A 57671-nucleotide genomic window follows, 5' to 3' on the forward strand; every position below is an offset into this window, starting at 1 on the left:
CTTACACAACTCCCCCTGCAACCCCGCTTCTGAGGCAGAGTTATGCAACTTTCTTACACAACTCCTCCTAAAACCTGCCTCTGAGATGGAGTTGTGCAATTTTCTTACACTACCACCAGATCATTCCTTAACGTTCAAAACCATTTCGATAAACTTCCGGTGCGCCTTGGACAGCCACTTGTTCCGATGGTAATGGAGCTGTCCGTACAAGATCATTTCTTCTTCCCCCGGGGCCTTCAACACTCTTACCCGGTTGTCGCGGAGCAAGCCTTCCGCGCTGACATAGGGGATCAGGCTGACGCCCAACCCGCTGGCCACGCATTGCTTGATCGCCTCCATGCTGGAGAACTCCAAATGGCTGGAAACCGCGATCCCCATTTTCGCCAAGACCCCTTCGGCAAACCGCCTTAACGAGTCGTTCTTCTCCGTGAAAATGAAGCAATCCCCGCCCGCCTGCTCGATCGTTTCCGCCGGATGGCTGCGCTCCGCCACGAAGACCAACCGCTCTTCCGAAATCACCTCGGTAACCAGTTGGGGATCGCCGAACTTCGGCTCCAGCGTCACCGCGAAATCGAGTTCCCCCGAATGAAGCTTCTCCCGCAAGGTGGGGCATCGGTCATGGAGGAGCGACACGGCAACCTCGGGGTAAAGCTTTTTGAACCGGGCCAGCGCCGGACCCAGCCGGAAAACCGTCATCGTCTCCGAGGCGCCGATGCGGATTTCCCCTTTGACGTCCGTCCCGTTCGGGGAGATCGACTTGATTTTGGCATAGGCCGCCAGCAGCTCCGCGGCGCAGGCATACAACTCCTGGCCGACCGGGGTCAGCACGATTTGCTTGCCTATGCGGTCGAACAACGGCGCCCCGAGCTCGTCTTCCAGCTGCTGGATATGGGCCGTAATGGAAGCCTGCGAATACTGGAGCGCATGGGCGGCCTTAGTAAAGCCGTTCCGGTCGACGACGGCTTTAAACGATTGGAGCTGGCGGATTTCGATGGGAAATCCCTCCTCTGTGGCTTGGGATCGATCAGAATTATTGAATCTATCGATCATATCTTTCAATTTTACCAATGAACCATTCTAGCATATGATCGTGCCATGGCAACAGGCTTGCACCATGCATAGGAGGATACGCCAATGAACATCCCGGAGAACGCGGCATTGATCTTGATCGACGTGCAAAACCATTTCGACGATCCGGCCCTGGGCCGAAGGAACAACCCGGACGCGGAAGCGAACATGGCCGTCCTGCTGGACGCCTGGAGAAGGACGAAGCGCCCCGTCGTCCACGTCCAGCATATCGGCAACCCCTCCCTCCCGCATCATCCCGGCCGGGATATCAAGGACATCGTCGCGCCGCTGCCCGGCGAGCCGGTCGTCGTCAAAAGCGTCAACAGCGCTTTTATCGGCACCGATTTGGAAGATCGGTTGAGAAAAAACCGCGTCGACACGCTGGTGATCGTCGGGCTCACGACCGACCACTGCGTGTCGACGACCACCCGTATGGCGGGCAACCTCGGGTTTACCCCTTACATCGTATCCGACGCGACGGCGACGTTCGAGAGGATCAGCTTTGACGGCAAGCTGCATACGGCCGAAGCCATCCATACCCTGGCGCTCGTCAGCTTGCACGGGGAGTTCGCGACGGTCATCGATACGCAAGGGGTACTCGGGCTGCTCCAGTCATCATGAGCGTCCCGCCAACGGGTTCAGGTTTTTCATAGGAGGATTGCAAACATGGTCTTGTGGGGGTATCTATCGATTTGCCTCATATACGGGACGACCTATTTCGCGATCAAACTGGGGCTGAACGAAGGGATTCCCCCTCTGCTGATGGCGGCGATCCGCTTCGGCCTGGCCGGGCTGCTGTTGGTGCCCTATCTGGCTTACCGGAACGCCCGGTTTCCCCGGTCCTTGAAGGCTTACGCCGAAATGGCCTTCCTGGGCGCCTTGATGACGGCCATCCCCTTCGCCGCGTTATTCTGGTCCGAGCAGCACATCCCGACCGGAGTCGCTTCCCTGCTCGTCGCGACTTCCCCCGTGTTCATCGGACTTTTCGAACGGGTGGACCGCTGGCAGAAGGTCGGAATAGCCGCGGCCTTCGCCGGACTCGCGCTGGTCGCGCTTCCGGAACTGACGACGGGCGGCGACCGGAAGAACGCGATCTGGGCCGCGCTGTCCATCGTCTTGTCCGAAGCCGCGTTCTCTTACGGCGTCATCCGGACCAGGAAAGCGTTCGGGGAAGGCGTATCTTCGCTCATGCTGAACGCATTGCAGATGATTTTCGGCAGTCTCCTGTTATTCGCGTTATCCGGCGTCACGGAGAACTTTTCCGGCATCCATTGGAACGGCAGCCTCGTCTTCAGCATCCTCTACTTGAGCGTCGCGGCGTCGGTCGTCGCTTCGGGGATCTATTACTGGCTCGTCCAGGTCACGAACCCGCTGTTTCCGACGACTTGGACGATGGTCAGTCCGATCGTCGCGGTATTCGTCGGGGCGCTGTTCCTGCACGAAACCATCACGTGGATCGGCGCCGCCGGCACGGCGGTTGCCCTTGCCGGAATCGTTTTGGTCAACCGGAAGCTGCTGCGCTTCTGAACGAAAAAGAGTCTTCGACCCGCATCGGGGGAGAAGACTCTTTTTCGTTCATTTCCGATCATGGATCCGGCTCACCGGACCGTTGGATTATTCGTCCATATCTTTCAATACTTCATCCAGCATGTCATACGTTTGCTGCATCCCATCCTCCATACCGCCGGAGAGCATCCCGTCCCGGTCCGCGACGCTCATGAAGGTTGACGTGGCAATGAGTTTCGTTTTGCCCTCTTCGACTTCGATCAATTCCATTCGTTGAAGGGAAACGTGGCCGCGCTCGCCAAGCCCTTCGAATTCGAAGGTTTGGATCGTCAATTCGGGCGAAACCATATGGAAACTTCCATGAAATCCGAACTCGTTGCCGCGACCGTCCGATTGGACGAATCGCCAGGAGCCGCCGTCGCGCACGTCAAGGTGCGTCACGCGGTTGGCGTAACCGGGGCCGGTCCACCAACGTTCGAGTTTTTCCTTCTGCGTCATGGCGGCAAAGACTTTGCGGCGGGGAGCATCAAACATCCGTTCTACGACGATGTTCTGCGTGCCGGGTTCTGCCGTCACTTTGGCTCGATACATGATCAATCATCCTCCTGCAAAATTTGGTCCAGTACATCAAGGCGGTAATTCCACAAGGCTTCAAATTGCGCGAGATACTCGCTGGCATCCCTTAAGGCTTCGGGCGCGATGCTGACGATCTGCTCCTTTCCTTTGCGTCTTTTGACAATCAATTTGGCTTTCTCCAGTACGTTCAGGTGTTTGGCGACGGCAGCGAACGACATCTCGTAATGGGCAGCCAGTTGGCTGATGGTATGCTGCGCTTGGACGAGCCGTTGCAGGATATCCCTGCGGATCGGATCCGCCAGTGACTTGAACAGACCATCGAGATAAGGATTATATTCAACCATATGGTTTAATGTAAACGACAAGGAATAAAATGTCAAGGATATTTCAAAGTGATCTCAAATAGCCTGGCCGTACGAGGCTTCGGCAGCGCGACATCAAGCTCCCCGCTGTCCGCGTGCCAAGCCCATTCGGCTCCGCCGTTTACCAAGTAATAACGACTTCGTCGTCCTTATAAGTAAGGGTGCTAAGAGCTTAAATACAACGAATCATCTCATTCTGCCCCTTTTTTGGAGTACTAAGAGCCGAAATGCATTTATTCTTGGCCAAACCTTCATTTTTCCGCCGAGACGAGGTTTGCTAATTGCATTTTGGCTTTTAGTCATCACATTTTGTGGGAATGCAGAAAAAATAATTGCATTTTAGCCCTTAGCCTTCCCCTTTGGAGATCCTTTGCGCTTCACCAACGTTTCTCCGCTATGGAGTAATAAATTCTGATCTTTCAAGAAAAAACCCGGCCGCGCGGCCGGGCTTCGGGAACGATATTTCGTCTTATCCAGAACGACGATGGCCTCTTGGATTGTCGAATCGCCCCTCGTTTGTTTTCATCTACTCGTCTTCAATGACGACGGGCATCCGAATGACGTTAGGATCGGTAAAAATATCGTACTCGTCCCGGCTTGTACTGGAAAATTCGGAGACGATCGCCCCCTCAGGCCCCCCTTGGAACCAATGCTTCATGCCAGGCGGGATCGTATATTGCTGTCCGGGAAGCAGCTGTACTTCGTGATAAACCGTATAGCAGGATTCGCTGCCGCGAGGAACTTGAGCTTGAATCGGCGATGTGTCGGGCCCTTCTACATAGAGATAAACCCGTCCCCATCGACAACGAAAGGTTTCCATCTTGCCGGGGTCCGATCCCACCCTCGGATGCAAATGCTCCGGGCACGTTTGACCGGGAAACAGTACGAGTTCTTTGGCGCAATATCGATCCGTATTTACGTAAGTGATAAGCTCCAGCCCCTGAATGTCCAAGTTGCCCAAGCCAAAACCCGCAATCTCGATGCGTTCCCGCTCTTCTTCGGTCAACACGATGCCCGCGGAGGCAAAGAAAGCGGCTGTTTTCTCTTGAGCCTTTTTGACCTCGCTTCGATAGATCGTCATCCGTTGGTTACCTCCCAAATCATATGGTTCTACAGAATGCCGAATGTCTTGAAAGCCTCCGTGCAGAGCATGCCGTCCTGCAGCGCTTTGCGAACGAGATTCTCGCCCGCCGCTTTTTCCAGCGACAGCTGAATCGCTTTCTCTTCCACTTCCTGCGGAACGAAAACCACTCCGTCTATATCAGCGAATACATAGTCGCCCGGGTGAATCCGCACGCCGTCGATCTCGATCGGACGCTGATAGAAAATGAGATCCACGCGGCCTTTGGAGTCGGTTGGGACGCGGCCCCGGGAAGCGAGAGGGAACCCCATCTCCAGCAGCTTGGCCGTGTCCCGGTTCAGCCCGTCTACGATCGCGCCGCGTCCGCCGCGCGCGCGGCATGCCGTCCCCAGAAGCTCGCCCCAGAATGCCGCTTCCTCCGGCGCGCCGGTCGATACGATGAACACTTCTCCCGGTTTCACGGAGTCGATCGCTTCCATTTGCAATTTGTACGGTTGCTCCGGAATATTGAACACTCGGGTCGCTTGGGCCGTGAACGCCCGCCCGCTTAGTTTGGTCTTCGGATCGATCAGCTTAATGCCCGAACCGAACGTCTGATTCCGGTAACCGAGCTCGTCCAGAACGTCCGCGATCACCGCGGAGTACAGCTTCTCCTCCAAGTAGTCAAAATCGAAACCCGCAATGGATTGAGCGTTGTTTGTCATCCGGCAAGCACTCCTTTTCTACGATAGTCATCCTGCTACTCTTTATCGATGATCGCCAAGGCGGCCTTCATATACCCGAGCGCATAGGCCATTCCGGCATGCCATGGCGCTTTGCAGCTGAGCTGAGGCGTATGGTCCGGTATGAATACGCCGTCAAAGCCGTTCTTTTTGAAAATTCGGAGCGCTTCGATCATGTCGATGTCGCCTTCGTCGATGAACACTTCGTCGTAACGAGGAACTTTGCCTCTCACGTTGCGGAAATGCACATACCCGACCGCATTCCGGCTGCTGTATCGATCGATCGTTTCGTAGATATCGCCATCCGTCATTTCCTGAAGCGTACCCAAGCAAAATTCCAAAGCATTGCTTCGGCTCGGATAGAGGTCCAGCAATTTTTGATACAAATGAGGCTGGTTCACCAGCCGCCCGTATCCTCGAACGGTCGGCATCGGCGGATCGTCCGGATGCGCGGCAAGCCTGACGCCCGCTTCCTCCGCCACCGGCAGGAGCTCTTTCAGAAAGAACTCCAGCCGCTGCCAGAGTTCTTCCGAGGAGATGGGCGGAATGAAGCCTTCCGGAGGGTTGAAATCGTACGTCATATTCCATATTTGTCCATGCGGAATGGGCGTCTCTTCCGGACCTTCCGCAAGGTTGAAGGTGGCGGTCACCGCGCCTCCGCGGGCAACGGGACGATTCACGTGACCCCATACGCCGGCAATGCTGAAATTATAGCCGATGATCGGGATGCCGGCTTTTCCTGCGTTGCGGACGATTTGCTTCAAGTGCTCGATTTGTTCCCGTTTCTTCGGGCCATCCAGCAAAATATCGTACCAATCGGCGGGGCTGAAATTTTCGATCGCTTCCAGCTCCAATCCTTCTTCTTGGATGGATTTTTTCAGAGCGGCCAGGCTTTCGTAGGACCAAATCTCTTCCTTCGCCCTGGCGATCCCCATGTTCCTGTCTTTGTCCGTCGATGGAAGACCTTCGATTCCGTTGTAATAATCGACAAGATGAACGACGAGATGAGAGCAACCCGCTTGCTTGGCGAAGCGGAAATTGTCTTTGTTCAATCTGTCGCGGTACAAGCCTAATCCCAGTTTCATCCCGGTTTCGCCCCCCGCTTCCTTTATTCATCGTCCTTCACGTAGTTGCGGTAGAGGGTCATGCCTCCGTCTACGAACAACGTGATTCCCGTGACGTAATCGGATTGTTCGGATGCGAGCCATGCCGCCGCGGATCCGATGTGCTCCGTGCTCCCGATGGATCGCATCGGAATCATGTCCAAGATCTCATCCCGGACGGCGGCATCCTCCAGCAAATGCGCATTCATCGCCGTTCGGATGGCGCCCGGAGCGATCGCGTTGACGCGAATGCCGGAGCGGGCGTATTCCGACGCCAGCGACTCCGTCAGCATGCGCAAGCCCCCTTTGCTGGCGGAGTAATGGACATGCTGCGGTTTCGCCATCTTCTGATGGACGCTCGTAATATTGATGATATTCCCTTTCTTGTTCAGCGCCTTCATCGCCTTGACGGCTTCCCGGCAACCGAGAAACGCTCCCGTCAAGTTGACTTGCAGGATTCGATTCCACTCCTCCAGGCTAAGCTCATGCGTCGGAGCCGCGGATTCGATCCCGGCATTATTCACCATCACGTCCAAAGTGCCGAACGTGGATACAGCGGCTTTAACCAGATCCTCCACCTGATCCTCCGAGGTCACGTCGGCCTGGACGATAACCGCTTCGCCTCCGGCCATTCGGACTTGCTCCGCGGTCCGCTCGGCTTCTTCCGGATCATCGAGATAATTCACGACCACCTTCATGTTTTCTTGCCCGAATCGCTCCGCAATCCCTCGGCCAATGCCGGATGAAGCCCCCGTGACGATTCCTACTTTGCCATGCAGATCGGCATACATGCTCGGCCGCACCCCTCATCGGTGAAGTGTGAACAAGGTCGTGGACAGCGTGAAAGTTCTGGTTTCCCCGCCCGCGATCTGCCCGGCGGATCCGTTGCGCACCGCTTGCTCCAACCCGTGCGTAGGATAGCTGGAGAATGGCTCCAATCCGATATTGTAGTGCCGCCCGTACCACGGATATCGCTTGGTGTCCCCGAACTCCTGCCAAAACCACAAATACGGCATCTCCTTGGCATCCCAGTCGACCTGAATGCCGGCCCCAAGCCTGTCGTTCGTGACGCGATACCAGCCGTTCTCTTGGAAACCCGTGACATAGACGATCTCGGACGGGGTGCCGGCAGGCGGCAGCACGGACAGATCGACGGCATCTCCATCCGGGCCAGCGGCTTGCGGCCAGGCATATTCCGCTCCCCGCGCGACGCGGCATCTTTGTCCGTCCTGCGCATCCAGCGGATCCGCAATGACCCGCAAGCCGTCCGGCAGCTCGATCCGGCAGCCCTCCTCAAGAAAAGGCTTGCCGAGCGCAAGATGCTGGCCCCACATATATCGCAGAGCTACCGGGCTTAAATTGGTTGCTTCCTCATGAATCGTCAGCTCCGCGGCGTGCGATCGGAGCGAAACGGTTTTCGTCAGCCGGAAAGGCATCAGCCGCGTTTTCACGGTGAACCGGACGGCAACGGACTGCTCCGAATCTTCTACGATCTCATAGTCCCACTTCATATGGCTGACCTCTCCATGCTGACCGTATCCCGCACCCATATAATGGCTGGGCGTGCCGCCATTCGGAAAGATCTCCTGCCAACAGCCGCTGTAATCGTCAATAAAGGAAAATCGCGAATCGGCCGATGCCGGCAAATCGCCGGCGCGATTTTGCACCCCCTGATCCGTCAACCACATGAAATCGAGGTCAAGCGGCTTGTACAAATACTCCATGATTTCCGTGCCCTTGTCCGGCAATATGGAAATTCGGACGAGTTGGTTCTCGAGCACGATCACGCGCATGCCCATGAATCGATACTGATCATGAATGCGGCAACCATAATTCCGTTGACCCCGATAAGCGTGCATGGGAACCGGTTCCTCCCTTCCCGTCTCCTTAGTTGATTTTCTCCCTATATTGCATGGGGGCGATTCCCTTGATCGCTTTGAACACTTTCGTGAAATACTGCACATCCTCATAGCCTACCAGACTGGAAATCTCGTACATTTTCAGCGTAGGATCCCTCATCAGCTGAATCGCTTTCGATACCCGGTATTCCATTAAGTATTTGGAAAACGGGATGCCCATCTCTTCTTTGAAAATCTTGCTGAGATACGAGGCGTTCAGCATCAACATGTCCGAGACGGTACCTAGACTGATCGGCCGGCAATAGTTTTCCTCAATGTAACTTGTTGCCTTTTCAATCACTTTCCGTCTGCGCTTGCTTTGCGTTTTCTCCAGGTGATCCATGATTTTCTCGATGGCGCCCGCCATTAACCCGCGGATTTCTTCAACCTGATGCGATTGGTTCAGAACTTCGAGAAGCTGCAAGCAATAGTTGGAGAAATCCTCCACAGCCTGATTGCCGATCAGCGATGTCCTCGCGATGGCATTCACGATCGTGATGTAAACGAACTTCAACTCCGCCGGCTGAAGCATGGGATGGTCGTGCATGATCCGATCCAGTCCGGCTAACGCCGCTTGCTTGTTTCCCGTCACCATGGCGTTCACTAGCGGATTGGTATCATATCCCCGATAAGCGGCCGCTTTCCAAGCGTTCGTCGTCAGGCTGCGGCCATTGCCGCTCTTCTTCGATAAATATCCGTCCGCGAGCGCGGATTGCTTCGCCTGACGGTATGAGAGGCCGATATGGACGAGATTGTCGCATTCGCCGCCGATCCCGATCGCGACGGTGCAGTTCAATATTCTGCCGATCACTTTCCGGATGTCTTCGGAAAGCGCGAGGAGTCGTTCGGACAACCGATCGGAAGGCAAACGGGAGGAGACGATGCCGACCACCTCTCCGGCATTCGCGAACAGGATTTCGTTCACGCTCACTGCGTTCACGACGTCTCTCGCCACGTTCTGGATGACGAATGAAACGAAGTCGCCCGAATCTTCCCGCGGCGCTCCCGGCGTCACGTCTTCGTTGACTTGGATGAGGAAACAGACATGTTTGAGATTCTCGTTTTCGATGCCGAAATCCATGAACGCCTCGTGAATTTCCCGTTCGTTCGGAACCGGGTGGTGGATGAGGCTGGAGAACAGCATCTCCTTTAATAAGGGCAGCCGCTTGTTCACCTGATGATCCGCTTTTTGCAATAAAGCGATTTGCGTTCTCTCCGCGCGAATTTGTTCGATGCAGCGCTCGACGACGGAGAATAGATCGTGATCCTCAACCGGCTTCAGAATATAGTCGAATGCGCCTAACGCGATCGCTTTTTTGGCGTAATCGAAGTCGCTGTATCCGCTGATGATGATGGTTTTCGCTTCGATGCGGTTTTCCTTCAGCCGCCGGATGAACTCCAAGCCGTCCATGTTCGGCATGCGGATATCGGTTAAAATGATTTCCGGCCGGATCCGCAGGGCTTTTTCCAGCGCCTCCGTGCCGTTGCCCGCCTCATCGACGACCCGAACCTCCTTGCTTTCCCAGTCCAACGTCCGAATGAGACGTTCGCGCACCCAATCCTCGTCATCGACGATCATCATGTTATACAATCCGCCGCACCTCCTGCGGAACGACCGGCAAGGAAACGGTAACGCGAGTGCCTCTGCCCTGCTCGCTGTCGATGTGCAGCCCATAATCCGGACCGTACTTCAATTTGATATGTTGATACAGGTTTCGCAAGGCATAGCTCAACGTCTCCTCTTGAAGATCGCCCGTGACCGTCTGTCTCAGCTTCAGCAGCTCTTCTTCGGCGATGCCGACTCCGTCGTCTTCAACGACAAGCCGCAAGATCCCCTCCGACGAAGATGCCGCAATGAGCAAGTGACCCGTGTCCTTGTTTTTCTGAATGCCATGATACACGGCATTTTCGACGATCGGCTGAAGAATCAATTTGGGTACGATACAGTCGGCCAGCTCCGGCGGAACGTCGACGTCGAAGCTGATTTTGCCCTTATATCGAATATTCAGGATGGTGAGATAGCTAATGACGATATCCACGGACTCTTTCAGCGTGACGTTCTCTCTGCCGCCGCTTAAGCTGACTCTGAAAAACTTGGATAACGCGGAAACCATGAGGGAAATTTCTTCGACCTTATTGATTTTCGCGATGCTGTAAATGGAATCCAGCGTGTTATACAAGAAGTGCGGGTTGATTTGGGCTTGAAGCAGCTTGATTTCCGCTTCTTTTTTGAGCAGCTTTTCGCTGGCCAAGTCGTGAATCAGCAGACTGATCTGGTCCATCATGTCGTTGAAGCCTTGATAGACGGCCTTATATTCGTCGCCTCGGCCGTCCTTGATTCTGACGTCTAGTCTTCCGTTCCCCGTCTTCTGCATCGCCCATACCAATTTTCTGAGCGGGAGGTTGAAGAACCGGGCCAACAAAAACGAAACGGCAAGAATGGCGAAGAGGATCAGAGATACGACAACGTAAAGGAATTTCTTGATTTCGTTCACTTTGCCTAAAATCTGCGAGGAAGGGATCATGACGATGTATTTCCATTTCGAATAAGGCGACTGGGAATATACGATAAATTGCTTTTGGCGGTCCACCGTCATGAAAAAGCTGCCGTTATCGCGGTGGTCCTTCTCGATGATGGCGCTGATTCGCTTGTAGGATTCGGACGTGCTGCCGACTTCGTTCTGCATGGAGGTCGCAACGACCGCGGCATTGCTGTCGAGTACGATGAATTCTCCGGGAACGCCCCGTTGGATTTTTTTGTAATATTGGCTCAGGAACTGTTCGGATACGTTCACGGCGAGGATTGCGCTGATTCGGCTGTCATTGTCTTTCAGCACTCGGTTAAAGGTAATGAGCTTTTCTTCCTGCAACCTCGTTTTGATCCGATTTAACGTGTAGTAATTTACGGGATCGGAAACGTACCATTGTCCTTCCTGCTCCGCATGCTGAATGAAGTCTACCCGGCTTTCATCCACGTTTTCGTAATAAGTGGATTTCACGTCCAGAATCGTATTCTGGTTGTTCAAATACAAATAAAAAGAGTCGATTCCCTCGATCATGTTCTGGATCTTGATGCGGGTGATGAAAAATTGCATGAGATCCAACAGTTCCCGGTACGTATCCGTTTTCTCTGCTTCCGAAAAAGCGGAACGCCGATTCGCGGCTTTGATCAACTTCTGATCCGTCAAGATCAGCTTGCTCATGCCTGTTACGTTGTCGAGGGAGGAATCGATATTGGTGATGGCATAGGAAATGCTGCTGATCACGACCTTGGAGGTTTGATCGGTAATCGCCTTTTCGGAACGGTCGTAAAGAAAGAAGCTGACGATCACGACGGGAGTCAGGACCACCGTAAAAATGATGATAAACATCTTCAGCTGAAAGCTCATGTTGCGAAACATCATCGGGATCCATTCCTCTCGGACTGCAAGCCCCCTGGGGAGAGGTTTTGGAGGCTGACTGTCGGATTAGCTTCGTCTTTTCATGATTTGAATCGTCGTGATGAGAACCGCGACCAAGATCAAGCATCCGCGCACGATATACTGCACGTATTCATTGACGTTCAAGATCGTCATGGCGTTGATGAGAACGCCTAAAAATACAAGGCCGACGAACGTGCCCCATACTTTGCCGATCCCGCCGAACAAGCTGGTACCGCCGATGATGACGGCGGAGATGACGATCAGCTCCCAGCCCTTTCCGAAAGAGAAGGCGCCGGACATCACCTGCGACGAAAGCAGGATTCCGCTTAACGCGGACAGAAGCTGAACGACGACCATGCAGACGATCTTCACCCGGCCGACGTTAATTCCCGACAGGCGCGCGGACTCCGGGTTGCCGCCGACGGCATAGACCGACCGGCCGAACTTCGTATATTTCATCACGACGAAGATGATCGCGAAGATGAGCAGCAAGATAATGGCAGGTACGGGAATGGAAAGGATTTCCCCGGATCCGAGTACATTATACCATGAGGGCAAGGTGGTGACGGGGAATCCGCCCGACATCACCGCGGCTGCGCCATAAACGACATTCAGCATGGCTAACGTAATGATAAACGAAGGCAGCTTGTATTTCGTTAGAATGAAACCGTTAAACAGTCCAATCAATCCGGCCAAAACCAGCGAAACGATCATGCCGACGATAACCGCTTGATCCATCGGCATCCCCCCGTGATTCGCCAGCCAACCGGTGACGGCTCCTGTCGTGACGCCTGACAAAGCGACGGTCGAGCCGACGGAAAGGTCGATTTCGCCGGCAATGATCACCATGGTCATCCCGAAAGCGATGATTCCCTGCATCGCGATGTTCCGGAAAATGTTCAGGATGTTATCGATCGTGAAAAAACCGGAAGAAGCGAAGCTCATGGCGATGAATATGACGAGCAATATGAGCTCCAGCATATGTTTGTTCAAATGTTTCCGCAGGTTGAGTCCGCTCGCGTTCAAAGTGATTCTCCTCCCATGCTGAGTGCATACAGATCCTCGATACTCAGTTGTTCCGGCGTATATTCGCCGCAGATTCGGCCGTCGCTCAAAATCAAGATGCGGTGGCAAACCTCAAGCAATTCCTCGAGCTCCGACGACACCAGGATACTGGAGACGCCATAGCGCGACTGCTCCCAGACGATTTGGAAAATTTGCTGCTTGGCGCTTACGTCGATGCCCCGGGTAGGCTCGTCGAAGAACATGATGCTCGGACTCGTATTGAGCCAGTTGCCGATGACGACCTTCTGCTGATTTCCGCCGGAAAGAGAGGAAACGAGATCACCGACATCCCCCGCTTTGATTTGCAGGCCGTCGATTTGACGCCGAACGAACTCTTCTTCCGTTTTTCCGTTGACGAACAGACCCTTGCCTATGCGATCAAGGCTTGCTACACACAAGTTGCTTTGAATCGAAGCAATCTGGATCAGCCCTTCTTGCTTGCGATCCTCCGGCGTTAACGCAAGTCCTGCTTTTTTCATTTTTTGCGGTGTCGGAGACTTCATCCGTTTGCCGTTGACGTAAATTTCGCCGCCGTCCGCCGGATCCGCTCCGAAAATCGATTTCAACAACTCCGTTCGCCCGGAGCCCAGCATGCCTGCGATTCCTAGAATTTCCCCTTTTCGAAGCCGAAACGACACGTCTTGAAATTTGTGATGCCGGGTCAGCCCTTTGACTTCCAGAACGACTTCCTCGGATATGCGAAGATCATGCGGCCGGGTCTTGATCTCCACGTCGCCGAACATCATGCCGATGAGATCTTTGCGCGTGAGCTCCTGCATCGGCGCCGTACCGATGAGCTGACCTTCCCGCAGCACCGTGCAGGTGTCCGCGATCTCCCACAACTCATGCAGACGATGGGATACGTATAGGATGATGACGTCTTTTTTCTTTAACTCTTCGATCATGTTGAACAGGGATTGGATCTCGTTTTTGGCCAGCGCGGATGTCGGTTCGTCCAGCTGGAGCACCTTCGGCTTGAAAGACATCGCTTTCACGATTTCAACCATTTGGGCCTGCCCGACGCTCAGGTTATACACCATTTCATCGGCGGCGATATTCAGGTTCAATTCGCCCAGCATTTCGGATGCCATTTCGTGCATCTTCTTATGATCGACGAACATTCCTTTCATCGGCGCGCGGCCGAGGAATATGTTTTCCGCCACGCTGAGCCCGGGGACCAAGCTTAGCTCTTGATAGACCGTAGCGATTCCCTTCGTGAACGCATCGCTCGGATCACGCATTTTGACAACGTTGCCATCCAGAAGCACGTCGCCCTCCGTCGGCTGGATCGCACCGGAAAAAATCTTGAGCAGCGTCGATTTTCCCGATCCGTTTTTGCCCAGCAAAGCATGCACCTTGCCGCTGTCAAAGGAAACCGACACTCGATTTAGGGCAACCGTACCTGGATAAACCTTCGTAATGTCCCGGGTTTCCAATGTGCTCATGGTTCCGACCTCGCTATCTTTGCTTAAATCGAAGGGGTTGCGATCGCAACCCCTTCCGTCCCTTGATTATTTGCCCATTTTCGCTTTCAGGTCGCTCTCGAACTTCGCGATTCCGTCGGGGTCCGCGCGGCTGAGCAGAATTCCGTTGACGATTTTCGTCGTGCCCTTGCTTGCGCTGACATCTTCTCCCTTCAGGCTCTTGATCAGCAGCTCCATCGCTTGGTAACCCATGTTATACGGATCTTGGCCGGTAATCGCCTGCAGGATGTTATCGTCCGCTTTCAGCATGGAAACCAACTGATCGCTGGCGTCCGTGCCGAATACGACGACTTTGCCGGCTTTGCCTGCGTTCTTCACCGCCATCGCCGCTCCGATCGTGCCTCCTTCGTTCGCGGCCCAGACGAGGTTGACATCCGGATGGGCCGTAAGGATATCGCCGGCGACTTGTACCGCTTTATCTTGCAGCCATGCATCTTGCTCCGCGACGATCTCGACATCCGGATTCACTTTTTTCACCGCGTCCACGAAGCCTTTGACCCGATCGCCGCTTTGCTCGGGAAGCAAGCCTTTGAAGGCCAGGATCGCGATTTTCGCTTTGCCGCCGAGCTTTTCTTTGATGTATTGGGCTGCCGCTTCGCCGGTGGTCGCGCCGATATTGACGTTGTCGGACGTGAAACCGCCGACGATGAACGGAGCGTTCGTAAGCGAAATGTTCGTTACCGCGACTTTCACGCCTTTTTCGTCCGCTTTTTTGAGCGCGGCAATCGACGAGTCTTGGTTCAGAGGGGCAATGGCGATGCCGTTTACTTTTTGGGACATGTACGTGTTGATCAATTCCGCTTCTTTGCCTTGGTCGTTGGCGGTATTGCCGGTGAGGATCTTCACGCCTGCAGCGGCTGCCGCATCTTGGTATCCCAGGGAGAGCAGCTTCATGAATTGGTCTTCCTGGAACACGACTCCGGCTACGACGAGATCGCTGTTGGCAGCAGGAGCGCTTGCGCTCGGGCTCGCCTTCGGAGACTCAGAGGCGCTTCCTGCCGGCTCTTTATTGGATGAACCGCATGCCGCCAAAGCCAAAACAAGGGTAAGCATAAGCACTAAGAGTGAACCCTTCTTGAATTGCTTCATTCCCGAACTCCCCCGTAAGATGATTTTTGGAAACGTATTCATTATAAAAACAGTTATAAAAACCTACAACGAGAGCGCTTTTTTATTTTTTGTACGATTTTTGTTTTTCGTAATTTTTTTTATGCCTACCCTTCTGTCGCAACGGGAAACCCACGAATCGAAGGCGCAACCGGACGTTCTTCCCGGCATACTCAGACATCATCCGTGGGTAAATAGAAGCCCCGTCAAAAGAAAAAACCGCTGATTATCAGCGGTTCGCGATTGCAGTTCGGCAGGTCTTTTACAACGGCAGCGCACCTCCGTTGCGGTCTACGAAACGTAAAGCCCTTCGCTCCTCTTCTTTCCTTTGGCCAGATCGCGCGTTTTAGCAGACGATTTACCGGTCGGACAGAGGCGGCTCGCCATCCAGCCAGTTCCATTCGTTGTTTTGGATAAACCTGCTTACGGCTTCGTGCGGTGCGATCCCCCAATCGTGGAAGGAACGGATGCACGCCACGAATGCCCGGATCGATTCCTTGTCGGGACTCCGCAACAACTCCTCCTGCAGCTCAAAATATCGATCTGGTATAAGAGGGAGCGTTCTCAAAACGCCTTGCAGCGATTTATGGCACGGGAACAGCACTCGGTTGTATGCCAGCAGCAGCCGGCCGGAAAACAGAACGACCTGACCGATCGCATAGGTCAGCAAATACGCGTTGCCCAATGCAATCGCCCGTTCGGCGAAGTAGCCCCCGTAAAGCTCGACTTGAGCGAAGAAGTCTTGAAAATTCCTTTCCCTATTCTGTTCGGGATAGATGGGGATTCTCGCAATCAAATCGTCCAATCCGAAAATCCGCGAGAAAACGACGAACGCCTTATCGAACGACGCGCGAGTCGGCTCGCTGCCCCTGACCGCGGCCTCTTCAAGGAAGCGATAGGGGATGATTTTGCCGTCGTAATACCCGCCCGGATAGTCGCACCCCTCTCTCGCGAAGTAAAACAATTGATCCCGTTGTTTTCGCGCTTCGAACTCCTCATCGTTCACGACCAAGTAGCAATCGATGTCGGAATCTTCGCGAGCCACTCCTTTGGCGACAGACCCGGCTATAATAATCGCCAGATTGGAAGGGTCATCCCTTAACTGACAAACCAGAGCATCGATCGCTTCCTGATGATGGGCTCGGATCGTCACGCCCGTATGGGGGTTATCCATGGGAACGCCCTCCTTATTCCCTTATCCTAACAGACCCATCCGCATCTGTTCATGGGGGAATCGGACATTCATAGAGGGGGGTTCTGACATTCAAATCACGAGCCAATAAAATTGACCCGAGCGGCCGATCATGAGGAATTCGCCGATGACCAATCCGATCATCAGGGGAGATAGGCCTAACAACACCCTTTTGATCGCGTCTTTATTTTAAAGGATTCTTGCATGTTTCTGGGAATAAAACAGACATATCAATTAGATATCTCTCGTCCGTATACTCTGGATCCGCTATCCGATTATGGTATTCCGCAAGCCAATAATATTTTGATAAGACCTTAATATTTCCTTGATGCTCCCTTGCGTTTTTGGTAATGACTTCTTTATGCTGTTCTAACATGCCAAAAAACTCATCTTCCCAGTCATAACTTTCCGCTTGTCGAACGAGATAATTGATGAAATGGAAATTATCCACGTCCCGATCAAGATATTCGATCAAAAGAACATCCTCATCATTGGAGTTCTTTCTAGTATGCTGACTTAAAACATCGGTTAAAGTTGGATGGCAAACGATTCTAGGAACAATCGCAATTTTGGATTCCGTCTCATATGCGCGTACAAGCCCAGTGCTAAAAATGATGTTTTCAGAAGCATAATGCATCCCTAAAGCAATGCCGCCTCTTATGGGAAATCCTCTAAACACCATATTTATTTGTATATCCGCAAGAATTTCAATGAGGCTGTATAAATTTGCTGACAGATTTGAATCACTCGAATCATAAGGGAAGCTAAGACAAACATTATCGGAAAACATCTTAATGTCCAACCCTGATTCAATTAGTTCGCTGTATTCAGAACGAATGTTTTGAAATAGCCCTTCGATATCTCGAATGATTCCCAGCGCCTGATTAAAATCACGTTCCGCCATTTGGGTAAGTTCTCTGAAACCAAGAATATCAAAAAAGCCTACAATACAGCTTTGCAACGATCTTTCGTTCACGCCCATTTCAGCCCCTTTGATTCAATCTAAAAATTTTCAACAAAAATCTTTAGATTCTTTTTATTCGTTTTAAGGATAAACTCTCCTCCTTACTTCCTTTCATCGACATAAAAAAGAAGGGTCCGTTCAGCGCTTTCGAATCAAAATATCAGCTCCAAATCTTCAACAGTCCCTTCCTGAAATATCATGCAAGCCATACATTTACGAAGAAGCTTCCGACCGTGAAACGGACAGTTCTCCATGAATGCAGGCTTAGCCATTGTCGAACTTAAAAGATCGGGGGTTCCCCCGATCTTTCGACTATCCTTTTACCGCACCGTTTGTAAGATGCCTTCGATAAACCGTTGAATCGAAATGAAAATGAGCACCACCGGCAGCCGTATCCGCCTTGACGAAAAGGGAAGCGATCTTCAGCCCTTCCGTCGCCCGCCGGTCGATGTATGATTTCGATACTCCTCCTTCCCGCGCGAAGAAGGACAGTTTCGGGATTACGGAGTCAACGGGCGGTCCGGTTCTATATCGCGAACAAACCGGTTCCTCAACGTTCCGAGTTTCTCGATTTCCACGGTGACGACGTCTCCCGGCCGTAAATAAACTTGCTGCTCCGGAGGGTATCCGAAAACGACGCCCTCCGGCGTTCCCGTCAAAATAAGGTCTCCCGGATCAAGCGTCATGTGGCGTGAAACATAGCTGATGATTTCATCGCACCGGAAGATCATATCGGAAGTATTGGAATTTTGGCGAACTTCGCCATTTACGGTCGTTTTGATCCCAAGCGCGTTCGGATCGCCGACTTCGTCCGCCGTAACCAGGTAAGGCCCCAGCGGGCAGAATCCATCGCAGGTCTTGCCCAGCATCCATTGGTTCGTCCGCAGCTGAAGGTCGCGGGCGGACAAGTCGTTGGCCGCGCAGTAGCCATAAACATAATCCAACGCCTCCTCGACGGATACGTTTTTCGCCGGTTTTCCGATCACGATCCCGAGCTCCGCTTCATAATCCAGCTTTGCCGTGACGGCCGGCACGACGACGTCCCGGTTATGCCCCGTCAGCGCGTTGTTGAATTTGTTGAACAAAATCGGGGTTTGAGGATACGGCGCATGGGTCTCATCCGCATGCTTGCGGTAATTGAGCCCGACGCAAATGATTTTGGAAGGGTTCGTCACGCAAGGTTCGAACGACAGCCCTTCCTCTTCCAGAAGCCAGGTCTTCGTTGACTCCGCGGATAGCCGATCCATCAAATTCTTTAGTGCGTCAATCCCGTCAGTGCCCTGTTTGATTGCCTGCATAATCGTTTGCGGTACGTTTGGCGCTCCCGCTCCCCCCACGGCTTTTACCGCGTCGGCAACCGAGATGACGCCCTCTTCGGTCCAGATGCCCAACTTCGTTTCTTCATGATCGTTTAAGGAGATCAGTTTCATCGTCTCTTCCCTTCCTCGAGCATTCCCTCTCACCCTGGTAAACTTAGAAGCCGCCGAAAGACGCGGCCGCCATCCCCTTCACGCCCGGCCGGATCCGAAAAAGACTTCCGCCGTACGGATCGTCCCTCCCGCTTTCCTCATCCATCGCGGTCGTGATATAGAGCTCATCCAGCGCCTGCCCGCCGAAAGCGCAAGAGGTCACGAACAAGGCCGGCACCTCAATGCGGTCAAGCTCCGCTCCCGTGCGGGGGTCCCGGCAGGACACCCGGCTGCCGCCCCAGTGGGCGATCCACAATCGTCCTTCCGCATCGACCGTCATTCCATCGGGAAAGCCTTCATTTTCGGCAAAGGCGAGCAGCACTCTCCGATTTCGGATCGTCCCGGCCTCCAGATCGAAATCGTAAGCGTACAAAGTTGATTGATGCGTATCGATAAAATACATCTCCGTGCCGTCGGGGCTCCAGCCCATTCCGTTCGACAGTCCGACGCCGGTTTCCATCCGATCGACCGAACCGTCCGGCAGAACGCGGTATAAGCTGCCGGCTTCCCGTTCCCCCGCCATGTTCAACGTACCGGCCCAGAAGCGGCCGCGGGGATCGCATTTTCCGTCATTCATGCGGTTGCGGGGCCGCTCCGCTTCGATCGAAGCGTAAAGCTGCAAAGATCGGTCGGCCTCGTCGTAGCGATACAGGCCATCCTGCAAGGCCAGCAGCAGGTTCCCGTTACGGGCGGGGACCGCGGCGCCGATCATTTGGTCGAAAGCATGGTGCCGATCGGTTCCGTCCGCCGGATCATACCCATGCAGAGACTTTCCAAGGATGTCCACCCAGATCAGTCTTCGGCGGGCGGAGTCCCATGTCGGCCCCTCCCCTAATCTAGCGGCGCGACGCAACAGACATTCCAGATTCCGGTTCAGAAATGATCTTCCTTTCCTTGGGCGTAACGCGCTTCATTTCTACAGTCCAATGACCGACGACGGCCATCCGTTAATGCATCATCCAGCCGCCGTCCACGTTCAAGGTTTGACCGCTGATAAAGTCGCTGTCGTGCGAAGCCAGGAACACGAATGCTCCCTCCAAATCCGCGGCGATCTCCCTTCTGGCGAAGCATTGCGCCTTGGCCAGCATTTCTCCGCTTTCCCGGATGGTCCGCTCGCTCACTTTCTCGTATTCCGTCTCCGTCAGCACGGCGCCCGGCGTAATGCAGTTAACGGTAATCCCATGCTCGCCGACTTCTCTGGCCAATGCCCGGGTAAACCCAATGATCGCACCCTTTGAAGCAACATAATGGAGGAAGTTTTTCTGCCCGGTAAAGAAAGTGACGGAGGACACGTTGATGATTTTCCCGTACCTTTGCGCTTTCATATACGGGAAAGCCTCTCGCGCGCAGAGAAACTGCGAGCGCACGTTGTTCCCCATGATCGCGTCCCATTCCTCGACGCTGATTTCATACCAGGTTTTGCGGGGATCCACCGCCGCGTTATTCACCAGGATATCGAGGCTGCCGTAACGGTCCGCGGTTTCCCGAACCAGCCGCTTGACGTCCTCCTCACGCGAGACGTCGGCCTGCACGGCGAACGCTTGGCCGCCGGCCGATACGATTTCATGGACCACCTGCTCGGCAAACGCCGGCGTATCCAGGTAATTGATGACCACTTTCGCGCCTTCCCGGGCATACCGTTTGGCCACGGCAGCGCCGATCGAACGGGAGGAACCCGTAATGACGGCCGTTTTCCCTTCCAATCTCATCCCAAACGTCCTCCTTGCGCGCAGGATCCGCCCCGAAGCGCGGGAGCCGCGGAACGGGTATACAAGCCCAGCGCGCCCTTGTGTCCGAAGCTCGGCGGCGTCCAGGACGCCTTCCGCTTGCCCAACTCCTCTTCGATCCGGGCCGCTTCGCAAGGCTCCCCTTCCAAGCCGACGATGTCGAGGGTCCGGTTCGGAATGTCCACCCGGATGATGTCCCCGTCGCGGATGAAGGCGATGGGGCCGCCGTCCAGCGCCTCCGGCCCCAAATACCCGACGCAGGGTCCGCGGGTCGCCCCGGAGAAACGGCCGTCGGTGACGAGGGAAGTCGTATGCGAAAGCACCGGATCCGACGCGATGAGCTCCGACATGAAAAACATTTCCGGCATGCCGACGGCCTTCGGCCCTTGATAACGGATGACGACGACGTCGCCGGGCTGAATCGTTTTGGCCAAATAAGCGTCGACGGCGTCTCGCTCGCTGTCGAAGACGCGGGCGGGCCCCGTATGCACCTGCATCTCGTCGGCGACGGCGAACTTCTTGATGGTCGCGCCTTCCGGGGCCAGATTGCCCCGCAGCACCGCGAGCGCCCCTTCCTTCTTCAGCGGCTTCTTCAGCGGATAGATCACATTCCGACGGTTCAGCTTGTAATTCGCCAGGAACATTTCCGCGAAATTCCGCATTTCATTGCCGCGCATTTCGTCCAGGTTCTCCCCGACCGTCTTGCCCGTCACCGTGAGGGCGCCCAGATGGAGGAACTCCCTCAGCTCCTCCATGACGAACGGAACCCCTCCCGCATACCAGAACAATTCGGTGGGATAATGCCCGGCCGTCTTCGTGTCGACCAGAATCGGGATTCGCCGATGGATTTCGTCGAACGTGCCGGCATCCAGCTCGATGCCGATTTCCTTGGCGACGGCGATCAGGTGCATTACCGCGTTCAGCGAGCCGCCGACCGCCGAATGGACCATGACGGCATTCTCGAACGCTTCGCGGGTCAGGATGTGCTCCGGGCGAATGCCGGCGGATACGAGGCGCATCACCTGTTGGCCTGCCGCGCGCGCGGCTTTGCGGATTTCCGCGTTCGTCGCCGGAATCAGCGCCGTCCAGGGCAGCGCCAGGCCGAGCGCTTCGGCCATGACCTGCATGGTGGCGGCCGTCCCCATGTACTGGCAGGCGCCGCAGGTTGGGCAGCAGGCTCTTTGGAAGGCGAGGAACTCCTCCTTCGTCATCTGCTCCTTCTCCACTTCCACGCTCATATGCCAGAGCTCTTCGTTCGATTTCATGCAGGGACCCGCCCCCATGGCGCCTCCGGGCACGTGGATCGCCGGAATGTTCAGCCGGGCGATGGCCATCAGATGAGCCGGAACGGCTTTATCGCCCGCGGAGGTCAACACCATCGCGTCGAAAGGCGTGGCCAGCGCATGGATTTCCACCATGTTCGCGATCATGTCCCGCGACAGCAGCGAGTAATGCATGCCGTTGTGCGCTTGGGCCACGCCGTCGCAAATGTCGGTCGTCGTATAGACAGCCGGCTTGCCGCCCATTTGGAATACGCCCTTCTCCATTTCGCCGACCAGCTCGCCGAGATGGTAGGAGCTGGGGTGGCTGGACCCTTGCGTGCTTTCCACCAGCACCTGGACGCGGTCCAAATCTTCGACGGTCCAATCCATGGACATGCGCAGAGCGTCGCCCTCAAAGCTGATTTTGCGTACCTTCTGGCTCGCGCGGTCCTGATTCCATCCGTCCATGCGCCGTCACCCCTCCCGCTTCCGGTCGGCAGCCATGGCTTGCAATACGCGGTCCGCGGCTTCCAACATCAGTTCTATATCCCGCTCCTCGTGTGCGATAGAAACATACCAGAGGCCATTCGTCCGAATCAGGACGCCTTCCTCCAGCATCCGCTCGGCGAACTCGAAATACAGCGAGGAGTCTCTCCGGGAGAAGTCTTCGAAGGTGTCCACCCGATCCCGTTCAATGAACATGAGGTGGAACACCGGTCCGATCTGGTTGACGACGCCCCGGAAGCCAAACTTCCGGAGCTTCTCCCGCAGCCCTTCCGCCGCTCGCTGCGCCAATGCGTCCATCTTCGGGAACATTTCGCCCCCATTGCGTCCCAAAATATCCAACGTCGTTAAAGCCGCGGCCATCGCCGCGCCGTTGCCGTTCAGCGTCCCCAGGTGACTGACCCGGCCGTTCGCGATCAGCTCCATGATCGCTCCCGCTCCCGCGACCGCGCTGAGCGCGATCCCGCCCGCCAACGCTTTGCCCATCGTCATCAGATCCGGCTTGATGCCGAAGCGTCCATGCGCGCCGCCCAGCCCCAGCCGGAAGCCGGTGATCACTTCGTCGAAGATCAGGACGATGCCCAGCTCAGCCGTTAGCTCGCGCATTTTCTCCAGGTACCCCGGGAGCGGGCGGATACAGCCGGAATTGCACATGACCGGCTCCGTAATGACCGCCGCGATCTCGCCGGCGCGTTCCCGAAGCGTCTGCTCCAGCACGGCGGCATCATTCCACGGCAGCAGGATGATTTCCCGCAGGGATAGCTCGCTCTGCCCGCCCGTGCCCGGCATGACGGCTTCCGCCGATCCGGACGCTCCGGCGGACGGCTTCATGTCCGCGCTCGGAAACGAGGTGAAAATGGTATCGGACCAGCCATGGTAGTGCCCATGGAAACGGACGATCTTTTTCTTGCCCGTATAGGCGCGGGCGAGGCGAAGCGCCAACATGACGGCTTCCGTACCCGAGCCGCTGAAAGCGACCTTGTCCGCGCAGGGCAAAACTTCCGTCAGGCGGCGGGCCAGCTCGATCTCCCCCCGGTGCTGCACCCCGTACGTAATCCCGCGCTGCATCGCCTCATGAAGCGACGCGATCAGCTCCGGGTGCGCATGACCGAGAACCGAAGGACCGTATGCCAGCAGAAAATCGATGTATTCGTTGCCGTCCACGTCGCGGATGCGGGAACCCGAAGCGGATTCCGCGAACACCGGAACCGGCTTCATGGAAGCGCGCAAGGAACTGGCGACGCCTCCCGCCAGCACCGTCTCCGATTCGGCGAACATCGTTTTGGATTTCTCGAAAGATTTCATTCCCGGTTCCTCCAATCAAAATCATCCTCGAACGGATAACAAGGGCGCTGCAGTTTCTTGTAATTCAGCTGGCGGATGTCGGCCGGGCTTCGGCCCGGGGTGTCCAGAATATAAATCCGATCCGTCAGCTTGCCGTAATCCGCGCGGAATTGATTGGCGGATTTAACCAGCACGATGTCCGCCGCCGCGGGCTCCAGTCCCATGCTCCGATACATGGAGGGATCGCCGGAGAAGGTCGCCCGCTCCGTGACGAGGACGGAAAGCTTGCCGCATTCGATCACTGCGCATCTGCCCATACGGGCCTCCGTCCCCGCCGCATACCCCCCTTGCAGCACAAAACGCCCGTCGCCGATTCTTCTCACCGTTCCGCTCACCGCGACGGGATCCCCGTCGGCGCATAACCGGTAGCCAAGCCTGAACTCCGCCCGCCCGCCGACGCCGGTCCGGATCGCGGCCGCGACGGCATCCGGATCCACGATCGTAAGCAGGCTATCATATTTCTCATGCACCCCAAGCCTTAGGAATTCGCGCAAGACGTAGTTGCTGTCTCCCGGCGAGCCCGCGCCCGGACTGTCGGAAGAATCCGATATGACGATCGGCGGTTCGCCGGCTTTCCGGCTCTCCGCAAGCTCGGCGATCGCGTCGACCGCGTACAGTCGGATGCCGAATTCATGCCGCTTGCGCCAGAACAGCTCGGCCAAGCGATCCGCCTCCCGCTCCGTCCGCTGCGGATCGTCTCCCACCGTCACTACGGCGCAGCCCATCTCCTCGATGTCCAGCCAAGGCTGAACCGGGAACAACGACGTGACCCGCGAATCCCCGCGGCTTTCGCCCTCGCGCGCTTCCGCCCATAGCTCCGCGAACGGACCGTGCGACGATTGGCTGTTCTCGGCGGGCACGATCATCGGCAGCTTTCGAAGGACCACCGCGGGCCTCCTGCCGCTTTTCAGGATGGAAAGCAGAAGCTCCGCCGAGCGGACCCCCGTCTCGTCGAAATCCGCATGCGGATACGTGCGGAAACCTACGATGCCGTTCACGTTCCCGGCCATCTTCCGGGTCACGTTGCCGTGCAAATCCAGCGAGACGACGAACGGGATCGTGCCGACCTCGCCGCGGATCGTCTCGATCAGCTCGCCTTCCACGTCGTCGCAGCCTTCGGCCACCATGGCGCCGTGGAGCGCGAAGTAGACTCCGTCGCAGGCGGGAACGTCTTTCAGGCACCCGATCAGCTCCGCGGTTAATTCCGCCAGCGCTTCCCTCCGGAACACGCCCGAAGAGACGGCGTGGGCGGACAGGGTCGGCACGATTTCGGCCCCTGCCTGCCTTGCGCGTCGGATGAATCCGCCGAGTTCGCTTTCCGCCTTCAGCTTCAGAATGTCGGCTCCCTTGGCATAGCGATGCCGGCGGAAGTCGTCCATCCCGCTCAAGACCGGGCTGAACGTGTTGCTCTCCTGGATGATGGCGCCGACCAGGATGCGGGGCGCTCTCATCGATCGACCCTCAGGTACAGCACGGAATAAGGAGGCAAACGAAGCCGTCCGTCACCGGACAAGAGGCTTTGCGCCGGCACCGGCTCCCATTGGCGATGCTCGTCGATCAGATCGGCTTGCATCTTCGCCGCGTCCGGTTGAGCGGCGTCCCATTTCAGGTCAACGAGCCGCTCGCTGCCGTCGAAATTGCTGATCAGCGCCGCCACGCGCCCGTCCGCATCCCTGGCCGCCAGACAGGACAGCCCCTCCGACTCTCCCGTGATTTCGCAGCCGATGCGCGAACCGTGTTGACGGAGATGCTCGAATGCCTGAACGGCATGGTACGTTTTCTGGGGAACCCCGTGATAATCGAACAGCCCGCAAAACAAGGCCGTCGGCTGGCCGTCATAGTAATTGGCTTGGTCGACCGGCAGGTCCTGCAGAAAGCTAAGCACCTGCGCGACGAAGGCAGCGCCTTCATGGCTTTTCTGCCGATCGAACACTTGCTTGCGGATGAATTCGTTCCCCTTGTTCCAGATGGTCGCGAAATCGCCCGTCATGTAGTTCCATTCGTTCAAATGGCTTTCCGTCTTCCCATATCCGTATCGATCCAGCAGGCTGCGGATATGTCGGGCGTTCCGCGCGATTTTCAGCGGATCTCCGGTATACGTATGCCAGGAGAAGAAATCGAGCGGCAGCTGCCGGGAACGGCAATGCTCCAAAAACTCCGGCACGAAATCGGAGTTCGGATTCGCGACGGCCGGCCCTCCCACCTTGAGGGAAGGATCGAACCGCTTGATCGCCAGCGAAGCCGTCTCGTAGAGCCGATAGTATTGTTCATGCGTGCCCGACCACATGCGGACGCTGTAATCCGGCTCGTTCCAAATCTCCCAGTATTCGATGTTGTAATAGAAGCCGTTGGCCCAGCCTTGATTGTAATGCCGGATGATTCCGATGCAGATCCGCGCCCATTTCTCGTAATCCTTGGGGGGGTGGACGAAATATTTCGTCGCCGTATGCTCGATGCTTTCTCCAAGCCGGTATACGACGCGGGCCCCGGTCGCAACGACCGTCCGCAAATATTCGTCGGTTTGGGAGAAATCGTAGCTGGCCGGATCCGCGGGGTCCTTGTCGAAATCGGGAAATACGATATGGATATCCACCTCGCGCGGATGCGGCCAGTTGGGATCGTGCAGGCGGACGAGCGGCACCGCCGCGGCTGCGTAATAGTCCGATACGTCGACGAGCGATCCGTAGGTAACGGGTCCGTTGTTCACTCCGTGAATGGGCTTGATCGTACCGATGGTCTGATCGGGATGAAGCCTGATTTCCGTCACTTATGATCCCTCCGATAGGTTCCTAGAGTCGATCCCTGTATTCCTGGGGAGTAACCCCATGCTCTTTTTTGAAGGTTTTGATGAAATAGGCCGTATTCAAATAGCCGATCTGGCCGGCGATTTCGTAGATTTTCAAATCGGAATGGCGGAGCAGGTGCAAAGCCCGCTCCATTCTGACGCGATGCAGGTAATCCTTTAGCGCTTCCCCGGTTTCCAGCTTATACACTTTGGACAAATACACGGGGTGCATGCCGACATGGCCGGCCAAGGTCTGGAGCGACACGTCGTCTCCCAAGTGGACATGGATATACTCCTTGACCTGCTTGATCAAACCGGCCCGGGCGTCCAACGTCTCGTCCCGGCTGGAAGCCGAAAGCCTGCGGCACGCTTCCATCGCCCACGCTTGCAGGGCGGCGGCGGACTGGGTAAGTTCGATGGACTGATAGAACTTGGGATCCGATTCGCAATCCAAGGCCCGCGCGATCGTCTGGCCGCTGGAATGCGCGTAATGGAAGCAGGCGGAGAGGATCGTATGGTAAATTTCGGCCAACGCGTCCGCATGGATCGGCGCCTCTCCCCAAGCCTCCAGCTCTTCGAAAATCGCCTGCAGCCGATTCCGGGCTTCTTCCCACAATCCCGCTTCGAACAGGTGCGCGAGGGAAGGCGGCGACTGAAGAGAGGATAGGGACCGGGAGACGGCAGCCGGCTCCGCGGGGTCGGAGGACAGCAGCAATCCCGTGTCCCCTCCGATCCAACGGCGCATCGTCCGGACCGCCGCTTCATAGGAGGACGGAAGGTCTCCCGTGAATTCGGCGCTTCTTCCGCATACGACGGAAATGTTCTTGTTCAGATAGTGCAGCACCAGATGCTGCACTTGGCCCGCCAGCCGGGAGACCAATTCCTGCCCGTCCTCGGCCGCGGCCGCTTCCTTGAGCTTGAGCAAAAGGACCTGAAAATCGTATACGTCGTTGCCGCCCCAAACCTCGAACGCTTCGCCCAGCACCTCCTGGGCGATGTTGAGAACGGCATACTCCAACAGCGCGCGCTCCCGGGCATGGGGAAAGTAATGCTCCAGCCGGACGATCACCGGGTAGACCGTGTCCCCCGCGCGATACGGGAGATCGAGCATGTCGGCCTTCTCTGCCAGTTCGCGGCCCGCCGTCTTCCCTTCGAGGGCTTCGCGCAGCAATTCGGCGCGCAGGGCGGGAAGGTGTTCCCGCAAATAGTCCAGGGTCCGCTGCTGCGAGCTGATCTGCGCCCATTCCTCCTTCAGCGAGGCGGCCGCTTTGCCGATGATGTCGATCAGGGCTTCGTCCCTTACCGGCTTCAGCAAATAGTCCACCACTTGGAGCCGCAGCGCTTCCTTGGCGTATTGAAACTCGGCGTGACCGGTCAGCAGGATGAAGCGGGTCCGTTTATTCCGGTCCCGAAGCTGATGAAGCAGCTGCAAACCGTCCATCCCCGGCATGCGGATATCCGTCAGCACGATATCGACGTATTGCCGGTCCGCCCAGGCGAGAGCTTCTTTCGCGGAATAGGCGCAGAACACCTCGTCGATGTCCAGCTCGGACCACGGAAGGGTTTGGGCGATGGCGTCCACCACCGAAGGTTCGTCGTCCACGATCAAGATCCGGAACATCACTGCGCCTCCTTCTTGGCCGCGATCCGCACCGTAACGGTCGTGCCGCCGCCTGCGCTCCGCCCGATTCTCAGCCCCGAATCCTCTCCGTACATCAGCTTAAGCCGCTGGTTGACGTTCCAGATCCCGAAAGAGGCATTTTCCCGATTTTCCGGCTGTTCCAGCTTCATCCGAAGCTGCTCCAGCTTGTCGTCCCGGATGCCGACCCCGTTGTCTTCGATGATGATTCGGCTTTCGTCATCCTGCATTTCTCCCCGGATCGCAATATGTCCGCGGCCTTCCTTGGGCTCGAGGCCGTGAATCACGGCATTCTCGACGATCGGCTGCAGGATCAGCAGCGGAATCTCCAACCCCTTCATTTCCTCCGGAATGGAGATTTCATAGGAAAACCGCTTGGTGCGGAGGTTTTGGATTTCCAGATAATTGACGATAACGTCCAACTCTTCGCGCAGCAGGGTCGTCTGTTTGCCCAGACGCGTCGTGTAGCGGAAATATTCGCCCAGGTTGAGCGCCATGGCCACCACCGACTCTTCGTCGCCCAGCCGCGCCATATTCTTGATATAGAAGAGGCAGTTGTACAGAAAATGGGGATTGATCTGGGACTGGAGCTGTTTCAGCAGGGCCTCCCTGGAGCGGATGCGCTCCTCGTAGACTTTCTCCAGCAGCTCCTGGATCTCCGACGCCATCTCGTTGAACCTCTTGTAGAGGAACGAGAAATCGCTGTCGCCCGTACGGCGGATCCGCAAGGAGTAGTCCCCCCTTTTGATGCCCTGCATGCTCTTCATGAGCTCGCGGATCGGAATCCGCAGCTGACGGTACAGGATATAAGCGGCGAGCACCCCGAAGCAGAGCAGCGCAAGCGAGAACGCGTAAAAGAGGTTGCGGGCGCTTTTCACCGGCTGCAGGATTTGCTCGACGGGAATGGACTCCGCCAAATACCAATGAAAGCCGAACAGCGGCAAGTAGCTGATCATCATCTGCTGGCGGCCCAGGCGAAGCGGCACGTTCATCCCGCCTTCGCGTTTCGCGTTCTGCTTCAGATAGCCGGCGATTTCCGTCATGAAAACGGGATCCATGGTGCGGTTCCCCAAGACCCCGTATTCCGGACTGAACAGAAACGGTTCGCCATGGCCGTCGGCCTTATACCGATCCAGCATATCCTTCAGATTGTCGGTGGAAAACGAGGTTTTCACCACGAGTCGGGACTTCTCCAGATCCCCATAGGAACTCTCGGGGGTTACCGAATACCAGACGAATCTGGATTTCCCCGTGCCGTCATCCCGTTCGAATTGCCATCCCCTCCGAATCGAGCGCAGCAAGGCCGCGTCGTCATACGTCAGCACGTTCGTCGCGGTGGAGATCACCTCGCGGGTTTGCCGGGAATAGACCGAGATGTCGGTGGACCAACCGCTTGCTCCAGATTGCAGGGAAAGGTGGTCGAGAATCATGTTGTTCCATTTGTTCCGGTTGAACGTATCCCCGGACTGGGTGAGGAATTCCAACTCCTTGATCGCCGGATCGTTGTTCAGGAGAATCGCGTTGATCGAGAGTTGATTCACCTTGTCCTCCAATTCCTTTTTCAAGAACTGCAGCTTGTTCAGGTTATTGCTTTCGATTTCCTTCTCCAGCACGTTGACGGTGGTTCGGGTATAGACGGTAAATAAAAGGATCATGATCGCCAACAAACCGAAAATCAAAATCACGACCTTGGAGAAGCTGTTCATACGTTTGATCATTCGTAATATCACACGCCTTGATGTAAAAGTACGAAGCCTGTCCCAAACGTACCACAAGCCGCCGCCGGCCGCGAGATGAAGGAGAGATTCTCCGCCGTGGGAGAATCTCATCTTCGCAAAAGTTACGGTTTGTTTACGCCCTTATACCATTCGTTCACTTCGGCCGTGATTTCATCGCCGCCCTGCTTTTTCCACTCCTCCACGAAGGCGTCGAACGAGTCTACCGGCTCGTTGCCGAAGATGATTTTGCTGAACGTTTCCATTTCGAGCTTGTTCAGGTAGTCTCCCTTGGCAGACATCGTGTTGGTCGTTCCGCCCGTAAACGCGGTCTTCGTCGAAAATTGCCGCGAATTCCATACGTCCGTTGCCGACTCGAGTTCGATGGGGGGAACGAACCCGCCCCAGATTTTCTCGTAAGGCGTGCTGGCTTTGCCCGATTCTTTGATTTTGACCAACGCCTGCAAGTTCTGGGAAGGAATCCGGGGACCTTGGTCGAGCAGGCTGTAGAAAAAGACGCGTACGCCGCCGCCCGGAACCTTGTTCAGATCGTAGGTCACCTGACCGTCCACCGTCGCCCAGTCGTAGCCTTCCGCCCAGCCGTTCTCGAATTCGCTGCCCGGCTTCGGGTCGGCGACGTTGTCAAACAGATAGTTGGCGTAGGTAAAGAAAATTTCGGGATGCTTCATGTTCTTGTTGATGAACAGGGCGCCGTTGTACGGGTGACGCCCGTAGTGCATGCTTTTGCCGTCCGCGCCGGTCGGCAGAGGGAAGGTCGTCAGCTCGGCACCGGGGTTGTTTTTGGCCAGGTCTCCCATCGGCCAAGCTTCCGACCAATAAGGACCCGCGAAGGTGCCGCCGCTGCCGGCCGACATGAAGGCGCCGGCCTTCTCCGCGTTCCAAATGCCCGCTTCCTTGGGGATATACCCTTTGGCCACCCAGTCCTTCAGCTTCTGAAGCCCTTGCTTGATTTCCGGCTTCACGGAGCCGTAGGTCAGCGTTCCGTCATCGTTCTTCAGCCAGAATCCGGGCATCGAGCCGTATGCGCCGAACACCCAGCCCAAACCGAAGCTGTCCGCGTACGAGTCCTTCAAGCCGGCGGAAACGCCGTACGTGTCCTTCTTGCCGTTGCCGTCGGGATCTCCGTTCGTAAACGCGTCCAGGATTTTCTCGTAGTCGTCCAAGGTTTTGGGCTCGCTGAGATTCAGCTTTTTCATCCAATCGCCGCGGACCCACAAAACGGGATCGTTATTGTAATCGTAGTCCAGGTTCGGGATGCCGTAACGCTTGCCGTCCTTCATGAACTCGTACCATACGGCGGGGTCTTCGTTCATCGCCTTTTTCCAGGTTTCCCCGGCATATTTGTCGAACAGCTCGCCGGCATCCAGGAACTTCCCGGAATCGATCAGCATTTGGGCTTCCTGGCCGCTCGCGAACACCACGTCCGGCATCTCCTCGTTCGAGGAAAGCGCGAGCTTCAGCTTCGTCGCATAAGCATTGTTCGTGTCCTTGACGGACCACAAATTTTTGATTTCGATGCCGAGGTTGTCCTTGGTCCAGCGGTAATGCACGTTGTCGTCGATCGTCTCGCCGTTCTTGAACTCGGCGTTCGGCGCGATGCGCCGCACGGTCGTGATGGTAACGGGCGGATCGTACTTCCCGTTCACGATTTTAAGCTCTTGACTTTCGCCCGCCTGTCCCCCAGATGAACCGGAGCCGCCCTTGCCCGAACACCCCAGAAGCAACGCGGAAGTCAACGACAGTACGAGGCCGATCGCGGAAACTCTTCGAAGCCGGTTGTCCATGTGCCTCCCCCTCATTCCAATGTGGTACTTACAGGTCCATCGTAATCTCCCGTTTCGGGCGATGAAAATGATCCATTCTTAACAAAGCATACGCTTTTGTAAAGATAGCGAACAGACGGCCGGGCGTGTTAACAAAACCGTATCCGTTCTTTAGTTTCGGTTATTGTCGCCCAATGGAAACGGTGCTTACAATTAGGAACAAACCGAGGAGAAAAGGATGGTTTGCCCATGGGTTCCCGCACCAACCGCAACACGATCCCCGCCGCCGGGCCCCTGCACGGAGCTCGATTCCGCCGAATGTTCCGCTATACCTGGCCGCTGCACGTGATGCTGCTTCCCGCCGTGATTCTCGTCCTTCTCTTTCAATATTTGCCGATGCTGGGCATCGTCATGGCCTTTCAGGATTTCAAGCCCTGGACGGGTTTTACCGGCTCCGAATGGGTCGGACTAGATCACTTCCGCAGCATTTTCGAAAGGAAAGACAGCACGCAGGTGATTTGGAACACATTGATTATCGCTTCCTTGAAGATCGTTTTCATCATCGTGATCCCGGTCGCGTTCGCTTTGCTGTTGAACGAAATCCGCCATGCGGTTTACAAAAGAACCGTGCAAACGCTGGTTTATCTGCCCCACTTCCTGTCTTGGGTCATTCTGGGGGGCATCCTCGCAGACCTGCTGTCGCCGCAGAGCGGCTTGGTCAATCGCGTGCTTCACGACTGGTTCGGCATCCGTCCTGTGTTCTTTCTCGGGGACGGCAATTGGTTCCGGTTTACGGTCGTCGCCAGCCACGTCTGGAAAGAGTTCGGTTACGGCACGATCATTTATCTGGCCGCTTTGGCCGGCATTAACCCCAGCTTGTACGAAGCGGCGGAGGTCGACGGGGCCAGCCGCCTGCAGCAGACGCTGTACGTCACCTTGCCGTCCCTCGTTCCGATCATCGTCGTATGCACGACGCTCGAGCTTAGCAATATCCTGAACGGCGGCTTCGATCAAATCTTCAACTTATACAACCCGATGGTTTACGCCAAAGGCGACATTATCGATACGTTCGTTTATCGCGTCGGCATCTTGGATCAGCAAATGAGCTTTTCCGCGGCGATTGGCGTGTTCAAGTCTGTCGTCAGCCTGGTGCTCATCACGGCCGTTTACCGAATCGCGCACAAGGTGGCCAATTACCGCATTTTCTAGGGGGTTGAAGTTCTCATGTACCATAAAACGCCGTCCTATCGGATCTTCAGCATTTTCAACCATTTGCTTCTGGCCTTCATCGCCATCCTGTGCACGCTTCCGTTAATCCACACGCTCGCGCTCTCTCTAAGCGGCAAAGCCCCGGCTAACGCCAATCTCGTCGGGCTGATCCCCATTGACTTCACTTGGGACGCTTACGACAAGACGCTCGACAACCCGGATTTCCTCCGATCGCTGTATGTCGCCGTCATACGTACCGTTGCGGGAACGCTGTTCGGGATGCTGGTCATCTTCCTCGCGGCCTACCCGTTGTCCAAGCACGGAAGCGCGTTCCGTTCGCGCCAGGCGTACGCGTGGTTCTTTATCGTGACCCTCCTTTTTAACGGAGGGCTGATCCCGACCTACATGGTCGTACAGAAGCTTCATCTGATGAATTCGATTTGGGCGTTAATCCTCCCGGTCACGGTCAACATATGGCTGCTCGTTCTGATGATGAGCTTTTTCCGCCATATTCCGAAGGAGCTCGAGGAGTCCTCCTTGATCGACGGCGCCGGACACTTTCGAATCCTCTTTCGGATTTTCCTGCCGATTTCCATGCCCGCAGTGGCGACCCTCTCGCTGTTTACGATGGTGTTCCACTGGAACTCCTGGTTCGACGGCTTGATTTATATCACGCAAGCGAGAAACTATCCGCTGTCTACCTTTTTGCAGACCATTCTGGTCCAAATCGATACCTCCCAGCTCTCCACGACCGGCCAGGACATGCAGAACATTTCGAATACGACCGTCAAAGCCGCTCAAATCTTCATCGGCGCGCTTCCCATTCTGGCGGTCTACCCCTTCCTGCAGAAATACTTCGTCAAAGGCATGGTGCTGGGGGCGATCAAAGAATAAGGTTTCTTGCGTGGCAAAACAAACGGACGGTACAAAAAAGTCCTTCTCGCAGCATGCGGGAAGGACCTTCGCGAGATGAGGATGAAAAATAAAAAATCCCTTGCTGCACAAGGGGAGAAAGCCGACCTAAAGGTCGACTTTCATCGTTCTGCTTCTACCTGATGCCACCCGTTGGAATCGCCGATTGGGTACCGAGAAAAACACTTACAGGTCCATTCCGTGCCCTAAATTTTCTACGCCTTTCATCATCCACTCATGGGCGCGCTCAACGATCCTCTCGACCGCAAGATCATAAATTTCATTCCCGAATTCGGATGAGGCCGCGGCGGGATTTCGGGTTCCCATGATTCCATATTGCAGTTCATCCGATGCCAAGCCCAAATCGACGGTCGATGGATGCGACGCCAGCAGGTGAGACGTTTCCCATCCGCCGGCGTGGTCCCCCGCATCCTGGATTCGGTCCCGAAGCAACAAATAATCCGCCGCTGCCATTGCTCCGATTCGGCTCCACTTCTTGTCATAGGCCCACTGATTATAAGTAATGGCCGCGCATCTTGCATTTTCTATCAATGGATAATGGCCGACGACGAATATGACCAGCTTGAACCCGTAGGAGGCGACTTCCGAAATGATATGGATCAGATGATGATTGCAATGCTCGACCTGCTGCATGCCCGTATAAGGAAATTTATCCTCGTCGAAAGCGTCAGGCTGCAGATCCATCCGCTCACAAATGCCTTGCCGATACTTCGGATCCGTCTCCAGGAGCGAATTGACCCGGCTCTCGCCGTAATAAACCGTCGGAAAAACGATTCCCCCGCCTCGTTTTGCGCAGCGCAGCGCCAATTCCTCCGCCTGAAGGCCATCCGCACCCATCGGGGCGTGAAATCCGTGCCATTCCAAGGTTCCGAGAGGAACATAGGCCGCCGGAAACGCCTTTCTGCGCGCCTTGATTTGATCCGGCCTCATGCAATGAAATCGCAGCTCCATCCCGTATCTGCCTCCAAACCTGGTTATCCTTTAATTCCGCCTTGCATGATGCCTTCCATAAACAGCCTTTGGCAAGCAAAGAACAGCATGATGACGGGAATGACCGAAACGACGCCTCCGGCAAATAAAAGGTTGTAGTTGTTGCCATAGGGAGACAGGTACGTCTGGATCCCAACCGTGAGCGTAAAATCCTCGCTGTTGGACATCACGATCAGCGGCCACAGAAAGTCGTTCCACGCCGTGGTAGCCTGCAAAATAATCATGGCCGAGAATGCCGGCTTCATTAACGGCGCCATGACCGTCAGAAAAATCCGGAATTCCCCGCAGCCGTCGATTCTTGCCGCTTCCATGAAATCCTTCGAAAGGGATTGCGCGTATTGAAGGAAGAAAAAGATCGTAAACGGCGCAACCGCAAACGGCAATACGACGCCGAAGTAGCTATTGGTCAAGTGAAAGAGATTGATCTCGTTGTACAGCGGGATGATCAGCGTTTCTACCGGAATCATCATCGTACTCATGACCAACACCAGAATCGTTGTCTTGCCTTTGAACTCGTACATGGTAATCCCGTATCCGACCATGGAGCAGAACGAGATGGAGAGCACGGTGAACAGCACGGTCACCATGATACTGTTCATGAACCAGGAGAAGTATTTCCCCCCATCGTCTTGAAGGAGAAGACGGTAACTGTCAAGGCTCAGCATCTCCGGCGTGATCTTCAGGGCGATCCCGTTCTTGAACACCTGGCTCATATCGGTTACGAAGGAAATGACGAGCAGGTAGATGAACGGCCCCAACGAGGCTGCCGCCAGCAAAAGCAGCACGATCGATATCCCGATTCGATAGGCATATCCCTGGCGCACAAGGTTCACCGCTCTTCCCTCCTCGAGCCGATGCCCATCGATTGGATGTAAAAAAAGTTCAGCACCATCAGCAACAGAAAGAACAGGACCGACATGGCCGATGCATAACCCATATCGAATTGCCCGAAGGCGGTACGGTAAATGTACAGGACGATCGTCAAGCCGATATCGCCCGGGGTATTGCCGTTCCATAAGACGTAGCTCTCGCCGAACATCCGCAGTCCGCCGTAAGTTAAAATCGTCGTTACGAACAGAATGATGGGCCTGATCCCCGGCAGGGTCACATGCCGAAACCGTTGCAGCGTATTGGCTCCGTCAACATGGGCTGCGTCATATAATTCCCGGGATATCGTTTGAAGCGCCGACAGAAAGTAGAGGATGTTCAAGCCCAGCCAGCGCCATGTCGACGTCAGTACCAGCGCGACGATTCCCGTCATCTTCGTATCGAACAGCCACTCTCTGGGCTCCTTGCCGAATAGCCGCATCGCTGCGTTCAGCGGCGTGTCCGCGTTGCCGGCCAGGAACAACCGAAAAAAAATGCCCGCGACTACAACCGAAGTTAGCGCAGGGATGTAGAAGGCCGAACGGAAAAGATTCCGGAACGGCGTAAGTTTGTTGTTCAGTGCGAGCGCGAGCAGCAACGGCAGAACGAGGTTCACTGCAACGATGCCCGCGGTAAATCCCAGCGTCGTCCAGATCGCGTTTCCGATATGGGGATCCGTTGCGATGCGATGATAATTATCGAAGCCCACGAACCGGTAGGAGCGAATGCCCTCCAGCTTATAGAAGCTGCGATAGATCATGTCGATCATCGGATAGACCATGAATATCGCGAACGTCAGTATGAAAGGCGCGCAAAATAGATAAGGCGCCGTCCGTTTCGTCATCACGTGTCTCCCTCACACCTTTCTCCCGCCAATCAAACAAGCTGCCACAACACGGGATTGCGGCAGCTTGATCCCAAACGTTTACTTGGCTTTCTCGATTTGGTCCGCTGCGCTCTTCAGCGCTTCTTCCGGCGTTTCGCTCTTCTCGCTCAACACCTTGAACAGGATGTCTCCCGCGACCAGGGAATTGGCTAACGAGAACTTGGGCGACGCGGTAATATTGGACGTATGGAATTTATCCTTCATCCCGATGACAATGTCGAAGATATCTTTGCCGAAGTATTGGGTAAACTTGTTGTCCTGCTTCATGACGTCGGTGCCCCAAATGTCCCATCTGAGCGGATCGAAGCCAAGAACGTTCCAAATTTTGCCTGCGCCTTCCGCGCTGATCTTCGCTTCCGCCAAGAAGCGGACAGCCAGATCCTGATGCTTGGACAGCGTCGTCACGCTTGTCGCGGTTCCGCCAAACACCGGGTAGACGCTGTTAGCATCCCAGACCGGCGGAGGCGCCATCCGGATCTTACCGGACAATTCCGGCATGTAGTCGGTAAATCTGCCCATATACCACATGCACTCCAGCATGGAAGCGGCTCCGTTCTTGGACATGAATCCATAGTATTCTTCCGTATGGAATCCGCCGCCCGGCGTGGTAACCGCTGTCCCGTCCTTCAGCATCTCCAGCATGAACGCGAGCGTTTTGGCGTTCTCCTCGCTGTCGATGATCGTGTTGCCCTTCTCGTCGAAGTAGTCTCCGCCTCTCTCGCCGGCCATGATGTAATAACTCCAGGAATCTTTCACCTCGAAGGTAATGATCGGCTTGCCGGTGGCCTGCAGCACTTTCTTGCCTGCCTCGTGCAGATCATCCCAAGTGACGATGTCCTCCACTTTGACGCCGGCCTGATCCAGGATCTCCGTATTGTAGAACATCATGGGGGAGCCGACATGATACTCGATCCCGTAATAATTGCCGTCATACTTGTAAATATCGAGAACGGGTTCGAGGAAGCTGCCTTTTTCCGGTTCGATCACCTCGTTGAGCGGAACGAACACTTTCTCTTTGCCCTGCATGAAATCGCTGAACCTGGCTACGTTTACATCGACGATATCGGGTGCCCCGTCACCCGATTGCAGCGTGATCAGCAATTTGCTGTGCATCTCTTCGATGGGATATGTTTCCGTCTTGATTTCGATTTGCTCGTCGGGATGCTTCTCGTTCCAGGTTTTCGCCGCATCCTGGAAGAACTCGGAATGCTGCTCCACATACGTCCAGAACGTTAACGGCGTTTTCCCGCCATTGGCCGACTGCTGCTTCGCTTCCGAAGTTTGCTTCCCGCCTGACGAGTTCCCGCTTCCCGTGTCGTCGGAGCCGCTCGAGCTGCACCCGGCAAGCATTGCCGTGGTCAATACGCTAAGCGCGAGAATTGCCCTCAGTCTCTTCATAGTGCCCTCCCGTTATCTTTGAATTCGCTTACATTTTCATTTTAGATCGTGGAGGATTTATGTACATTAAAGGAAATAACCTGTTGTCTAACGATTTTGTCCTCTTTTATTTTTCCGCTTCGTCAAGGCTCCGGATGTAATCCGAAGGCGAAATCCCGTACGTCTCCTTGAACAGGATATAAAAGTAATTATAATTTTGGATGCCGGTCTCGTAGGCGATTTCCTGCAGCGACAGCTTTCGTTGCAGGATCAACTCCCGGGCATGTCTCATTTTCACCCGGTTGATATAGGCAACCACATTGATCCCCGTGCTTTTCTTGAATGCCCTGCTCAGATAGGAGGGGCTGACGAGCAGCGCATCCGCGATTTCGCGCAAGGTTACTTTCTCCTTGTAATTTTCTTCAATATACTTCATGGCTTTCTCGGAGAGCGAATGCTTGGAGAACGATTTCTTCAGCTCTTGCTGGATGGCTGCGCAGACCTGGGCTAGATAGGCCTTGATGTCCTCATAGGTACGGAAGGATAACCAAGCTTCATAAGGCTGCTCGTTGCCGAACACCAGGCTCTCGTCCAGCTGCATCGTTTTGATTTTCCTTTTCAGGAACATGATCAATTCCATGAACAGGACCTGCACCCATTCCCGTGATAGGTGCCGTGCGGCCAAGTCCTCGAACAATTCGTCGAAATAGGCTTGAATGCTCGGTTCTTTCAAGTACAGCATTTCGTTCAACTGGACGAACTTATCCTCATGCAGGATGACGTCCGGCTGTTCCAGCCCTTCCTGATGAACGATAAAATTCGCGTTCCCTTGAAAGTAATGCTCGAGCAGGATCGTTTTGTTGATCTGCCTTTGCGTTTTGATCGTCTCAATCCCGCGGAAAGGCCCGGACACGGCAAACGACAAGTCCAGGCCGCAGAGTCTGGACAAGGTGGCCTGGATCTGCCGCATGACTTCTTCGATATCCGATCTCGATCTTTCCTTGGCGCTGAAGACGAGCAGGAAGAGTCCCGGCTCGAGCGGCATCATGAAGTAGTCCCGATAATACTTGATGGTTTCGTCAATCATGAACCGCATCGTAAGTTCGTCCGTACGGCTGCCGGTGCCTTCTCCGAAATGCGCATCGATCCCGCCGACGGCAAGCAGCAGCTCGTCCAGTAACCAAGAGAGCTTCAGTCTTGCCAGCAACGCAGCCGGATTTTCGATTTCCGAATATTCGTTTACGATTCGATACAGCAAATCTTCTTTGCTCTCTTCCGCTGGCGCCGGCAACTTGGGGACACTCTCTTCCCGGATTTCCCGAATCAGGGTTTTGATCAATTCGTTGATGCTTTCCTTGGAAATCCGGTGCTTCAGCAAATAATCCTTGGCGCCGTTCTTCAGGCTTCCCCTTACATAGTCGAAATCTTCATAGGCGCTCAAGGCGACGACTTTGATCGTCCCGTCCGTCTCATGGATATGGTTGATCAACTCGACGCCGGATACATTCGGCATGCTGATATCGGTGAAGACGATATCCGGTCTGCATTCCTTGAGCATCTCCATGGCCGCCCTGCCGCTGTTGGCTTCGGCCAACAACGCGCATCCCAAAACGTCCCATTCGATCATGGATTTCAGTTCCACCAATACAAGGGGATCATCGTCCACCAGCATGATGTTATACATTCTTCTCATCCCGTCTTTTGATAGGTAATTGAATCGTGACCGTGGTGAATTCGTTCTCCTTGCTGCTCATCTCGAGCCCGTATGGCTTCCCGAACAACAATTTGATTCTGCTGTTCACATTCCCGATCCCGATCCCCGTGAACCTCTCCTTGCCCTCGTTCCTTCGCTCTTGAAGAATGGCAGGGAATTCCGCCGGGTGAATCCCCACGCCGTTATCCGTGATTTCAAAGATCATTTTTCGCTTCGTCTGATACCCGTGAATGGTGATCAAACCTCTTCGATTGGACGGTTCAATCCCGTGAATGATGGCATTCTCCACGATCGGCTGCAAGACGAATCGCGGGATGAGATTGTTTGCGATCTCCGGGTCGATATCGAATGCAACGTCGAATTTGTTCATCAGCCGGTAATCCTGGATGGTAACGTAGTTTTTCAGGAGCTCGATTTCATCGGAGACCGTCTGCAGATGGCTGTCGTTCTTCATACTCCCGCGCAGCAGTTCGATAATCGCGTTTACCAGCGTAACGATCGCGTTCTCGTTCTTCATTCTAGCGATAAAGGAAATCATGTTCAGCGTATTCGCAAGGAAGTGCGGGTTAATCTGTGCCTGAAGCGCCTGAATCTCCAGCTTCCGCTTCTGCCGCTCCGCTCGTCTGACATCCTCGAGAAGCCTGCTGATTTGTCTGGCCATCCGATTGAATTGCTTCGCCAGAATGGTGACTTCATCATTGCCGTCTACATGCAGGCGGATGTCCATATTGCCGGTTTCGAACGCCTTGATGCCAACGATGGTCCGATTGATGGGCGAGATGATGCTATAAGATACGATGGCGGTGATCAGGATACCGAATAGGATGCCGATCAGGCCGATATAGATAAAGTTCCGCATGACGAGGCCGGAGTCCGAATGCAGATAGGCAAAGGGGATCACGCTGACCAGGATCCAATTGTCGTTGATTTTACGGTTGTATACGATTTTGTCTTCTTTCCCGGTATCGAGCAGGTAGCGTCCTTCCCCCAATCGATCCAGGATCTGCTTGTTCGTGAATATCCCGCCAACCTTGGCGGAATCGTCCCCGGAAGAGATCACGATATGATTCTGGTCCAGCACGTACATATCGGCGGACATATTATTGGACAATTCTTTATAAATATTTCGTATTTTTGCTTCTTCAATGGTCATTAGCATATACCCGATGATATTCCCGTCTTTCTTCTTCTTGATCGCCTTACCCAGCACGATGTTTTTCCTCTTCACCTTAACGCCGGAAGCGATCCTCTCCTCATAGTCTTCATTCATGGCTCTCAAGATGAATCTTCCGTTGCCTGCCCTGCTTTCTTCGATAAACTTGGCCTGTTGATCCGCCGTCAGATTCAAGCGGAAAGCATCGCTCCCATAGACGTTGATCGCATTGCCGTTCAGCGTATACAGCGTGATTTCCGATACGATGTTATCGAACACGTACTTACTGCTCATGCGTTCGGTAAGGATGACTTTCGTATTGTTAATCATCCGTTCCGTGTAGGTGTCATAATTAACCAGAATATCTTGGATTTCATCCATGTAACTGATTTCGATGCTGTCATTTCTGACTTTCTCGATTTTCTCTTCGATATTCGAGCCGATTTGAACGAGCAACGATTCGAGCGAATGGCTGATCCCTTCCTGGATGACCTTGCTGCTCTTGTTATAGAGCAGGGTGCCGTAAATGATGATAGGGAGCATGGTCGCCAGGATGAACATGATCAGCAACCGACTGAAAATATTGATATTCCGCAATATCGATGCTTTTTCTTTCCATCTCCTGAACATTTCGCGCCCCCCGGCAACGCCCGCTATTTCATTCATTATAGCGCTTACATGGGGTCGGTCTACAGGGAAATGTCATCTATAGGCTTGCTTTCTCCTAGTATCTATTTAGCCCCCTAATCAAGTTGGAGAGTATCTAGGCTGGGGGAAATGAGATAAATTCGGGCAGTATTGGACTTCGCTTTGACATGCAAGCTCGTCCGTCTCACCATGCCTTATATGTGATTTCCGTTCGTCAGGCAGAGGGTTTGCCTCCGGCTTCCTTCAGATTCCTCCTCGCGGCGGACACCCTTGCCTTTGGCTAACAGTTCCTACTGCCAAGCCTGTAGCGGACTTTCACCGCCAAGTTATCGCCCATGCCGGGCACACATGGTTAACAAGCCTCGGGAACCCCCCGAGGCTTGTTAGTTAATATGAGAATAAGCAAAAGGGGCGTCGCAAGCGCCCCCCGCGCAAAAGCTAAGTCCTCGATGGAAGATCGGCTGGCTTGCATTATCTTGTTATCTTTCCAGCAATAAAAACGGAGCTCGCAAACCCGCGCGGCTCCGTTGTAGTTGTTACATGATTAACTTCAGGCTGTTTACAAATACCGGCGGACCACTTCGAACGCGTCGTGCCGAATGCACCGGTCGAGGGAGAATGCGCCCAGGATGTCGTCGGTTTCCTTCGGTGACAGGTTTTCGAAGATTCGCGCGTAAGAGGGGAGAAGGAGCAGGTGCAAATAGTTCTCCTTCACGCTCATCTCCAGTAAATACCGGTTCAGGTCGCGGTCGATGTCCGGATCGCCAATCTGCTCCTGCATGAAGTCGGCCAGCTCGAACACCCGGCGCCGGCCTTCGCCGCCGTCCCGCGTGAACTGGTACTCCGCCTGGAAAATCGGCTTGATTTTCGCGGCGTATTCCGATTTCGGATCGATCTGAAGCAGACCCATGTGTCCGATATCCTTGAACGTCCATACCGTCCAATGCGCGCCATACTCCTCGAACGCCTCGATCATGTCGGCCAGCGCGCGGCTGCGGGAATCTTCCTCGCCAACGCGGGAGTAGGACACGCCGAACTCGCCGACCCACAGCGGCACGTTATGCTCGCGCGCGAACCGGGCGCCTTCGGAGTTGAAGAATTCCGCCTGCAGCTTGGCCTTATCCCACATTTGACCGTCCATCATGCCCGGATATTCGCCTTCCCGAATGGCCGGCACCGGATATAGATGGCTGCTGTACACGAGATTGTCGGCAAACGGCGCTTCGAAGCCGGCGAAGTAAAACCCGAGATAATCTCCTTCGAGGACGATGATGTGTTTCGGGTCGATCCGGCGGATCGCTTCCACGGTTCTCCGGTACACCCGGTTGATGACGTCCCAATCGCTCTTGTAAGGTGACGGGAAACGACCGAACGTCGCGTTGGAGATCGGCTCGTTCAGCAAATCGTAGCCGGCGACGATCGAGCGATCCTTATACCTCCGGGCGAATTCCTCCCACAGCGCGACGAACCGGTCCTGAAAATGGATCTGTTCCCAGAAGAAAGCGCGCTGCGAGGAGTTGTCGGAGTGCCAATCTGGCCCTTGGAAACCCGGCGCCGTGTGCATGTCGATGATGGCGTAGATCTGGTGCTTCTCGCACCATTCCAGCGCCCGGTCCAGCCGGCGGAACGCTTCTTCCTTGTAGCGGAACGGCTCCATGTCGCTCTCGAAATGCCGGTAGTTGACCGGAATCCGGAGCAGGTTCATGCCGGCGTTCTTCAGGAATTCGACGTCCTTCTCGCTGAACATGGCGTCCAGCAGGCGGTCGAAGAAGTAGGCCGCCCTTTCCTCGCCCAACCGTTTTTTGAATTCGTGACGCAGCGCGCTTTCCGAACTCGGGTAACCGTTGAGAAAATTTTCGAGATTCATCCAGGCGCCGATGTTGGCGCCGCGAAGACGGATTTCGCTTCCGTCTTCCGCTACGATCGAACGGCCTTTGACCTGCAGAAAATCCATCTCTCTCACCCTGTCTCTCTGTCGTATCGCTTATGCAGCCTTTACTTCACTTCGCTGACGTTTTCTTTCGTTACGGCTTTGAACGGAATCAGGATGTCCGTGATCGATTTCGGGTCTTCGCCGTCACGCAGCTTTTTGGCTACGTCGACAACGGCCTGCGCCTGCGATTTGGCGTCCTGGAACACGGTCATCGTCAATTCTCCGGCTTCGATCGACTTCAGCGCTTCATCGCTTCCGTCGATGCCGACCACGACGACGCCTTTCAGGCGGTTGGCCGCTTTGAGCGCCTCTACGGCACCGAGAGCGGCATCGTCGTTTTGCGAGATAATGGCGTCGAACTGCGGATATTGCTGCATCCAGTCTTCGGTCAGCGACATGCCTTTGTCTTTCTGGTTGTCGGAAGATTGCTCGGCCAGCAGCTTCACGTCCGGACGCGCTTTCAGCAATTTCTCGGTCAGCCCGGCTTTGCGGTCCACGTATTGCTGGTCGTTCGTTTGTCCGGTCATGTAGAGGACTTTCGCGTTTTGCGGAAGCACTTTGGCGAGATATTCGCCCTGCACTTCGCCCGCTTGCTTGTTCTCCGAACCGACGTAGATGTAGCCGTCCGTATTGACGTGCGTCAGCAGGGAGAGGTAAGGAATGTTCGCCGCTTTGGCGTTCTCGACCGCCGGCACCGAGCCGTCCAGGTCGATGGAGATCGAAGCGATCAAATCCGCTTTCTGCACGATGAAATTGTCGATTTGGTCGTTTTGCGTTTTCACGTCGCCGGCGCCGTTGGCCACCAGGACTTTCATGCCTTCCGCCTCGGCGGCCTGCTTGAGGTATTCGCGCACCTTCACGCAATAGGCGTATACGTCGTTCGCGTTGTCGAACGCGATCGTGAACGGTTTCTTGTCCGCCGCCGCGGGACTCGCGCCGTTTGCGCCGCTTGCTTCGGAACCCGCTTTGTCGTTGTTGCCGGAACATGCCGTCAAGGCAGACAGCACAAGAACGAATGCCAGGATGCTGAGGAAACGTTTTTTCATCTCTGGATGACCTCCATGGAAATTTTGGTTACGGTTTTTTCCTTGCCATGCCAAACATTCGCGCAGCGGACGCGCCGAAAACGCGGCCTCGCCTCCCTTCCTCGAAACGCAGGACTCCGTTAAGACTTGGCCGATTTCGTCCGGATGTCGATGATGACCGCCCCGGCGATGAGAAGCCCTTTGATGATCAATTGATACTGCGTGGAAACGTTCATCAGATTGAGGATATTGTTGATCATGCCGACAATGAGCGCGCCCACCAGCGTGCCGAATACGTTGCCGATGCCGCCGTTGAAGCTGGTACCGCCGACTACGGCCGCGGTAATCGCGTCGAATTCTTTGCCGACCCCGACGGAAGGCTGTCCGGAGTTGAGGCGCGCCATCAGGACGACGCCGGCCAAGCCGACGAACAGACCGCTAAGCAGGAAAATGAGCCGTTTGGTGCGGTTTACGTGGACGCCGGAAGCAATCGTCGCTTTCTCGTTGCCGCCGATCGCGTAAATGTACAGGCCGAATTTGGTATGCTTCATGATGAACCAGGTAAGCAGTACGATGAAAAGCATGATGATGATCGGCAGCGGAATCGGTCCCACCATGCCCTGACCGACGTATTTAAGCTCTTTGATGCCCGAAATCGCGCTGCCTCCTGTGTACACCTGGGTGATCCCGTTGGCCACGTTCGCCATGGCCAGCGTCGCGATGAACGGCTGAAGGGAAAAGCGGGTAATCAAAAAGCCGTTGAGCCATCCGCACAGACCGCCGACGGCGATCCCGGTAAACAGCGCGGCGGAGACCGATCCCGTATTGACCATGACGCCGCAAGCCAGACAGCCTGCGAGCGCGAGGACGAAACCCGCGGACAAATCGATCATTCCGCTGACGATCAGGATGGTCTGGGCGCAGGCCAGAATGGCAATGACGGCATTCTGCCTGACGATGTTCATCAGGTTTTGCGGCTCGAGAAAGTTGGAATTCAGCAAGGCGGAAATGATGATGATGGCGAAGAAAATGAGTACGATTCCGTATTTTCGGTACAGCAGCTTCCAGTCCGTGCGCCGGTCTCGGCCGGCTTCTTTTTCCGCGGTGACGGTTGCGCTCATATCGTTTGTCCCCCTTCGTTAATGTTCTTTCGCGGCTGCGACGATCAGCTGCATGATGTTCTCCTGCGTGGCTTGCTCGCGCGGCAGCTCGCCCTGGATCCGCCCTTCCGCCATGACCAGCACGCGGTGGCTCATGCCGATGACTTCCGGCAATTCCGATGAGATCATCAGAATCGGAAGCCCCTCGCTCGCAAGGTCGCGGATAAGCCGGTATATCTCGGTTTTGGCGCCCACGTCGATGCCGCGCGTCGGCTCGTCCAGGATCAGCAGCTTGAGCGAACGAACCAGCCATTTGGCCAATACCACCTTTTGCTGGTTCCCGCCGCTCAAATTGCCCGCTTCGATATCAAGAGAAGACGCTTTCACGGACAGTTTGGCGCTGATCTGTTTGGCTTCCTCCCGCAGCTTTCCTCTTTTGATCACCCAACCGCGGGCAAATCGGTCCATGTTGGGCAGCGCAATGTTGTCTTTGATCGACCTCACCAGCACGAGCCCCAACTGTTTGCGGTCTTCCGACACCATGGCGATTCCTTTGCGGATCGCATCCCGCGGGGTCCGGATTTTCAGCTTCTCGCCGGCGAGTTTGATCTCCCCTGCGTCCAGACGGTCGAGTCCGAATATCGCCCGCGCCACCTCGGTGCGTCCCGCGCCCATAATCCCGGAGACGCCGACGATTTCCCCCTTCCGGATTCGAAAGGAAACATCCTTGAATTCACCGGCCCGGGTCAAGCCGTTCGCTTCGAAAACGACGGGATCGCCGGGAGGAAGCAACGGCGGATAAATATCGGAAATTTGCCGGCCGACCATCATGGTCACGATTTTGTCCTGATCGAGCTCGCCGATCGGTTGGGAGCCGATAAACTTGCCGTCCCGAAGCACCGTCACTTCGTCGCAAATCCGGAAAATCTCGTCGAACTTATGGGAAATGAAGACGATCGCGATGCCTTGGTCGCGCAGCTGCTCGATCTGTCCGAACAAATAATGCGTCTCCGCTTCGGTGAGCGCCGAGGTCGGCTCGTCCATGACGATCAGGCGGCTGTCCCGGGAAATCGCCTTGATGATCTCGACCATCTGTGTTTCGGCAACGCTCAGCTCCCGCATTTTCGTATGAGGATCGTAGGCAAGCCCCAACTTGTTGATGAGCTCCCGCGTTTGCTCGTACAGCTTTTTGCGGGAAATGATCCCCTTGAACCGGGTCGTCGGCTCGCGGCCGATGAAGATGTTCTCCGCGATGGTCAAATCCGGGATCGGCGTCAGCTCCTGGGCGACGATCGAGATGCCGGCATTCAGGGCGGCGCGTTCGTCCGGAAATCGGATCGGCTTTCCCTCGAGCGTGATCGTGCCCTGATAGTCGTCGTACATCCCGGTCAAAATTTTCATCAGCGTCGACTTCCCTGCGCCGTTCTCCCCGACCAGTGCATGAACGCTTCCTTTTTTAAGCTGCAAGGAGACGCCGTCCAGCACCTTTACGCCGGAAAACGATTTTGTAATGCCTTCCATCGCGAGCAAAATATCGCGGCTTTCCCGTGTCCGCATGCGGGCCACCCCTTTCTCTAGAATGCGGCTTTGATAAAACGTTTTACCAATATTCAAAAAAAATTATCTCAACTTGCGGGTGCTGCCTCTGACCTTCAGAGAGGGATGAAACAGGATGCCATGCTCCCGCTCTCCGCCATCGATCATGTTCAAGACTTGCTTCGCGCTCTCCCTGCCCATCGCGCCGGCGGGGTGCGTGACGGATGTCAGCGGAACTTCCAGAATCTCGTTCAAATCGATATCGTCAAATCCGACCAAGGAGAGATCGGTCGGTATTTTCAACTGATAGTTTCGCGCAGCCTTATAGACGCCCATCGCCATCATGTCGTTGAACGCGAAGATGGCGGTGACGTTCTGGCCCAGTAAGTAAGGCAGCGCCTCCACACCGCTGTCCAGCGTAAATTCTCCTTCGTAAATGAGCTGGGGGTCGAAATCCACTCCGGCTTCGGATAGCGCTTTCTTATAGCCCTTAAGACGCGCGAGGGACGACACCATGTTGCTCTGCCCGGTGATGCAGCCGATGCGGCGGTGTCCAAGGTCGATCAGATGCTTCGTCGCCAAATATCCCCCGGCTTCGAAATCGAAACTGACGGATCGAACCCCTTTCGCTGCTTTGAACTCTTCGAAAGTGACGACCGGTACCCTGGCTCTCTGAGCCAGGCTAAAACACATTTTCTCTTTCTCGGTCAACTCGGTCAATCGCGGCTTCGCGAGAATGATGCCCTCGGCCCGCTTGTCGATGAACTCCTTGAAATACTCGTACGCTTGATCATCGGAAGATCCGTAGCTGCCCAGCAGCACGATGTAGCCGTTGTTCCGGCATTCGTGTTCAATGGCGTTGCACATTTCCGCGAAGTGGAAGTTGCTGATGTCGGGGACGATGAGGCCGATCGTGTGAGTTTTCTGCGTCACGAGTCCGACCGCCAAACGATTGGGCCGGAAATTCATCTCCTCGGCCACCTTCAGGATTTTCGCTCGTGCCGCTGCTGAAATGCGGCTTTCTTTGTCGTTGAGAACGAGCGAAACCGTGGCCACCGAATACCCGCACTCCCGGGCAACATCCTTGATCGTGACGCGCATGCGCTTGCTGCCTCCTTTCTCTATGTTGGGTTAAACGTTTTATCAAGTATGAATTTGATATTAACACCGTCAAATTGAAATTGTCAACGTTTCATTTCTCTGCGTGGCGCGTTTCCTTCACTGATGCTGTGAGCATGAAGCTAACCCGTCTTGAAAATAGGCGCCGGCTTCGCGATGTCGCGCACCGCCTCCTCGGTCGAAGCAGGAGAGGAACTTCAGTTCGGTGTGCAAAAAAACAGACCGGGTCATAACGCCCGGCCTGTTCCGGAGTTGTTTTATTCAAATGCCGGAATGTCCATGGGCATGCCGCCGTTCAAGGCGGACTGATGGGCGCAAATGCCGGCAGCCGTCCAATTCGCGGCCGTAATCGCGCCGATGCTCGGCTCGCGCCCCTCCACGATGCTGCTGACGAATTCATGCACCAGATGCGGATGGGAGCCGCCGTGTCCCCCGCCCTGAATGAACGAGAGGTGCTCGTTCGTCTCGTCGTAGACGCCTTTCTGCGTGAAACGGCGGATCGCTTCTGGCAGCAGTTCCTGCCGGTCGGGGGCCGTCACGCGTTCGACGGTGAAGGGCCGTCCCCGATTTCCGTTCATTTCTCCCATTCGGAAGATCACGGGCAGCTCATGCTCCAGCTGCTGCCACTCGAACGTCGCCTTCTCGCCATAGACGTTAAAGCATTCGGAGTAATCGCGGGCCGTATGGAACATCGTGCGGGTCAATTCGAGCGCGACATCCGAATCCTCCAGTTGGAACAGCGCGCTTTCGACCGGAAACGGATTGTTGTATTGCCGCACCAGTTCCTCGCGCATCGAGCCGGAGCCCAGACAGCTGACCTTGACCGGGCGTTTGCCGATCAGATCGAGCAGCGGCGCGATGGCGTGCGTGGGATGCATCAGCGGGGGGAAACCCTTCCAATAATCCGGCCAGCCGTCCATATCCTGATAGTGGGCACCCCGCAGAAACTGGATTCTGCCGAACTCGCCTTTCTCGTGCATCTCTTTGACCATGAGATACTCCCGGGTGTAGACGGCCGTTTCCATCATCATGTAGTTTTTCCCGGATGCCCGCTGCGCGGCGATCACGTCCCTCAGTTCCTGCAGGGACAAGCCCATCGGAATGGTGCAGGCGCAATGTTTGCCGGCGTTCAGGACCGCAATCGACTGCGGGGCGTGGTACTGAATCGGCGTGACCAGATGCACCGCGTCCCAGGCGTCGTTCCGGAGAACGTCCGCGATGTCCGTATACCGATGCGTGATGGAAAATTTGTCTCCGGTTTCTTTCAACACGTCTTCATTGCCGTCGACGATCGCGATGTCCCCGACCATCGGATGATGCTTGTAGATCGGGACGAATTCGGCGCCGAATCCGAGGCCGACCAAAGCGACTTTGATTTTTTTCGTCATGCGCGCTTCTCCTCTATCGATTCATGGATGAAGTCCTTCTACGGATAGGTTAGCGCAGAACGCAGGGAACGCGCCATGCAGATTCAAGATGAGTATATGGAAAAAACGGAAGTGTTGTCGCTTTCCCGATTTTTCTCTGTACAGGCATACCAAAACGTGAGATAAACAAAGTAAAAGGCTTCAGAGAGTGTCGGCCGCAAGATCGGGGAGAAATGCCGCATGAAGGAAAATACGGATTGGTACCACCTGGAGGGTGAGCCGTCGGTTGAGACGATGGGCCGCATCACGGCAGCCAATGTCCATCCGGCGAGAAACGTGGCCTTCTGGGTGCTGGGAATCGTCCATGCGGGGCGAAGAACGATCCAAATCGGAGAACGCCGGTATACGTTCACGCCGGGGGACTACTTCCTCCTTCCGCCTCACATCGAACACGGCGGCATCGAAACGGACGCGCACGAAGTGTTCTTCGTTCATTTCCATATGGCCGGCAAGAGGCTGGCTCCGCCTTCCCGGCTGCGGAAAGATCAAATACTCCTGCCGGTGTCCGGACAGCTCCCCAAAGACTTGGACCTGTTCCGCTTCGTCGACTACCTCGACAAGCAGCGCCAACTCGATTACGCGGGCGAGCAATTTCTTGCCGTACACGTGAAAGCCCTCTTATACCAGCTCAGCGCGTTCATGCAGAACAAGCAAATGGGTTACGATCGCGGCAGCTTGGCCGACGAGATTTTCTTCTTCCTGTCGGAACACTACGGCGATCAGCTGGGCGCGGAGCGCCTCGAGAAACATTTCCATCTCACGTACCGGCAGCTGAACGGCGTGTTCTACAGGCGGTTCCAGACGACCATTCGGCAAAAATTGATCGATATCCGCATCCAGCACGCCTTCAACCTGCTGGTCAACGGAGAAAGCGTCGCCGCCGTCGCCGCCAAGACCGGATTCTCGGACTACTTCTATTTTCTGAAAAGCTTCAAGCGCAAGATCGGAATCACGCCCAAAATGCTTCAGCAAAAATATTTCCGAAACCCCTGAGCCAAGTAAAAACGACTTCGTCGTCCTTGGGTAACAGAGAATGCCGTTTTTATCGGAGGGGATTCAGAAATGGATAAGCGCGAAATTTATAAATTCTGAATCACCCAAGAAAAGGAGCGTCCCGGCAGCCGGTCCGCTCCTTTATTCTTCCACGGGGTTCTGTTTCAACTGATGCCTTCCTCCTGGTTATCTATGCGAAATTCGGTGGGCTGTTTGCCGGTGTGCTTCTTGAATACCTTGCTGAAATACCGCTGATCGCTGTACCCGACAAGCCCTGCGATTTCATAGGTTTTCCGGTCCGTATGCGTGAGCAGCCATTTGGCCCGCTCCATCCGGACGCGCGTCACGAACTCCGTGAAGTTTTCTCCGGTGGCGGATTTGAACAAAGAGCACAAGTAATTTTTGTTCAGGTAGAAACGCTGGGAGATCTCCTCGAGCGAGACGTTTCGATAATGCTCGAAGACGTGCTTTTTCACGATCTCGATGATTTGCCGCCCGTTCTTCATCGTCGTGTCGCCGGTCCATTCCTCGATGACGTCGCGGACGACCTCCCGAAGGAGGCGTCCGGCCTCTTGAAGGTTCCAGTCGTTCAGCTCGCTCCTGACCTGGTGCATGGAAACGATCAGAGAATCCAGCGGCTTACGGAACCCTTTCTCGATTGCAACCAGCAGCGACAATACCGCCTGTTTTACCATCGTGCCGCTCATTTTCCCCAATACTTCGTCGGACAACGCCTGATCCAGCTTTTGCAGCAGGTTGACGTTCGCGGGCAGCGTTCCGGTTTCGAGCAGCGATTCAAGCAAGCGTTGAAACTCCCCCCATACGTCCGGCATGGCGGCTGCGGCGGGCGGTTTGCCGGAAACGTACTGGGCCCAGCGAGGCCCGTTGTCGAGAGGCAGGCCTTCGACCGATTGATAAGCTTCCAGATACGCATCGGGAATCGCCTTCAAACGCTGCTTCACGGAACTGATCCCATATCGGGCGTTGACGCGCAGGAAAGAGGAAAAGCCGGCATGGATGCTTTTCACGAGCCATTGCGACCGCTCCGCATTGCGGCTCTCATCCGGAAACAGCAGGATGAATTCATGTTTTTTGGTGAGATTGCGGAAGACGACGCCGTCTTGCTGTCCGAGACATTCCTGCAAAATATTGCGTACGGCAAAATAGAAGACGTTCCGATTGCCCCCGTAGGTCATCTGCACTTTGATTTCCGAATCCACGATCTGCACGACGACGACCGTAAACTTTCCTTCCGGCAAGGATACCGGCAGGGACTCGACGCCGACGAACATTTCGTTCTCGTCCCGGATCGCGCCGGAAATAATGTTGGTCAGGAACTCGTCCTGCATCAGTACGATTCCTTTGTTCAGCACGGCGCGCTGGTCGATTTGGTCGATGATCGTGCGGGATTCTTTCTCGAGCTCCTCGGCGGCTTTGCTTAAGACGCCCAGCAGCTGCGCTTCGTTGACCGGCTTCAGCAAATAATCGAAACCGTCGAGCAGGAAGGCGGAACGGGAATATTCGAAATCGCCGTACCCGCTGAGCACGATGACTTTTCCCCGGAAGTGACCGGCTTTGAGCCATTCCATGAACATCAGTCCGTCCATGAGCGGCATCTTGATGTCCGTAAGAATGATATCCGGCTGGCACGCTTGCGCCAAACGGCAGGCTTGTTCTCCGTCATAGGCGTCCCCGACGATCTCCCAGCCCAGCGTCGTCCACGGCACCGCGCTTCGCAAATGATCGTGGACGCCCTTTTCGTCATCGACGATGAGAATTTTCATCCGAATCCCCTCCTTGCCTGTTCAGAGGCAGCCGGAATGTGACGCACGTGCCTTTGCCCGGTTTGCCGTACAGCCGGAGCCCGTATTCCGTACCGCAAAGCAATTGGATTCGCATTTGCACGTTGCTCAGGCCGATCGAGGAACCGTCCTGCAAGCCCGGATCCTTGCGGCTCACCGCGTTTTGCAGAATCGCGTTCAACTCCGCCGCCTGATGCTCCGTCATCCCTTTCCCGTTGTCCAATACGGTGAGACAGAGGCTGCCGTTCTCCACGTCCGCCTTCGCCGTGATTTTGATCAGCTTTCGTTCGCTTCGCGACGGAATCAGGCTATGCTCCACCGCGTTCTCCACGATCGGCTGCAGGATCAGCTTGGGCACCCGGAGCTCCCGCACAGACGGATCGGTATGCACGTGAATGCGGATTTGCTCCGGAAACCTTTTATTGATGATCGTGAGGTAGTTTCGGACATGCATGACTTCCTCCTGGATCGACACCGCTTCGTTGGTGATCTTCATGTTGTAGCGGTACATATTGCCCAGGCTCTGGCTGACGGTTTTGATTTCCGGCACCTGGCGGACCATCGCGATGCTGGATATGGTCTGCAGCGTGTTGTAGAGAAAATGGGGAGAGATCTGCGCCTGCAAAGCTCGAATTTGCGTCTCTTTGTTGATGAGCTGAAGCCGCAAATCGTTCTCGATCAGCTGTTGGATCGTTCCCGCCATCCGGTTGAACTGGTCGCCGAGAAAGCCGATTTCGTCGTGAGATTTGATGGATGCCCGCGCGTTGTAATCGCCGATTTCGATCAACTTCATTTTCCGGTGCAGTTGAATAATCGGCTTCGTGATGATGTAGCCCAAATACAGGGAAAACCCGATCGCCAGCAGGAAGGAAAGCGCCACCATGAACAAAGCCAGATTCCGGATCACGAGCAGCTTCGGACTGATGGTATAAACGTAAATGAGCTTCCAATCCGGTACGTTCAGCGGCGTCTCGATCACAACGCTGGCGCGCGGCTTCTCCGACGGGTGTACGATCGTGCCGGTCCGGCTCGCGTCCGTGTGGTACAAAACCCGATCGGACCCGTCGGTAATCACCACTTTGCCTTGGTAAAACGTGTTGTACCGTTCGACCATCTCGCGGAAATGGGAAGCCTTGGCATCGATGATCAGCGTGCCGACATGTTGGCCCCGGAATTGAATCGGGAACAGGTATTGAATCACCGGCTCGCCGTATATCCGATCGGGAACGAACCGCGTTTCGGAGCGGGCGCCTTCCGGCACCTCCAGGTCGGCCGTCAGCTCCTGGATGTACATCCTATGCTTGCCGCCCATTCGCGACAGCTCGGGGATGAAATAACCGACGGGGTGCGCATGCGAGTTGATCAGATAAAGGCCTACGATATCCTGTACCCGATAATTGTAGATGTACATGAAGAATTGATTCATGTCCTTTGCCGCGTCGTAGGTCCTGCTGTTGTCCGGTTCGTACTGCGTATCGTTTTTCAGGCTCAGCAGCAATTCGGTGTTGGAATAGATCCGGTAAGCGGTATCATAGAAATCCTCGTCGAATTGCTCGATCTTTTCCTTGATATCCTGCTCCGCCCGATCTTGGGCGAAACGCATGTCCCCCTGGATCTGCTGATTGACCTGGTAAAGCAATATGCCCGCCAGAATTCCGAGAGGTATGCAAGCGGCTGTCAGCATGGCCAGAACGATTTTCATGCGGATATTTTTCAATCGTAAACGTTTCGTGGCGCTCACCCGCTCCGTGATGTTGGTTCACGATCTCCCTTGGTTCGATGATATACTACGGATCCGGCTGGGCCAATGGAAGATAATTGCATGAAAAGAAGACTTATCCCTATGGAAAACGCGCAATAGGGATAAACCTCCTCTCGATGAACCCGGTTCAGTCGTCGAAGCTCGGAATGATCACTTCGGCTCCGCCCTTCATGGCGGATTCATGGGCGCAGATGCCGGCCGCCGTCCAGTTCGCCGCCGTTACCGCATCCACGCGGGGTTTGCGTTCCTCCATGATGCTTCTGACGAACTCATGCACCAGATGCGGATGCGAGCCGTGGTGCGCGCCGCCTTGCAGGACGGAAAGATGCGGGTTGTTTTCGTCCAGATGATCCTGATGATACATGTAACGTGCGACCTCGGCAGGCAGCGTTTCCGGGCGGGCAGCAGGCGCAATCCGCTCGTAATGGATGTCGCGGCCCCTGCCCTCGGTGAGCGGCCCCATGCGGAAGAGCATCAGCGGCTCCTTCTCCATATGCCACTCGAGCGAGGCATTCTCGCCGTAAATGTTGAAACTTTCCATATAGTCGCGCGCCGTATGGAACAGGGTCCGCGTCACTTCGGCCGACAGATCCGGCTTGTCGAGCTGGAATATCGCCGTTTCCACCGGGTAGGGATTGCCGAACTGACGATGCAGCTCTTCCCGCATCACGCCCGAACCGAAGCAGTGCACCTTCGTGGCGCGCGCTTCGCTGATGGCCAGAAGCGGCGCGATCGCGTGCGTGGCGTAGTGCATCGGAGGAAGGCCCATCCAGTACGACGGCCAATTCTCCATGTCCTGGTAATGAGCGCCTCGGAGGAATTGGATGCGTCCGAATTCTCCCTTGGCCTTCATTTCCTCGGCCTGCAGATACTGATAGGTATAGACGGCCGTTTCCATCATCATGAAGTTTTTGCCGCTCGCTTTTTGCGCGGCCACGATCGCTTTCAGTTCCTCGATCGTCGTCGCCATCGGCACGGTGCAGGCGCAGTGCAGCCCGGCGTTCAGCACCTCCAGCGTTTGCCTGGCATGGGAATGGATCGGCGTAACCAGATGCACGGCGTCGTATTTGCCCGACTTCAACACATCCGCGAGGCTCGAATAACGGTCCGCGATGCCGAATTTGTCGCCGTATTCATTCAGCAGCGCCGTGTCCGTGTCGCAAATGCCTACTTGATCGACATCCGGATGGATTTGGTAAATGGGGGCGAATTGCCCCCCGAATTGCAAGCCGACTACCGCGACGTTCAGTTTCTTGTTCAGCACTTTGCTCACTCCTGCACGGGTTTGGTTGGTTTAATGGTTTCGCGCGCGCGCCCGATCATCCTTTGACGGCGCCCGCCGTCATGCCTTCCACGAGGAAACGCTGCATATACGCGAACATGATGATGACCGGAAGCACGCTGAGCACGGAAGCCGCCGAGATGCTGCCCCAGTCGGTCAAGTACAGCCCTTTGAAGAGCATGATGCCCGGCGTCAGCGTGCGGCTGTCGTCCGCGTTGATGAAGACGTAGCCGAACATGAACTCGTTCCAGGCGTTGACGAAGGCGAACAGCGACGTGGCGATCAAGCTCGGAACGGATACGGGGAGCACGATCCGGAAAATCGTGCTGAGCTTGCCGCAGCCGTCCATCTCCGCGGACTCTTCGATCTCCATCGGCACGGAATCGAAGAAACTTTTCATCATGAACGTGCAAAGGGGAATCATGAAGGTCGTGTAGGCAATGATCAGCGAGCCCAGCGTGTTGATCAGTCCCAGCTGCTTCATGATGAGATACAAGGGAATCATGAGCAGCACGCCGGGAATCATCTGCGAGAGCAGCATCGCCGCGCCCACGCTTTTCACGCCGCGGAATTGTCCGTAGCGGCTCAGCGCATAACCGGCGAAAATGGAAACGGCAAGCGCGATGACCGTCGTGGACAACGCCACTTTGACGCTGTTGGCGAAGTAGGTGCCGAATTTCGAATGGTAGAGTACATTGGCGAAATGTTTGAACGTCGGATGGTCGATCCAGAACGTCGGATTCACCGAGCGGATCTGTTCGGTCGGCTTCAGGGAAGTGACCAGCATCCACAGGAAGGGAAACAGGCAGTACACGGAAAACAGGATCAGCACCGCGTAGGTCAGGAGCATCCAGAACCTTTTCTCGCCCCGGCTCGCCACCATATGCGTCACTCCTTTGCCTTTACGTCTCTTGTCTTTTCTTCATGGCGGAGAAATAGAATAACGAGAACACGACGATCATAAAACCCAGCATGAGGGTGGACAACGAAGAAGCCGCGCCCATGTCGAATTCTTTCATCGCATAACGGTATATCGTGATCGGCAGCGTCTCCGATGCGTGGAACGGTCCGCCCTCCGTCATGATCCAGATGAAGTCGAAGTTGATGGCCGTCCAGATGATGTGCATGAAAATCAGCGTCAGCGATACGGTTTTCAGTTGGGGCATGACGATCTTCCGGAAACGGGTCATGACGCCCGCGCCGTCGATGGCCGCCGCTTCGACGACCTCTCTGGAAACCGACTGCAATCCGGCAAGCAGACTGATCGTATAGAAAGGAAAACTTCTCCAGATGTTCACGAAGGTAATGGCCAGCAGCGCGGTGTTCATTTCGCCCAGCCAGTAATACGGTTTGTCGATGATCCCCAGCTTGACGAGCCAGATGTTAATGACTCCGTATTCCGGCGTCAGCATCCAAGTCCACATCATGCCGGCTACGACGATGGGGACGACCCAGGGCACGATGATGATGCCCCGGAAGAACGCTCTTCCGCGCACCGGCTGATTCAGCGCCATGGCCGATACGATGCCGGCGATATACTCTCCCGCGACTGAAAGCACCGTCCACAGAACCGTATTCCATAACGTTTTTCCGATGATCTCGCTATGCAGCACGCCGACGAAATTGGATAAACCCGCCCAGCCCTGCTGGGCCGCGTTGACCATGTTCCGGTAATGAAAGCTGTCCCAGACGACCTGACCCAGCGGAAAGGCATTGAGCAGCACCAAGAATAGAAAAGCAGGCAGGACAAACAGCAATGCATAACGCCTGGCCCTTTGCACGCGGGTTGTCGTCCGTCGGGAAGCCGGTCGATTGTCCGCCGCGATGTCGGGTATTGAAGCCGTATGGTCTCTTTTCTCCACTTTCGCGTTCATTATCTTCACCTTCTTCCCTTCTGTTGGGAAGAGCAAGCATGGCGTTCCTTTGCCGCTCGCCATGCTTGCTCGCCTGTTCCGGGTTTGCGCTCGTTCCGATTATGCTATTTCGAGCTTAAGTCTCCGGATTTCTTCAGACTGTCGTTGATCGCGCCGGACAACCATTTTGCGACGTCTTCGGGCGAATCCTTCTTCAGGTACAGACGGGCCAGCGAATCGATCATCGCCTGGGTGACGCCGCCCAGCGAAATCGGCGGGAATA

Annotated in this window: 49 protein-coding genes (1 of these 49 running past the window's edge); 6 read left to right on the top strand and 43 right to left on the bottom strand. The window is 55.3% G+C overall.

The window, feature by feature from the left end:
* Window positions 1-120 precede the first annotated feature (120 nt).
* Window positions 121-1050, bottom strand: coding sequence for a LysR family transcriptional regulator (locus PTZ19_RS08305; RefSeq protein ID WP_276353711.1), 930 nt, complete (start codon window positions 1048-1050; stop codon window positions 121-123).
* 90 nt (window positions 1051-1140) lie between these two features.
* Here PTZ19_RS08305 and PTZ19_RS08310 point away from each other — a divergent pair, with 90 nt between their 5' ends.
* Both PTZ19_RS08310 and PTZ19_RS08315 read left to right on the top strand, forming a co-directional pair.
* Window positions 1141-1689, top strand: coding sequence for a cysteine hydrolase family protein (locus PTZ19_RS08310; protein ID WP_422614986.1), 549 nt, complete (start codon window positions 1141-1143; stop codon window positions 1687-1689).
* 45 nt (window positions 1690-1734) lie between these two features.
* Window positions 1735-2595 carry an EamA family transporter gene (locus PTZ19_RS08315; protein WP_276353713.1) on the top strand — a complete coding sequence of 287 codons (861 nt, stop codon included), beginning with the start codon at window positions 1735-1737 and terminating at the stop codon, window positions 2593-2595.
* A gap of 87 nt (window positions 2596-2682) precedes the next feature.
* Here the strand turns inward: PTZ19_RS08315 and PTZ19_RS08320 are convergent, their stop codons facing one another.
* The 12 genes from PTZ19_RS08320 to PTZ19_RS08375 all read right to left on the bottom strand — a co-directional run bounded on the left by PTZ19_RS08320 (window position 2683) and on the right by PTZ19_RS08375 (window position 15181).
* Complete coding sequence (locus tag PTZ19_RS08320) at window positions 2683-3165, bottom strand: SRPBCC domain-containing protein (protein ID WP_276353715.1); 483 nt, start codon at window positions 3163-3165, stop codon at window positions 2683-2685.
* A gap of 2 nt (window positions 3166-3167) precedes the next feature.
* A complete protein-coding gene (locus PTZ19_RS08325; protein ID WP_276353717.1) occupies window positions 3168-3494 on the bottom strand; it encodes an ArsR/SmtB family transcription factor in 327 nt (108 codons plus the stop codon).
* Between the two features lie 544 nt (window positions 3495-4038).
* Window positions 4039-4593 carry a D-lyxose/D-mannose family sugar isomerase gene (locus PTZ19_RS08330; RefSeq protein WP_276353718.1) on the bottom strand — a complete coding sequence of 185 codons (555 nt, stop codon included), beginning with the start codon at window positions 4591-4593 and terminating at the stop codon, window positions 4039-4041.
* A 29-nt stretch (window positions 4594-4622) separates the two neighbouring features.
* Window positions 4623-5297, bottom strand: a complete 675-nt coding sequence (locus tag PTZ19_RS08335) for an RraA family protein (protein WP_276353720.1) — start codon at window positions 5295-5297, stop codon at window positions 4623-4625.
* A gap of 35 nt (window positions 5298-5332) precedes the next feature.
* Window positions 5333-6400, bottom strand: coding sequence for a mannonate dehydratase (locus PTZ19_RS08340; RefSeq protein WP_276353722.1), 1068 nt, complete (start codon window positions 6398-6400; stop codon window positions 5333-5335).
* 23 nt (window positions 6401-6423) lie between these two features.
* Window positions 6424-7209 (bottom strand): glucose 1-dehydrogenase, encoded by a 786-nt coding sequence (locus PTZ19_RS08345; protein ID WP_276353724.1) that lies wholly within the window; start codon window positions 7207-7209, stop codon window positions 6424-6426.
* Window positions 7210-7224: 15 nt separating this feature from the next.
* Entirely contained in the window at window positions 7225-8277 is a 1053-nt protein-coding gene (locus PTZ19_RS08350; RefSeq protein ID WP_276353725.1) for a DUF4432 family protein, read from the bottom strand.
* Between the two features lie 28 nt (window positions 8278-8305).
* On the bottom strand, window positions 8306-9898 hold the full coding sequence (locus tag PTZ19_RS08355; RefSeq protein ID WP_276353989.1) for a response regulator: 1593 nt from the start codon (window positions 9896-9898) through the stop codon (window positions 8306-8308).
* Between the two features lies 1 nt (window position 9899).
* Complete coding sequence (locus PTZ19_RS08360; RefSeq protein WP_276353726.1) at window positions 9900-11720, bottom strand: sensor histidine kinase; 1821 nt, start codon at window positions 11718-11720, stop codon at window positions 9900-9902.
* Window positions 11721-11783: 63 nt separating this feature from the next.
* Entirely contained in the window at window positions 11784-12764 is a 981-nt protein-coding gene (locus PTZ19_RS08365) for an ABC transporter permease (RefSeq protein ID WP_276353728.1), read from the bottom strand.
* Complete coding sequence (locus PTZ19_RS08370; RefSeq protein ID WP_276353730.1) at window positions 12761-14248, bottom strand: sugar ABC transporter ATP-binding protein; 1488 nt, start codon at window positions 14246-14248, stop codon at window positions 12761-12763. Before PTZ19_RS08370 ends, PTZ19_RS08365 begins: the two co-directional genes overlap by 4 nt.
* 66 nt (window positions 14249-14314) lie before the next feature.
* Window positions 14315-15181, bottom strand: coding sequence for a substrate-binding domain-containing protein (locus tag PTZ19_RS08375; protein ID WP_276353731.1), 867 nt, complete (start codon window positions 15179-15181; stop codon window positions 14315-14317).
* On the opposite strand from PTZ19_RS08375, the gene PTZ19_RS08380 reads away from it, so the two are divergent.
* Window positions 15180-15620 (top strand): hypothetical protein, encoded by a 441-nt coding sequence (locus PTZ19_RS08380; protein WP_276353732.1) that lies wholly within the window; start codon window positions 15180-15182, stop codon window positions 15618-15620. The two genes, PTZ19_RS08375 and PTZ19_RS08380, sit on opposite strands and share 2 nt — an antisense overlap.
* A gap of 132 nt (window positions 15621-15752) precedes the next feature.
* Here the strand turns inward: PTZ19_RS08380 and PTZ19_RS08385 are convergent, their stop codons facing one another.
* The 12 genes from PTZ19_RS08385 to PTZ19_RS08440 all read right to left on the bottom strand — a co-directional run bounded on the left by PTZ19_RS08385 (window position 15753) and on the right by PTZ19_RS08440 (window position 31800).
* Window positions 15753-16568 carry a nucleotidyltransferase domain-containing protein gene (locus tag PTZ19_RS08385; RefSeq protein WP_276353734.1) on the bottom strand — a complete coding sequence of 272 codons (816 nt, stop codon included), beginning with the start codon at window positions 16566-16568 and terminating at the stop codon, window positions 15753-15755.
* Between the two features lie 202 nt (window positions 16569-16770).
* Entirely contained in the window at window positions 16771-17562 is a 792-nt protein-coding gene (locus PTZ19_RS08390; protein ID WP_276353736.1) for a hypothetical protein, read from the bottom strand.
* A 488-nt stretch (window positions 17563-18050) separates the two neighbouring features.
* A complete protein-coding gene (locus PTZ19_RS08395; RefSeq protein WP_276353738.1) occupies window positions 18051-18980 on the bottom strand; it encodes a fumarylacetoacetate hydrolase family protein in 930 nt (309 codons plus the stop codon).
* A 43-nt stretch (window positions 18981-19023) separates the two neighbouring features.
* Complete coding sequence (locus PTZ19_RS08400) at window positions 19024-19872, bottom strand: SMP-30/gluconolactonase/LRE family protein (RefSeq protein WP_339329313.1); 849 nt, start codon at window positions 19870-19872, stop codon at window positions 19024-19026.
* A 94-nt stretch (window positions 19873-19966) separates the two neighbouring features.
* The gene (locus PTZ19_RS08405; RefSeq protein ID WP_276353739.1) at window positions 19967-20728 is read right to left on the bottom strand and encodes an SDR family NAD(P)-dependent oxidoreductase; all 762 of its coding nucleotides are present in this window, start codon (window positions 20726-20728) and stop codon (window positions 19967-19969) included.
* Complete coding sequence (gene ilvD, locus PTZ19_RS08410) at window positions 20725-22476, bottom strand: dihydroxy-acid dehydratase (protein WP_276353740.1); 1752 nt, start codon at window positions 22474-22476, stop codon at window positions 20725-20727. The genes PTZ19_RS08405 and ilvD overlap by 4 nt, the downstream gene beginning before the upstream one ends.
* 6 nt (window positions 22477-22482) lie before the next feature.
* Window positions 22483-23817, bottom strand: a complete 1335-nt coding sequence (locus PTZ19_RS08415) for an aspartate aminotransferase family protein (protein WP_276353741.1) — start codon at window positions 23815-23817, stop codon at window positions 22483-22485.
* Window positions 23814-25307: a M81 family metallopeptidase gene (locus PTZ19_RS08420; RefSeq protein ID WP_276353743.1), complete on the bottom strand. Its 1494-nt coding sequence runs from the start codon at window positions 25305-25307 to the stop codon at window positions 23814-23816. The genes PTZ19_RS08415 and PTZ19_RS08420 overlap by 4 nt, the downstream gene beginning before the upstream one ends.
* Window positions 25304-26623: a GH39 family glycosyl hydrolase gene (locus PTZ19_RS08425; RefSeq protein ID WP_276353744.1), complete on the bottom strand. Its 1320-nt coding sequence runs from the start codon at window positions 26621-26623 to the stop codon at window positions 25304-25306. Before PTZ19_RS08425 ends, PTZ19_RS08420 begins: the two co-directional genes overlap by 4 nt.
* 22 nt (window positions 26624-26645) lie before the next feature.
* The gene (locus PTZ19_RS08430; RefSeq protein WP_276353745.1) at window positions 26646-28262 is read right to left on the bottom strand and encodes a response regulator; all 1617 of its coding nucleotides are present in this window, start codon (window positions 28260-28262) and stop codon (window positions 26646-26648) included.
* On the bottom strand, window positions 28262-29998 hold the full coding sequence (locus PTZ19_RS08435; RefSeq protein ID WP_276353746.1) for a sensor histidine kinase: 1737 nt from the start codon (window positions 29996-29998) through the stop codon (window positions 28262-28264). Before PTZ19_RS08435 ends, PTZ19_RS08430 begins: the two co-directional genes overlap by 1 nt.
* A 122-nt stretch (window positions 29999-30120) precedes the next feature.
* The gene (locus PTZ19_RS08440; RefSeq protein ID WP_276353747.1) at window positions 30121-31800 is read right to left on the bottom strand and encodes a type 2 periplasmic-binding domain-containing protein; all 1680 of its coding nucleotides are present in this window, start codon (window positions 31798-31800) and stop codon (window positions 30121-30123) included.
* A 297-nt stretch (window positions 31801-32097) separates the two neighbouring features.
* Here PTZ19_RS08440 and PTZ19_RS08445 point away from each other — a divergent pair, with 297 nt between their 5' ends.
* Window positions 32098-32988 (top strand): ABC transporter permease, encoded by an 891-nt coding sequence (locus PTZ19_RS08445; protein ID WP_276353992.1) that lies wholly within the window; start codon window positions 32098-32100, stop codon window positions 32986-32988.
* 15 nt (window positions 32989-33003) lie between these two features.
* On the top strand, window positions 33004-33882 hold the full coding sequence (locus PTZ19_RS08450; protein WP_276353748.1) for a carbohydrate ABC transporter permease: 879 nt from the start codon (window positions 33004-33006) through the stop codon (window positions 33880-33882).
* A 204-nt stretch (window positions 33883-34086) separates the two neighbouring features.
* On the opposite strand, the gene PTZ19_RS08455 is transcribed toward PTZ19_RS08450, so the two are convergent.
* The 12 genes from PTZ19_RS08455 to PTZ19_RS08510 all read right to left on the bottom strand — a co-directional run bounded on the left by PTZ19_RS08455 (window position 34087) and on the right by PTZ19_RS08510 (window position 49657).
* Entirely contained in the window at window positions 34087-34872 is a 786-nt protein-coding gene (locus tag PTZ19_RS08455) for a creatininase family protein (RefSeq protein WP_276353749.1), read from the bottom strand.
* 23 nt (window positions 34873-34895) lie between these two features.
* Window positions 34896-35744, bottom strand: coding sequence for a carbohydrate ABC transporter permease (locus tag PTZ19_RS08460; protein ID WP_276353750.1), 849 nt, complete (start codon window positions 35742-35744; stop codon window positions 34896-34898).
* Window positions 35741-36622, bottom strand: a complete 882-nt coding sequence (locus PTZ19_RS08465) for a carbohydrate ABC transporter permease (RefSeq protein WP_276353751.1) — start codon at window positions 36620-36622, stop codon at window positions 35741-35743. The genes PTZ19_RS08460 and PTZ19_RS08465 overlap by 4 nt, the downstream gene beginning before the upstream one ends.
* Before the next feature lie 81 nt (window positions 36623-36703).
* Entirely contained in the window at window positions 36704-38062 is a 1359-nt protein-coding gene (locus PTZ19_RS08470; protein ID WP_276353752.1) for an ABC transporter substrate-binding protein, read from the bottom strand.
* 106 nt (window positions 38063-38168) lie between these two features.
* Window positions 38169-39725: a response regulator gene (locus PTZ19_RS08475; RefSeq protein ID WP_276353754.1), complete on the bottom strand. Its 1557-nt coding sequence runs from the start codon at window positions 39723-39725 to the stop codon at window positions 38169-38171.
* Window positions 39718-41538 carry a sensor histidine kinase gene (locus PTZ19_RS08480; protein WP_276353755.1) on the bottom strand — a complete coding sequence of 607 codons (1821 nt, stop codon included), beginning with the start codon at window positions 41536-41538 and terminating at the stop codon, window positions 39718-39720. The genes PTZ19_RS08475 and PTZ19_RS08480 overlap by 8 nt, the downstream gene beginning before the upstream one ends.
* 577 nt (window positions 41539-42115) lie before the next feature.
* The gene (locus tag PTZ19_RS08485; protein WP_276353756.1) at window positions 42116-43510 is read right to left on the bottom strand and encodes a glycoside hydrolase family 5 protein; all 1395 of its coding nucleotides are present in this window, start codon (window positions 43508-43510) and stop codon (window positions 42116-42118) included.
* A gap of 41 nt (window positions 43511-43551) precedes the next feature.
* A complete protein-coding gene (locus tag PTZ19_RS08490; RefSeq protein ID WP_276353758.1) occupies window positions 43552-44535 on the bottom strand; it encodes a sugar ABC transporter substrate-binding protein in 984 nt (327 codons plus the stop codon).
* Between the two features lie 119 nt (window positions 44536-44654).
* The gene (locus tag PTZ19_RS08495) at window positions 44655-45635 is read right to left on the bottom strand and encodes an ABC transporter permease (RefSeq protein WP_276353759.1); all 981 of its coding nucleotides are present in this window, start codon (window positions 45633-45635) and stop codon (window positions 44655-44657) included.
* 18 nt (window positions 45636-45653) lie between these two features.
* Entirely contained in the window at window positions 45654-47171 is a 1518-nt protein-coding gene (locus PTZ19_RS08500; RefSeq protein WP_276353760.1) for a sugar ABC transporter ATP-binding protein, read from the bottom strand.
* 63 nt (window positions 47172-47234) lie between these two features.
* A complete protein-coding gene (locus tag PTZ19_RS08505; protein ID WP_276353762.1) occupies window positions 47235-48251 on the bottom strand; it encodes a LacI family DNA-binding transcriptional regulator in 1017 nt (338 codons plus the stop codon).
* 275 nt (window positions 48252-48526) lie between these two features.
* Window positions 48527-49657, bottom strand: coding sequence for a Gfo/Idh/MocA family protein (locus PTZ19_RS08510; RefSeq protein WP_276353764.1), 1131 nt, complete (start codon window positions 49655-49657; stop codon window positions 48527-48529).
* 219 nt (window positions 49658-49876) lie between these two features.
* On the opposite strand from PTZ19_RS08510, the gene PTZ19_RS08515 reads away from it, so the two are divergent.
* Complete coding sequence (locus PTZ19_RS08515; RefSeq protein WP_276353765.1) at window positions 49877-50689, top strand: helix-turn-helix domain-containing protein; 813 nt, start codon at window positions 49877-49879, stop codon at window positions 50687-50689.
* A 164-nt stretch (window positions 50690-50853) separates the two neighbouring features.
* Here the strand turns inward: PTZ19_RS08515 and PTZ19_RS08520 are convergent, their stop codons facing one another.
* From PTZ19_RS08520 to PTZ19_RS08545, 6 genes are all read right to left on the bottom strand, one after another.
* Window positions 50854-52473, bottom strand: coding sequence for a helix-turn-helix domain-containing protein (locus PTZ19_RS08520; RefSeq protein WP_276353766.1), 1620 nt, complete (start codon window positions 52471-52473; stop codon window positions 50854-50856).
* A complete protein-coding gene (locus tag PTZ19_RS08525; protein WP_276353767.1) occupies window positions 52451-54193 on the bottom strand; it encodes a cache domain-containing sensor histidine kinase in 1743 nt (580 codons plus the stop codon). The genes PTZ19_RS08520 and PTZ19_RS08525 overlap by 23 nt, the downstream gene beginning before the upstream one ends.
* A 187-nt stretch (window positions 54194-54380) precedes the next feature.
* Window positions 54381-55517 (bottom strand): Gfo/Idh/MocA family protein, encoded by a 1137-nt coding sequence (locus tag PTZ19_RS08530; protein ID WP_276353768.1) that lies wholly within the window; start codon window positions 55515-55517, stop codon window positions 54381-54383.
* A gap of 55 nt (window positions 55518-55572) precedes the next feature.
* Window positions 55573-56418, bottom strand: coding sequence for a carbohydrate ABC transporter permease (locus PTZ19_RS08535; protein ID WP_276353769.1), 846 nt, complete (start codon window positions 56416-56418; stop codon window positions 55573-55575).
* 19 nt (window positions 56419-56437) lie between these two features.
* A complete protein-coding gene (locus tag PTZ19_RS08540; RefSeq protein ID WP_276353770.1) occupies window positions 56438-57409 on the bottom strand; it encodes a carbohydrate ABC transporter permease in 972 nt (323 codons plus the stop codon).
* A 104-nt stretch (window positions 57410-57513) separates the two neighbouring features.
* Window positions 57514-57671, bottom strand: the 3' portion of a protein-coding gene (locus PTZ19_RS08545; RefSeq protein WP_276353771.1) for an ABC transporter substrate-binding protein. Its footprint extends 1180 nt past the window's final position; 158 of the gene's 1338 nt are visible here — the last part of the coding sequence; the start codon falls outside the window, past its right edge; its stop codon occupies window positions 57514-57516.

It is taken from the genome of Cohnella caldifontis, assembly GCF_029360585.1.
Lineage (GTDB): Bacteria > Bacillota > Bacilli > Paenibacillales > Paenibacillaceae > Cohnella > Cohnella caldifontis.

What these genes read in the sequence shown, in the direction of transcription:
- PTZ19_RS08305 (WP_276353711.1), bottom strand. Translation starts at nt 1,050, where the DNA reads ATGATCGATAGATTCAATAATTCTGATCGATCCCAAGCCACAGAGGAG.
- PTZ19_RS08315 (WP_276353713.1), top strand. Translation starts at nt 1,735, where the DNA reads ATGGTCTTGTGGGGGTATCTATCGATTTGCCTCATATACGGGACGACC.
- PTZ19_RS08320 (WP_276353715.1), bottom strand. Translation starts at nt 3,165, where the DNA reads ATGTATCGAGCCAAAGTGACGGCAGAACCCGGCACGCAGAACATCGTC.
- PTZ19_RS08325 (WP_276353717.1), bottom strand. Translation starts at nt 3,494, where the DNA reads ATGGTTGAATATAATCCTTATCTCGATGGTCTGTTCAAGTCACTGGCG.
- PTZ19_RS08330 (WP_276353718.1), bottom strand. Translation starts at nt 4,593, where the DNA reads ATGACGATCTATCGAAGCGAGGTCAAAAAGGCTCAAGAGAAAACAGCC.
- PTZ19_RS08335 (WP_276353720.1), bottom strand. Translation starts at nt 5,297, where the DNA reads ATGACAAACAACGCTCAATCCATTGCGGGTTTCGATTTTGACTACTTG.
- PTZ19_RS08340 (WP_276353722.1), bottom strand. Translation starts at nt 6,400, where the DNA reads ATGAAACTGGGATTAGGCTTGTACCGCGACAGATTGAACAAAGACAAT.
- PTZ19_RS08345 (WP_276353724.1), bottom strand. Translation starts at nt 7,209, where the DNA reads ATGTATGCCGATCTGCATGGCAAAGTAGGAATCGTCACGGGGGCTTCA.
- PTZ19_RS08350 (WP_276353725.1), bottom strand. Translation starts at nt 8,277, where the DNA reads ATGCACGCTTATCGGGGTCAACGGAATTATGGTTGCCGCATTCATGAT.
- PTZ19_RS08355 (WP_276353989.1), bottom strand. Translation starts at nt 9,898, where the DNA reads ATGATGATCGTCGATGACGAGGATTGGGTGCGCGAACGTCTCATTCGG.
- PTZ19_RS08360 (WP_276353726.1), bottom strand. Translation starts at nt 11,720, where the DNA reads ATGATGTTTCGCAACATGAGCTTTCAGCTGAAGATGTTTATCATCATT.
- PTZ19_RS08370 (WP_276353730.1), bottom strand. Translation starts at nt 14,248, where the DNA reads ATGAGCACATTGGAAACCCGGGACATTACGAAGGTTTATCCAGGTACG.
- PTZ19_RS08380 (WP_276353732.1), top strand. Translation starts at nt 15,180, where the DNA reads ATGAATTGGTCTTCCTGGAACACGACTCCGGCTACGACGAGATCGCTG.
- PTZ19_RS08375 (WP_276353731.1), bottom strand. Translation starts at nt 15,181, where the DNA reads ATGAAGCTGCTCTCCCTGGGATACCAAGATGCGGCAGCCGCTGCAGGC.
- PTZ19_RS08385 (WP_276353734.1), bottom strand. Translation starts at nt 16,568, where the DNA reads ATGGATAACCCCCATACGGGCGTGACGATCCGAGCCCATCATCAGGAA.
- PTZ19_RS08395 (WP_276353738.1), bottom strand. Translation starts at nt 18,980, where the DNA reads ATGAAACTGATCTCCTTAAACGATCATGAAGAAACGAAGTTGGGCATC.
- PTZ19_RS08405 (WP_276353739.1), bottom strand. Translation starts at nt 20,728, where the DNA reads ATGAGATTGGAAGGGAAAACGGCCGTCATTACGGGTTCCTCCCGTTCG.
- ilvD (WP_276353740.1), bottom strand. Translation starts at nt 22,476, where the DNA reads ATGGACGGATGGAATCAGGACCGCGCGAGCCAGAAGGTACGCAAAATC.
- PTZ19_RS08415 (WP_276353741.1), bottom strand. Translation starts at nt 23,817, where the DNA reads ATGAAATCTTTCGAGAAATCCAAAACGATGTTCGCCGAATCGGAGACG.
- PTZ19_RS08420 (WP_276353743.1), bottom strand. Translation starts at nt 25,307, where the DNA reads ATGAGAGCGCCCCGCATCCTGGTCGGCGCCATCATCCAGGAGAGCAAC.
- PTZ19_RS08430 (WP_276353745.1), bottom strand. Translation starts at nt 28,262, where the DNA reads ATGTTCCGGATCTTGATCGTGGACGACGAACCTTCGGTGGTGGACGCC.
- PTZ19_RS08435 (WP_276353746.1), bottom strand. Translation starts at nt 29,998, where the DNA reads ATGATCAAACGTATGAACAGCTTCTCCAAGGTCGTGATTTTGATTTTC.
- PTZ19_RS08440 (WP_276353747.1), bottom strand. Translation starts at nt 31,800, where the DNA reads ATGGACAACCGGCTTCGAAGAGTTTCCGCGATCGGCCTCGTACTGTCG.
- PTZ19_RS08445 (WP_276353992.1), top strand. Translation starts at nt 32,098, where the DNA reads ATGTTCCGCTATACCTGGCCGCTGCACGTGATGCTGCTTCCCGCCGTG.
- PTZ19_RS08450 (WP_276353748.1), top strand. Translation starts at nt 33,004, where the DNA reads ATGTACCATAAAACGCCGTCCTATCGGATCTTCAGCATTTTCAACCAT.
- PTZ19_RS08455 (WP_276353749.1), bottom strand. Translation starts at nt 34,872, where the DNA reads ATGGAGCTGCGATTTCATTGCATGAGGCCGGATCAAATCAAGGCGCGC.
- PTZ19_RS08465 (WP_276353751.1), bottom strand. Translation starts at nt 36,622, where the DNA reads ATGACGAAACGGACGGCGCCTTATCTATTTTGCGCGCCTTTCATACTG.
- PTZ19_RS08470 (WP_276353752.1), bottom strand. Translation starts at nt 38,062, where the DNA reads ATGAAGAGACTGAGGGCAATTCTCGCGCTTAGCGTATTGACCACGGCA.
- PTZ19_RS08475 (WP_276353754.1), bottom strand. Translation starts at nt 39,725, where the DNA reads ATGTATAACATCATGCTGGTGGACGATGATCCCCTTGTATTGGTGGAA.
- PTZ19_RS08480 (WP_276353755.1), bottom strand. Translation starts at nt 41,538, where the DNA reads ATGTTCAGGAGATGGAAAGAAAAAGCATCGATATTGCGGAATATCAAT.
- PTZ19_RS08485 (WP_276353756.1), bottom strand. Translation starts at nt 43,510, where the DNA reads ATGGATTTTCTGCAGGTCAAAGGCCGTTCGATCGTAGCGGAAGACGGA.
- PTZ19_RS08490 (WP_276353758.1), bottom strand. Translation starts at nt 44,535, where the DNA reads ATGAAAAAACGTTTCCTCAGCATCCTGGCATTCGTTCTTGTGCTGTCT.
- PTZ19_RS08495 (WP_276353759.1), bottom strand. Translation starts at nt 45,635, where the DNA reads ATGAGCGCAACCGTCACCGCGGAAAAAGAAGCCGGCCGAGACCGGCGC.
- PTZ19_RS08500 (WP_276353760.1), bottom strand. Translation starts at nt 47,171, where the DNA reads ATGCGGACACGGGAAAGCCGCGATATTTTGCTCGCGATGGAAGGCATT.
- PTZ19_RS08505 (WP_276353762.1), bottom strand. Translation starts at nt 48,251, where the DNA reads ATGCGCGTCACGATCAAGGATGTTGCCCGGGAGTGCGGGTATTCGGTG.
- PTZ19_RS08510 (WP_276353764.1), bottom strand. Translation starts at nt 49,657, where the DNA reads ATGACGAAAAAAATCAAAGTCGCTTTGGTCGGCCTCGGATTCGGCGCC.
- PTZ19_RS08515 (WP_276353765.1), top strand. Translation starts at nt 49,877, where the DNA reads ATGAAGGAAAATACGGATTGGTACCACCTGGAGGGTGAGCCGTCGGTT.
- PTZ19_RS08520 (WP_276353766.1), bottom strand. Translation starts at nt 52,473, where the DNA reads ATGAAAATTCTCATCGTCGATGACGAAAAGGGCGTCCACGATCATTTG.
- PTZ19_RS08525 (WP_276353767.1), bottom strand. Translation starts at nt 54,193, where the DNA reads ATGAAAATCGTTCTGGCCATGCTGACAGCCGCTTGCATACCTCTCGGA.
- PTZ19_RS08535 (WP_276353769.1), bottom strand. Translation starts at nt 56,418, where the DNA reads ATGGTGGCGAGCCGGGGCGAGAAAAGGTTCTGGATGCTCCTGACCTAC.
- PTZ19_RS08540 (WP_276353770.1), bottom strand. Translation starts at nt 57,409, where the DNA reads ATGAACGCGAAAGTGGAGAAAAGAGACCATACGGCTTCAATACCCGAC.